Raw genomic sequence first — 55,904 nt, 5'->3', positions numbered from 1 at the left:
GTACGGCTCCTACTACCGTGCCGGGCGCGGCGACCCGGAGGAGTTCGACGCGGTGCTCCGCTCCGCCGTGGCGCTCGGCGCCCCGCGCATCCGGATCTGGGCGGGCGCCACCGGCACCCGGGAGACCCCGCCCGAGGCGCGCCTCGCGGTCGTCGAGGACACCCGGCGCGCCGCCGCGCTCGCCGCGGACGCGGGGGTGGAACTCGCCTACGAATTCCACCGCAACACCCTGACCGACGGCGCGGACCACACCCTCCGGCTGCTGGACGAGGTGGACCGCGCCGAGGTCGCCACCTACTGGCAGCCGCCCGTCGACATGCCCGACGCCGAGGCATTGAAGGGGCTGGACGCGCTGGGGGACCGGGTCGCCGCGGTGCACGCCTTCTCCTGGTGGCCGGGGACCACCCGGCTGCCGCTGACCGCCCGCGCCCCGCTGTGGCGCAGCGCCTTCGAGCGGCTGCTCAGGCACCGCGCCGCGGTGTCCGGCGGCCCGCCGCTGGATGTCCTGCTGGAGTTCGTGCCGGGGGACGACGAGCGGCTGCTGCCGCGGGAGGCGGCCACGCTGCGGGCGCTCGCCGACGTGTAGGGGGTGTCCGGGGGATCGTGGCGCCTGCGGCGGGCTGCTCCCCTCCTCGCCCCTTCCCTCGACTGGGGCTCCGCCCCAGGCCCCGGACCGGGGCGTCCGCCCCTTTCCGCGGGATCGATATGCGGCTCCGCCGCGTGGTGGGGCTCCGCCCCAGGCCGCGGGGTCCAGGGGCGAAGCCCTTGGTAGCGGGAAGGGGAGGGGAAAGATCCTCACTGGGGGGCGCGGGAGGCGCCCCCGTAGGAGGTGTCCTCCTCGATGGTGCCGCCGAACTCGTCCCGGAGCGTCTCCATGTTCTTCCTGGGCGAGGACGACAGCACCCAGCGGTTGCCGACCAGATAGACCCCGCCGTACATCTGCGCGGTCTCCAGCCAGTCGCGCTGGCCCTTGGCGGTGACGAAGTCGAGGAAGACGAACTTGCCCTTGGCCGTCTTGCAGACGGCCTGGCGGTAGTCGTCCACCTTGGTGGTGAACTGCGGCTCGCAGCCGACGGCCGAGGCGAGCTGCTCCACCCGCGCGGCCTTGGGCGCGGTGCTCGCGCTCGGCCGGGCGGCGTTCCCCCCGGTCTCCGCTTTGGCGTCCGCCTTACCGTCCCCGCCGCCGCATCCGGTGACGGTCAGCAGCGCGCCCACCGCCGCGGCGACCGCCACCGCGCGCGGGCCATGGCGGCGCGGGGGGCGGTCGGCGGTCCGGAGCGGGTGCTGGGCGTCGGCGGCGTCGTACATGGAAGGCCCTCTCGTATCGGGTCCCGGGTCGCGGCTGCGTCCACCGCATCTACGGATACGGAGGGGCGGAGCCGATCGTTCACCCCGCTCGCACCCTTCCGCGCCCGGCCGGGTGCGTACCGGCGCGGCCGGGCTGTCCTGACCCTTGACAGCCAGGTCGGATGCTGGATTACTGGACCGCGCCCGAACGGTGACCGAATGTTCGGTCGGCAAGCGGAGGTGGTGGACGGCCCATGGCGGAATCCCTGAGCGTGGCTCCGCTCGACGACGCCGAGCGGATGAGCCCCGAGGAGCTGAGGGCGCTCCAGCTCACCCGGCTGCGCGCCACCTTGCGCCATGCGTACGACCATGTCGAGCTGTACCGCAAGAAGTTCCGCGAGGCCGGGGTCGGCCCCGAGGACTGCCGCGCCCTGGAGGACCTGGCCCGGTTCCCCTTCACCACCAAGGACGATCTGCGCGACACGTACCCCTTCGGGATGTTCGGCGTCGAGCACGGCGAGGTGCGGCGGCTCCACGCCTCCAGCGGCACCACCGGCCGCCCCACCCTCGTCGGCTACACCGAGCACGACCTGGCGGTATGGGCGGAGGTGATCGCCCGCTCGATCCGCGCGGCCGGCGGCCGGCCCGGCCACAAGGTGCACATCTCCTACGGCTACGGCCTGTTCACCGGCGGCCTCGGCGCCCACTACGGCGCCGAGCGGCTCGGCTGCACCGTCATCCCCGCCTCCGGGGGCATGACCGCCCGGCAGGTGCGGCTCATCCAGGACCTCAGGCCCGAGATCATCATGATCACGCCCTCCTATCTGCTGACGCTGCTCGACGAGTTCGAGCGGCAGGGCGTCGATCCCCGCTCCACCTCCCTCCAGGTCGGCATCTTCGGCGCCGAACCCTGGACGGAGGATATGCGCCGGGAGATCGAGGAGCGCATGGACATCCACGCGGTGGACATATACGGGCTCTCGGAGGTGATCGGCCCCGGTGTGGCCCAGGAGTGCGTGGAGACCAAGGACGGGCTGCACGTCTGGGAGGACCACTTCTACCCGGAGATCGTCGACCCGCTCGGCGACGCGGTGCTGCCCGGCGGCGAGGAGGGGGAGCTGGCCTTCACCACCCTCACCAAGGAGGCGCTCCCCGTCATCCGCTACCGCACCCGCGATCTGACCCGGCTGCTGCCCGGCACCGCCCGCCCCGCCTTCCGGCGCATCCAGAAGATCACCGGCCGCTGTGACGACATGCTCATCGTGCGCGGGGTCAATGTCTTCCCCAGCCAGATCGAGGAGATCGTGCTGCGGGTCCCGGCGGTGGCCCCGCACTTCCAGCTCGAGCTGACCCGGCGCGGCCGGATGGACCACCTGGCGGTGCGGATCGAGGCCCGCTCCGGCGTCGGCCCCGAGCAGCGCGCGGCCGCCGCGGCGGCGATCGCGCGGGGAGTGAAGGACGGGGTGGGGCTCACGGTCGAGGTGGCGGTCGTGGACCCGGAGACGCTGGAGCGCTCCGTGGGCAAGATCCGCCGGGTCAAGGACCGGCGGACGGAGGGCTGAGCACGGCCCCGGGTGCCGTCCTTGGACGGGACGCAGCGCCCGGGACGCAGGGCCCGGGACGCAGCGCCCGGAACGGAGGGCCCGGAGCGGAGGGGCTCAGCGTGCCAGTTCGAGGGCGGGGATCTCCTGATGCAGGGGCAACCGCGCCCCGCCGACGGTCGCCTGAGCCTGTGCCGCGACCCGGCGCCGGTCGTCGACGTCCCGCATCGGCCGCAGCGCACGGTGCACGGCCACCCGCACCATGAGCCCGTCGGCGCGCAGCACCCGGCGCAGCGAGCCGCCGAAGTCGTCCTCGCCGACGAAGGCGGCCACCGTGGTCGGGGCGCCGTGCTGGACGTACTCCAGCGTCACCGGACGCACCGGCGCGCCCGCGTCCAGCGCGGCCTGGAAGGTGGCCCGCCGGAAGCTGCCGCCCGTGCCCGAACACCAGGTGATGCCCTGCGGAAAGGCCATCACCGACTGGCCGTCACGCATCCGGGCCGCCATCTCCCGTACGGTGTCGGGGAGTTCGCGCAGCGAGCCGCGGTCGATGTACAGCGTTCCGGCGCGGGTGGCCAGCGAGCCGATCAGCGGCCAGCCCGCGATCTCCCGCTTGGCCAGCATCACCACGGGCTCCACCGCGAGCAGCGCGAGGATGTCCAGCCAGGAGATGTGGTTCGCCACGACGAGCGTGCCGGTGCCGCCGGGCGCGCTGAGCGTGCTGTCGCCCGTCACCTCCAGCCGGATGCCGAGGGAGTCCAGCAGTGCCGCCGCCCGCGCCCGCAGCGTCTCGGGCTCGGCGAGCCGCCGACCGGACAGCATCGCGCCTATCACCGCCCGGACGAAGACCGCGGCCCGCCGGGCGCCCCGGGTGGCCGGGACGCGGTCGGCGGCGTGCGAGACACAGCCGGGAGTGCACGGGGACCAGCCCGCCCAGGCGTGCTCGGGCAGACTCATCGCGGCCGCGTCGGTCACTGGGATTCACCCAGGAAGTAGCGGCGGTAGCGGTCGTTCATCTCCTCGGTGTCCAGCAGCACGAAGAAGTCGGCGTCGTTGAAGGCCCGGTCGTGCTGCGGGGAGCCGCACATCCAGGCGCCGACCCGCAGATAGCCACGGAGCAGCGGCGGCAGGTCCGCGTAGCTGGGCTCGCCGTCCAGCGGACGCGAGGGTATCCACGGGTCGAGCGGGTGGACCCGCATCTCGGCGGGGGCGGCGTGCTTGGTGGTGCCCAGCAGCCAGGCGTTGGCGGCCGCCCCCTCGCCCTCGGCCAGCGGAACCGAGGCACAGCCCGCGAGGTAGCGATGGCCGGACAGCAGCACATAGCGGGCCAGACCGGCCCACATGAGGTTGATGACCGCGCCCGTGCGGTGGTCGGCGTGGACACAGGCCCGGCCGGTCTCGACCATGGACGAGCGGACCTCGGCCGGAAGGCCGCGCAGATCGAACTCGGTGTCCGAGTAGAGCCGCTCGCTGCGCCCGGGGGGAAGTAGCCGGTAGGTGCCGACCACGGTGTCCGTCGACGTGTCCGTGACGATCAGGTGGTCCATGACCTCGTCGAACTCGTCCACGTCGCGGCCGTCGACCGCGGCGTCCAGCCGGCCGCCCCTCTCCTCGCCGAACACCTGGTAGCGCAGCCGCTGCGCGGCGTGGATCTGCTCCTGGGTGTGGGCGATCGAGGTGACGTACGAGTTGGTGGCCGCCGTCGTCGAGGACGTCGTGAGCACGGGCATTCCTGTTCTCCGTTCAAGGGAAGTCAGGAGCGGTGGGGACTGGGGAAGAGCGGAAGAAACGCCTCACTCGCCGTGCGGTGCGCTGAGGCGGCGCGCACTGCAGGCGTTCACCAGTCTTGCCGTGGCGACGTACGTCACAGTGTCCGTGTGGTGATTCGTCGACTGCCAGTCGATGACGAACACATGCCGCTGGTCGGCCCGTGGTTACGGAGCGATAGCGCCGGTGCCGCCGGTGTCATTGGTGCCAGCGGTGCTCCCGAGCGGGAAGCCCAGCGAGTGGGCGGCGGTGGCGGGGGTGGGCTGGGACCAGTAGTCGCTGACGGCCTGGGCCGAGGACAGGGAACGAGTTTCGGCCAGATCCAGATAGAGGACGCCGTCGAGATGGTCGGTCTCGTGCTGGACGATCCGCGCGGGCCAGCCGGTGAACTCCTCGTCCAGCTCCCGCCCCGTCTCGTCCTGCCCGCGCAGCCGGATCCGGTCCGGGCGGCTGACCACGGCCTGCCAGCCGGGGATGCTCAGGCACCCCTCGAAGAACGCCGCCCGGCCGTCGCCGACCGGTTCGTAAGCGGGATTGACCAGCACCCGGTACGGCTGCGGCACCCGGCCGCGTACCTCCCGCACCTCGGCCGCCACCTCCGCGGGGTCCTCGATCACCGCAAGCCGCAGCGGCACACCGATCTGCGGGGCGGCGAGCCCCACCCCGGGCGCGGAGTGCATCGTCTCCCGCATCGCCGTCAACAGCCGGTCCAGCTGATCCGTGGCCAGCTGGCCCTCGTACGGCAAGGCCGGTTGCCGGAGGACGGGGACGCCCGCGGAGATGATGGGCAGCGGGCGGGTCCCGGAGAGCAGTTCGTCGACGAGCTCGGACACGGTGGTGGTCGGCATGGGGACAGCCTGACAGACGATCACGCCACGGCAGTCCGCGGACCTTGGCCGGGATCCGGACCGCCCCGGGCACCGGGGGCGCGGCCGGTGCTCACCATCGGACAAAAGGTGAACAGGGCACCGATGGGGTCCGTAGACGCCGATGAGCCGCCGGGAACATCCCACGCCCCCGCGGCTCGGCCGAGTCCTCCCGGCTCGGCCGCTGCCGCCCTGCACTGCTCCCCCCGTTGTGCACGGCGGGGCGGCAGCCCTTCCTGCCACCCTCGCCCATTATGTCGTTTTCGCCGTACGCGCGGGGGTACCCGCTCGCCGCACGGGCCCCGGAGGGGGAGGAGGGAGGACGGATGACCAGCCACGACGACCTGCCGCTCGCCGACTACGACCATCTGCCGCTCGGCTCCCTGCGGCACCGCATCCGCGCCCTCACCGAGGAGCGGCTGCGGAAGCTGCTGGAGTACGAGCGCTCCCATGCCGACCGCCGTCCGGTCGTCGAGGTGGTCACGGCGCGCCTGCGCCAGCTGGAGCGCGGCGCCACCCCCTCGCCCGGCGAGCCGGGCGCCGAGCCGCTCCCCGAGCGGCCGGATCCGCCGCGCGGCGGATCGCCGGTGACGCCGCAGACGGCGGCCGAGCCGAGCCCGCCACCGCGCCACGGCCACCCCGGCCACCCGGGGGAGGCGGAGTGAGCCGCTCGCACCGGCCCTCGGAACCTAGGGGCGCTCTCTCCAGCTCTGCTCGGCCCGCGCCTCCGGCAGCAGTTCCCGGATGTCGCTCGGCAGCACGCCGTAGAGCTTCTCCATCAGCTCCGGGTCCACGGCCGAGTCCAGCACCTCGAAGAAGGCGGCCGCCTCGCGCAGCGCCTCCTCCTCGGTGTGCTCGGTGCGCCAGGCGACCCGGCCCGCGAAACCGGTGAGGTCGAACCGCTCGCCGTGGTCCCGCCGGTGCGCCCGCTCCTCGGGCGTGCCCTCGTGTGCGGCGGCGACCCGGCGCAAGGGCTCGCCCGCCTCCTGCGGCAGCTGTGCCGCCATATGGTCCGCCAGCCCGCCCGGGATGCGCTCGGCGAGGGTCTCGAGCGTCGCCCGTATGGCCCGCTCGGCCGACTGCCGGTCGGGGAGCTGGGCCCGGGCCTGGACCAGGCCCGTCAGTTCTTCGTAGCGCATGGTCGGCGCTCCTCGTGGTCGGATGCCCGGCTGCCGTGCCGAGTGCCCCGTGCCGTTCGCTCAAACCGTCGCCGGGCGCCCGGTCTGCGGGGTGTCCTCCCGTGCGGCGAGCAGTGGCCCGAGCACCCGGGTGCCGGGTCCGGTGCGCCCGCCGGGGCCCGGGAGCTGGGTGGTGTTGCCGACCGTCAGGGGCTCCCCGCAGTGGGCGCACGCGGACACCGGTGTGGTGTCCCGGCCGCAGCCGAGATGGCGGATCCGGGCCGGCGGCCCGGCGGCGCCCGCGTACCAGCGGTCGCCCCACTCCATCAGGGCGAGCAGCACCGGATAGAGCTCCTCGCCCTTCGAGGTGGCGCGATAGTGCTCACGTGGCGGCCGCTCTTGATATGGCTCCCGGACCAGCACCCCCTCCTCGACCAGCCGGGACAGCCGGGCGGCCAGGATCTTCCGCGATATGCCCAGGTCATGGGCGAGATCGTCGAAGCGGGTGACGCCGGTGAGCACATCCCGCATGATCAGCGCTGTCCAGGCGTCGCCGAACAGATCGGTGGCGCGGGCGATCGAGCAGGCCACATCGGCGAGCGGAGTACGGGTCATGACACAACCCTAGCCGAGTTCCCTGAGGGAACTTAAGGATGTTAGGTTTCCTCGGGGAACCGGGCGAGCCCGTCCGGGCCTCCCCAGGCACCGGTGAATCCGCCACCCGTGAGGGAGAAGACGATGGCCGCCGCCCCGCACATCGAACTGGACTCACGGTCGCCCGAGGCCGTCGACGGCCGGCAGATCCGGGCCATCACCTTCCAGGACAGCCGCCTGGAGTACGTCCGCACCACCCTCAAGAGCGCGGACCTCTCCGCGCCCGGAAGCCGCGCCGTGGCCGTGGGCAGCGGCCGCGGGCTGCTGGCCCGCGGGCTGGCCGGTCTCGGCTTCGAGGTCGTCGCCGTCGACCCCTCCGCCACCGCGACCGAGATGGCGCGCGAGGCGGGCGGGGGTGAGTACCCCGGGATCGAGTACCGCACCGCGCCCGCCGAGCAACTAGGCCTCGCCGACGGCACGTTCGACCTCGCCTACTACGCGGACACCTTCGAGATCACCTCGGAGCTGGACCGGGTGCTCGCGGAGGCCGCCCGAGTGCTGCGGCCCGGCGGTGTGCTGATCTACGACACCGTCAACCGCACCCTGCTCTCCCGGCTGATCTACCTCGGCGCCTTCCAGCGCGTCCCGATGACCCGGATCATGCCGGCCGGCCGCTACACGGCGGCGCGGCTGCGCACCCCCGCCGAACTGACCGCCGCCCTGGACCGGCAGGGGCTGCGCAACGAGGACATCTGCGACTTCAAGCCCAAGGACCCGCGCAGCCTGGTCAAGGCCACCATGGCGCGCCGCAAGGGGCAGATCAGCGATGAGCAGATCCCGCCGATCGTCGACTTCGTCCTGGCCCCGGACGCCCGGCCGCTGGTCACCTACCTCGGCTACGCCCGCAAGGGCTGACCCGGCGAGCCCGGCGCTCCACTCCGGCGGGGTGGGCGCACACTGGGCGCTGTGACGCGTAAGCGCAGCGCCGGACTGATGCTGTACCGCGGTACGGGCCCGGCGGGTCCGGCCATCGAGGTGCTGCTCGCCCATATGGGAGGCCCGTTCTGGGCCGCCAAGGACGCGGGCGCCTGGACGGTGCCCAAGGGGGAGTACGACGAGGACGAGACCCCGGAGGCCGCCGCGCGCCGGGAGTTCGAGGAGGAGCTCGGCGTGCCCCCGCCCGGTGGTGAGCCGATTCCGCTCGGCTCCGTGACGCAGACCGGGGGCAAGGAGGTCACCGTCTGGGCGCTCGCGGGCGATCTGGACCCGGAGCGGATCACACCCGGCACGTTCACCATGGAGTGGCCGAAGGGGTCCGGCCGGATGCGGGAGTTCCCCGAGATCGACCGGGTCGCCTGGTTCGGCCCGGACGAGGCCCGCCGGAAGATGGTGACGAAGCAGCGGGTCTTCCTGGACCGGCTCGAGGAGCTGCTCCAGGGGACGGACGGCGCGGGCCCCGGGGGCGCGTGACCGGGGCCCGCGGCCATCCGCCCTCAGGTCATCCCGTTCCTCCCGTTCCGCAGCGCACCGTGGCCGCTCCCCAGTCGGCGTGGTCATGCGCGTTGCCGTCGCCGCCGTCGGTGACCCGCAGCCGGAGCCGCTGCGCGCCCTCGACGTCGGCCTTCACCGGTACGGCCGCGTCCGAGCCGCGCACCGTCTCACCGCGGTACACCCGCTGGCCGTCGGCGTAGATCTCGAAGACGACGCTGCCGTCGGCGCCCACCTCGTCGTCCAGGCCCGTGTCGGCCGTGAAGGACGAGCAGTTGCCGCCCAGGAAGACCTCGACCGTCGCATCGGCGTGCGTGCCGAGGCCGCGCTCGTAGGTCGTGCCGCCGACGGTCAGGGTCTTGCCGTCGCCGGGGGCGGACTCGCCGTTGCTGTGGTCGCGTTCGACCGGGCCCCAGCCGTTGTCCGCGGTGAGGAAGTCGAGCGTGGACACCGCCACGTCGCCGCGCGGCGGGGGAGGCGTGCCGTCGATCTCGGCCGACGCCGAGCCGCTCACCCGCGCGCCACCGGCCGAGGTGGCGCGGACGTCGGCGACGGCGGGCCGCAGGCCGTCCGGGGTGCCCTCGCCGCGGGTGATCTCGGTCCGTACGGTCGCGGTCCGGCCCGCCGCGAGGTCGCCGACGTCGAGGGTGCCGGGCTCGGCGGTCCACCCCTCGGCCAGGCCGAAGGCCGCAGTGACGTCGTGCAGCGGGGTGTCGCACGGGTTGGTGACGGTCAGCTCGGCCGAGGTGGACTCGCCCGCCGCCACCGTGGTGTCGGCGGCGGTGAGCTTGGCCTCGGGGGCGCAGACCACCGGGCCGCGCGGGGTGCCGGTGCGGGCCTCGGCGCCGGTCAGCGGGCGCAGCCGCAGGGTGTAGGCGTACTCCTTGGCGGGCCGCACCTGGTACTGGGGCAGCACGGTGTGGAACGTCTCGCTCACACCGCTGACCGCGTGGTCCAGGTGCAGGGTGTTGCCCCCCGGGTCCTTGCGGAGGGCGAACGGATAGGCGGCGCGGTCGATCCCGGTGTAGGGGGTCACCCCGGCCGAGAAGTCCCCCGACACCAGCAGCCCGCCGCTGCCGTCGGACAGCGAGGCCCAGCGGACGTCCTCGTGGTTCCCGTAGTCCTGCGGCTTGGTGTAACCGGCGAACTGCTCGTCCACGTCCGTGGAGTACACCCCCACGGGGGCGCCGTCTTCGCGGTCGTTGTAGTTCTCCTGCGGCCCGCGCCCGTACCAGGTGAACCGGTCGTAGCGGTCGGGCAGCCGGAGCGAGAGCCCGATGCGGGGCAGATAGGGCACCGTGCGCGCCGCGCCCCGGGCCTCGACGCGGTGATCGAGGCGCAGCTCCCCGGTGCCGCTGACGGTGTACCGCAGGGTCTGGGCGAACGAGGAGTCCTGCACGCCGGGCGCGGCGGCGGAGGAGGGCACGGTGACGACGACCTCGCCGTCCCGCTCGTCCACCGTGACCTTGCCCGGCTCGGTGCGCAGCCGGTCCAGGCCCGCCTCGCGCCAGGGCCCCTCCTCGGAGCCGATCTCATTGCTGAGCGGGGCGCGCCAGGCGTCCAGCTCGGGGCCGGAGCCGAGCAGCTCCCGGCCGCCGGACTTCATGGAGACCAGCTCGCCGCCGGCCCGGTCGAAGCCGTACGAGAAGCCCTCGCCGGTGACGGTGAGGCGGCCGCCGGACGTGGTGGCCTTCACCTTCCCCGGTGCCCGCGCCGGTACCGTGCCCGCGAGCTGCCGGCCGCCGATGTCGAACTGCTCGACCGCCACCCGGTCGCCCGCCTTCGCCCAGGCCGTGTCCGTGGCCCGCACCGCCTCCACGGTCAACTGCCGGTCGGCGTCCTCGGGGTTGGCGGGCGGTTTCGGCAGCTGGAGGGTGGCCCGCTCACCGGGGGCCAGGCCGAGCGCGCGGCCGCCCCGGGCCAGGGTGCGGGCGCCCTCGGTGATACGCCAGCGCAGCCGGAGGTCGTCGGTGCCGGTGAAGGACCGCTCGTTGCGCACCTCGATCCGCCCCGCGCGGGCCTCGTCACCCGAGATGCGGACCGGGGCGTGGACCGCCGCCATGGCGCGGGCCTCGGGCTGGACGGTGCGGTCGGAGGAGACCACCCCGTCGACCCCGCCGGTCCCGGCGCCATAGGACAGGAACTCCCCCTTCCGGTCGAACCGGTCGAAGTCGAGCGCGAGCACCGCGTCCCCGCTGGGGTCGGCGGCGAGCTGATCGGCGCTCAGCGCCTTGTGGTAGACGCGGACCTGGTCGACGGTGCCGTGTGCCATCCGGGTGCGGATGTTCTCCTGGTCGGTCTCCGGGTTGCGGCCGATGTTCACCGGCTGCGCGGAGGAGCCGACGGTGCCGGTCCAGTCGGCCGACGCGGTCTGCTTCCCGTCGATGAGCAGCCGGAGCGTCCGGCCGTCGAAGGTGCCCGAGACGCGATGCCATGAGCCGTACCAGCCGTCGGGGACATCGGCCGCGACCGTGTGCCAGTCCCCGTCTCCGTAGACGAAGAACTCCAGGGTGTCCTTGTCGCGCATCTTCAGCGCATAGCTGTGGTCGCCCTTGGCGATCACGGTGAAGGAGCCGGTCCAGTCGGCGGGTTTCACCCAGGCGTCCAGGGTGAGCGCGTCTGAGACCGCGTCCAGCTTCGGGTCGCGGTAGACCTCCACGAAGTCGTCCAGTCCGGACAGCTCCAGCGCCTTGCCCCGGTGGCCCGCCACCAGATCGGGTTTCCCGGAGACGTACGACAGGATGTCGTTGCCGGAGGTGTCCGGGGTGGTCAGCAGTGGCTGGGTGATGTTCTGCTCCGCCCAGTCCCATATGTAGCCGCCCTGGACCTGGGGATACTTGCGTACGACATCCCAGAACTCGCGGAAGTTGCCGAGCGAGTTGCCCATGGCGTGGGCGTACTCACCCATGATGATGGGCTTGGTGGTGGCCTTCGCCTTCTCCTCCAGACCTGAGGGGGAGGGGTAGCGCGGGCCCCACACATCGGCGAACGGGGCGTCGCCGTCCGGGCTGTTGGGCTGGTGGTAGACCGGTCGGGCCGGGTCCTCGCGGTTCAGGAAGTCGGCCATCGCGTAGTGGGCCTTGCCCAGTCCGGCCTCGTTGCCGGTGTCCCACATCAGCACGCTGGGATGGTTCTTGTCCCGCTCGTACATCGCCGTGAGACGGTCCATGAACGCGGCCTGCCACTCGGGCCGCTCGGCCAGGCAGTCGTCCGGGCAGGCGTCGTGGTGATGGGTCTCGATGTCCACCTCGTCGTCGATCCACAGGCCACGTGCGTCGGCCTGTTCGTAGAGGTACGGATCCGAGGGGTAGTGGGAGGTGCGCACGGAGTTGACGTTGAGCTGCTTCATCAGGGAGACGTCCGAGGCGGTGCGCTCACGGGTGGCGTGGCGGCCGGTGCCGGGGTCGGTCTCGGAGCGGTTGACGCCCTTGATGAGGATGCGCTCGCCGTTGACGAGGAGCTGTCTGTCCTTGATCTCGATCTTGCGGAAGCCCACCGGCTGCGCCGTGGTGTGGGTGACCGTGCCATCGGCGCCGGTGAGCCGGACCACGAGGGTGTAGAGGTCGGGCGTCTCATCGGTCCACTTGGCCGGATTGGCCACATCGGCGGTGAGGGTGGTGGACCCGCTGCCACCGTCCACCGTTCCCGACATCGTTGTCACCTTGCGCCCGCGCCGGTCGTAGAGCGTGCCGAGGACCTTGCGCTCATCCGTGGCGCGCCGCGGGCCCTTGGTGGCCACCTCGACCTCGGCGGTCAGCCGGGCGTCGCGGTACCGGGCGTCCAGATCGGTCTTGACCGTGATGTCCCGCAGATAGGTGGCAGGGGTGGAGTACAGCCCGACCGAGCGGAAGATGCCCGAGAAGCGCCACTGGTCGTAGTCCTCCAGATGCGCTCCCGAACCCCAACGGTGCACCTGCACCGCGACGGTGTTGCGGCCCGGGTGCAGCCGGTCGCTGATATCGAACTCGGCGGGGGTGTAGCCGCCCTGGTCATAGCCGGCGTAGGAGCCGTTCACCCACAGCAGATAGCCGCTGGTGACGCCCTCGAAGCGCAGAAACGTCCGCCGCTTCTCCCAGCTCTTCGGCAGCTCGAAGGTCTTGACGTAGGCGCCGGTGGGGTTGACGTCATGGGGGACCTTCGGGGGAGCGTCCGGATACATCTCGGTGGGGATGTTCCGGAACACCGGATGGTCGAGACCGTCCGTCTGCCAGGTGTGCGGCACGTTCACGGTGCGCCAGCCGCTGCGGGAGGTGTCATAGCCCTCGGTGAAGAAGTCCTTCGGCACCTCCTCGGGGCGGTCGGACATATGGAGCTTCCAGCTGCCGTCGAGCGAGGCGGTCCAGCGGCTCCCGGAGCCGCCGTCGAGGGCGCCGGCGGTGTCGGCGTACGGGGTCAGCCGCGCATGGGCGGGCTCCTGGCCGACCGAGGTGACCTCGGGGTCTTCCAGCAGCTTGTACACATCCGCGGGCGGATCGGGGGGATTCGCCGCTGCCGCCGGGGCGGCGGGGGCGGCGAGCGCGAGGGCCAGGGCGAAGGCGGCCAGCCGGGAGATCCGGAAGATCCGGGGCGGCCGGGGTGGCCGGGAGAAGCGGGAGAGGAGGAGACGACGACGGAGGCGTCGGGACATCTGGTGGTCCACCCTTCTGTGGGTGTGGAAACGCTCCAGAGTGAACAGGCCCGCACATTAGCCAACGTGTCCTCTCCCGCCAAGATGTTCCGACCGACTCACCGTCGGCCGAGCGCGGCTACCGTGAAGAGAGTGAGGGCCGTGCGGAATGCCGCGCCGGGCGCGGTGAGGCCGACGGAGGCACCGTGGGTATGGAGAGCGCGAGGAGTACGGAGTCCCTGCCCCAGCTGCGGCTGGACGAGCTGCTGGAGGAGCTGCAGCTGCGCATCGACGGGGTGCGCGGCACCCAGGACCGGGTGCACAGCCTGCTGGAAGCCGTCCTGTCGGTGGGCCGGGAGCTGGACCTTTCGCATGTGCTGCAGAGGGTCGTCGAGGCCGCCGTGGTGCTCGTGGACGCCGAATACGGCGCGCTGGGGGTGATCGGCGAGGATCAGCGGCTGGCCGAATTCCTGCCGGTTGGCGTCGACAAGGAGCGGATCGAGGCGATCGGGCATCTGCCGTCCGGCCTCCTGGCGGAGCTGATCCGCCACCCCCAGCCGCTGCGGCTGGCCGAACTCTCGGAGCATCCGGCCTCCTACGGCTTTCCGCCGAACCATCCGCCGATGCGCTCCTTCCTCGGGGTGCCCATCCGGGTGCGCGACGAGGTCTTCGGCAACCTCTATCTCGCCGAGAAGCGCGGCGCTGAGGAGTTCGACGGCGAGGACGAGACGGTGCTGTCCACCCTCGCCGTGGCCGCCGGAGTGGCCATCGAGAACGCCCGGCTGTACGAGGAGGCCCAGCACCGCCAGCGCTGGCTGGAGGCGAACGCCGAGGTCACCCACAGCCTGCTGTCCGGAGTGGACGAGACAAGGGTCCTGGAGCTGATCGTCGAGCACGCCCGCCGGATCCTCTCCGCCGATCTCGGCGTGCTGATGCTGCCGGTGGCCGGCACCGACGAGCTGCAGGTCGCACTCGCGGCGGGGACCGACGCCGAGGCCCACCGCGGTCTGGTGCTGCCGCGCCGGGGCACCTTCGGCGGGGCGGCCTTCACCGCCTCCGAGCCGGTCACCAGCACCGATGTCCAGAACGACCCGCGGATCACCGTCGGCCCCCAGCGCTGGGAGGGGCTCGGCCCGGCCGTCGCGGTGCCGATGCGGACGAGGGACGGAGTGGGCGGGGTGCTCTCGCTGGCCCGCATGGCGGACAGCCCCGCCTTCACCCAGATCGAGACCGACACCCTGCTGGGCTTCGCGGGCCAGGCGGCCATCGCGATGAAACTGGCCGAGCGGCGGCGCGACGCGGAGCAGCTCGCACTGCTGGAGGACCGCGACCGGATCGCCCGCGATCTGCACGACCTGGCCATCCAGCGGCTCTTCGCCGCCGGGATGACGCTGCAGTCCACGCTGCGCTTCGTCCAGCACCCGGAGGGCTCCGAACGGCTGCTGCGGGTGGTGGACGACCTGGACGACACCATCAAGATCATTCGCTCGACGATCTTCGGGCTGCGCTCGCACGAGGCGGGCCCCGCCGTCCAGGGGCTGCGGGTCCGTACCGCCAAGACCATCGAGGAGGCCGTGCCCGCGCTCGGCTTCACCCCCTCGCTGCGCACCGAGGGCCTGGTCGACACCGATGTGCCGCGCACCGTCGCGGACGACATGGTCGCCGTCCTGGCCGAGGCGATGTCGAACATCGCCCGGCACGCACGGGCAGACGCCGCCGAGATCTCGCTGGTCGTGGCGGCCGGGCGGCTGACCCTCATGGTCACGGACAACGGGATGGGCATCCCCGAGGGCGGCCGCCGCAGCGGACTGCGCAACATGGCCGAGCGCGCCGAGAAGCTCGGCGGTGAGCTGGAACTCGCCGAGCCGCCGGGCGGCGGCACCCGCCTGGTGTGGGGCGTACCGCTGCCGGAACGGTAAGCGGGAGGCGTGTCGCCCTCGCCCTGGTCGTGCCGCCTCAGCGGCCCCCGTCCAGGGTCTCGGCCGCCCCGCTGCGCGGAGTGGCCGGCCCGACCGGTCCGTAACCCAGCCGGATCAGCATCTGCACATGGCCGGACATCCGGTGGGCGTCGCTCAGCGACCACCGCAGATCCGACCACTCCAGCGCCTGGTGCAGCAGGGATGCCCGGACCGTGTACGAGGTCGCCAGCAGCAGTACGTGTTCCAGCGCCTGCCCGGCCCGCAGCCAGTCGGTGCGCCGGTCCTGGTCCGTGGCCAGTACGGCGATGGCCGGGTGGCTCTCGAACGCCGCGGCGGGCGAATCACCGCCCCGGCCGTCCGGCCCCGGACCGAGGTAGTCGCGCATCGGCAGCCGCCCGGTGACGTCCCGCGGCCCGAGGGCGGCCGCCGGGATGCCGTACGGCCCGGTGTCGCGGACCCAGTCGCGGCTCTCGGCGAGCCGGCGCGGATGCCCCGAGGTGCGCCGCTCCGCCTCGGCGGTCAGCCGCAGCAGCCGCGAGGTCTCCTCGGGGCCCGCCAGCCACAGCGTGGCCCCGTGCGCGCGCGCCGCCTCCGCCAGTTCGTACAGCACCCGTGGTGGCAGCCGGCGCCCGGAGAAGGGGGAGCGGCTGCTGTGCCGTCGCCAGATGACGTCGTACAGGTCGCGGTGCGGGGCATCGTGCCGGTCGCCGTGGTGCGGGCCATCGTGCCCGGCGCCGTCGTGGGGCGACGCGGCCAGGCGCACCGTGGCCAGCAGATCGGGCTGCGACCGGTACGGCAGCAGCCGGACCACCGGGTCCCAGCCGAAGTGGGCCACGGCGACCCGCAGATTGAACACGGCGGCCCCGGCGGAGACGCTCAGTGCCCGGCCCATCGGATCGGCGTACCGCAGCGCCCGCTCCGGGGCGGCCCGGACCTCCAGCGTGACGGTGTCGGGGTTCAGCCGATAGCGCCACGGCTGGGTGTTGTGCATCGACGGGGCGGCCACGGCCGCGGAGATGAGCTTCTCCAGGATCGCCGCGTCGAGCATTGCGGGCTGCATGGGGTCTCCTCGCCGGTGGGCCGTCAGTGGTGGTGGGCCGTCGGTGGTCGGGCCGTCAGGATCGGGGCCGTCGGGGTACGGACGGGGCCGTGCGGCCCCGGGCCCGGGTCATCCCGGATGGTCGTCGGCGGGGGACGGGGCCGAATGGGTCGCCAGCACCGCCGCCTGGATACGGCGCTCCACGCCCAGCTTGGCCAGCAGCCGGGAGATGTGGTTCTTGACCGTCTTCTCGGACAGGAAGAGCCGCTTGCCGATCTGCCGGTTGGTGAGCCCGTCGCCGATCAGCACCAGGATTTCCCGCTCGCGCGGGGACAGCCCGGCCAGCACCTCGTCCCTGGGCTCCTGCGGGGCGGTGTCACCCCGCAGGGTGCTCATCAGCCGGGCGGTGGTGGCCGGGTCCAGCATCGACTGGCCGGAGGCGACGGTGCGCACCCCCGAGACCAGGTCCGACCCCTTGATCTGCTTGAGGACATAGCCCGCCGCCCCGGCCATGATCGCGTCCAGCAGCGCATCGTCGTCGTCGAACGAGGTCAGCATCAGACAGGCCAGATCCGGCATCCGGGAGCGCAGCTCGCGGCAGACCGTGATGCCGTCCCCGTCCGGCAGCCGGACGTCCAGGATGGCCACGTCGGGCCGTAGCGCCGGGCCGCGGGCCAGCGCGTGGTCGACGGTTCCCGCGTCGCCGACCACCTCGATGTCCGGTTCGGCATCCAGGAGATCGTGCAGTCCGCGCCGGACGACCTCGTGGTCGTCGAGTACGAACACCCTGATCGGTGTCGCCGGTGCCGCCGGTGTCGCTCGTGTCTCGGTCATGGCTCTCGCACTGTTCGTCCGCCGTCCGCCCTGCCCCCGGTGGGAATCGTGGCGCAGCAGGTCAGGGCGGTACCAGGGCCGAACGGGCCCTCAAGGGGGCTGCCCGGCCCTCGTCCCGCCCTCCCCGCGCGTGCGACGGTCGCGACATGGGCACGGAAGTGCGGGGGCGGCGGACATGGCGGTGGCGTCGCAACCCGCTCAGACGCCGCTCGGATGTGATCGAGGCGTGGGTCGTGCTGGTCACCGGCCTGGTGATGGCGGTCGGCGGCCCGGCGGCGGGGGTGGCCGCGGGCACCGCCGTGGACGCGTCGCTGCGGCAGGAGCGGGCGGACCGGCACCGGGTGCCCGCGGTCCTGAAGGAGGACGCGCCCGTCGCGCAGCCCGCCGGCGACGGGTCCACCACCGGCCAGGTGCGCGCGATCGTCCGGTGGACCGGCCCGGACGGCACCGTCCACACCGGCACGGCCCGGGTCCACGACGGCAGCAAGGCGGGCACCGCCACCGAGGTCTGGACCGACGACCGGGGCCGCCTGGTCCAGCGACCGCCCACCCCCGAGCAGATCGCCACCCGCGCGGTGCTCGCCGGGACGTCGGCCGCGGCGGGCGTGGGCGCGATCTCGCTGGCCGGGCGCGGCGTGGTGCGCTGGCGCCTGGACCGCGCCCGCACCCAGGAATGGGGACGCGCCTGGGCCGAGGTCGGCCCCCGCTGGAGCCGCCACATCCGGTGACGAGCGGTCACGTAGCGCCGTGCCCGGCGGGCCTTTCGTGCGTGTGGCAGCGGCGGCTGACGCTGCCCGGGCCTGTGGCGTCCGCGGCCGGGGCGCTTCTCAGCGGCGCTGGGCCGCCATATCCGGTGAGGCCCGATCTCGAACCGCTGTGCCCGGCCGGTCTTGGTGTGTGGCATCGCGGGCGGGCGGCGTTCGGGGCCGGGGCGCCTCCCAGCGGTAGCGGGCGGGCGGCGTTCGGGGCCGGGGCGCCTCCCAGCGGTAGCGGGCGGGCGGCGTTCGGGGCCGGGGCGCCTCCCAGCGGTAGCTGGGGAGCATCGCGCGGCGCTGCACGCCTACCCGCGAAGCGCCGCCGCGGTGCGCGCGGCGGCGCTGGAGTCGCCACATCCGGTGACGCCCGGCCACGCATCGCCGTGCCCGGCCGGTCTCGGTGCGTGTGGCATCGCGGGCTGAGGCCGCCGGGCGGATGGCGTTCGGTCCCGGGGCGCTTCCCAGTGGCGCTGGAGTCGCCACATCCGGTGACGCCCGATCACGTACCGCCGTGCCCGGTGGGTCTTGGTGTGTGTGGCATCGAGGGCCGAGGCCGCCGGGTGCGCGGCGGCGCGGGAGTGGCGTAGGGCCCTCGTCGTCTTCGTGCCGTGGCGCCCTCGGACGGTTCCGGCCACGCCGCCGGGCGCCTCCCGGCGGCGTGGCCGGGCGCGCCGTCCCGCCGCCCCGGCGCGGCAGGGCCCGCCGGAGCGCACCGCAGGCCTACCGCCGCTGGGCCGTATGGGGCGCGGCCGTGAGTTGGTTGTCGAAGTCGACCACGCCCTCGATCGCCCGGATGAGACGGGCCGCCGCCGGGATGAGAACGGCCTCCTTGACCCGTCCCGTCAGGGTGACCACGCCCTCGTTCACGCTCACCCGGACCGTTTCCCCCGCGGCCGGGAAGAGATGGGCCACCACCTCGCGGCGCACCTCCTCCTCGATGTCGTCGTCCGGCCGCAGAAACACCTTCAGCAGGTCGGCACGGCTGACGATGCCCTCCAGCCGGCCCTCCTCGTCCACCACCGGGAGCCGTTTGACCCGCTTGTGGGTCATGATCCGCGCGGCTTCGGCGAGCGTCGCGCTCGCGTGGACGGTGATGGCGGGGGACGTCATCAGCTCATCGGCCGTCACCGCGCCCGCCTTGGCGACACCGGGGAGGTCGGGCAGTTGCGCCCCCCGCGCCGGATCGCTGTCGCGGAACTCCTCCTTGGGCAGCAGATCCGCCTCGGAGACCACGCCGATGACCCGGCCCTCGCCCTCCAGCACCGGCAGGGCGCTCACCCGCCACTGCTCCAGCGTTCTGACGATCTCCTTGAACGGCGCTTCGCGGCCGACGGCGACGACGGTATGGGTCATCACATCGCTCACAATGTGTGCACTCCGGGGCACGGCATCCTCCTTGGTCACGCTGCCTGTCTTCCGCCGGCCTCGCCGCCGGCCGCCGGCCGGTGCTCGATCCGGCGCTCGATCCGGTGGCGCACCCGCCCCGCGAGCCCGGCCAGTCCGGCGGAGGTGGCCGGCCGGGGCGGGACCGGGTGGCGGATCCGCAGGGCGTGCGGCGGCAGCCCCGCGAGATCGGTGTCGAACCGGCGCCGCGCGCGGTCGAGGGTGTCGGGGGCTCCGGTGCGTCTGCCCTCCCGCATCACGGTCTCCAGCAGTGGCTCGCCGCCGTTGGGCGGAAGTTCGTCGCATTCGCCGATCACATCGGCGTATCCGGGGCGGCGCCAGACCTGCTTGGTCCCGGGGGCGGTGGCCTTGGCCGAGGACAGTTTCATCACCGGCGTCCCGTCGTAGACGACCAGCTTGTACGCGGTGTCGAGGGCGGCGGCGTCCGCCGACACCCCCATCCGGGTGCCCACGGCGAAGACATCGATCGGCGCGCCCGAGTGGATCAGCTCCTCCAGGGCGTACTCGTCGAGCCCGCCGCTCACCACGATCCGCACCTCGGGCAGCCCCGCCGCGTCGAGGATCTCCCGCGCCTGCACCGCCTGCTCGCCCAGGTCGCCGCTGTCCAGCCGGATGGCGCCGCTGGGCCCGGATTCCAGCTCGCGCAGCACCCGCGCCGCGGTGGCCACTCCGGTCGCCGTGTCATAGGTGTCCACCAGGAAGGTGACCGGGCCGGGATGGGTACGGGCGAACGCGCGGAACGCGGTCTCCTCGTCCGGGAACGCCTCGATATACGCATGCGCCATCGTCCCGCTGGCCTCGATCCCGTACGCGGCCGCCGCCGCCACATTGCTGGTCGCCGTGAACCCGGTCATCGCGCTCAGCCGGGCCGACTGCATCCCGGCCCAGGGGCCGTGGGTGCGGCGCAGCGAGAAGTCCACCACCGGGCGCCCCTCCGCGGCCAGCACGCACCGGGCCGCCTTGGAGGCGATGGTGGTCTGATGGCTCAGCTGGCCCAGCAGATACGTCTCGACCAGCTGGGCCTGCGGCAGTGGCGCGGTCAGCTCCAGCAGCGGCTCCCCGGCCAGGACGATCCGCCCCTCGGGCACCGCCCGCACCTCACCGTCGAAGCCGAGCCCCAGCAGGGGTTCGAGGTCCTCGTACGGACGGTGCATCGCCGCGGCGAACGCCGCCACGTCCTCGGGCCCCACGCGGAAGCCGGACAGAAAGTCCAGCGCCGGCTCCAGGCCCGCGGCGACCAGGAAGCCCCGCTCGGGCGGCAGCCTGCGGGCGTAGAGGTCGAAGGTGGCCGGTCCGGTCATGCCCTCGCGCAGATACGACAGGGCCATCGTCGCCTCGTAGAGGTCGGTGGTCATCGCCTCCGACACGTCACTCTCGCCTCCCTTCGGACATCAGCCGCACGGGACGACCACCACCGGGCACGGCGCGTGGTGCACCGCCGCGTGGATCACCGAGCCCAGGCGGGGGACGGGGTCCGGCTCGGTCTCCTCGCGGCCCAGTACGAGCAGCCCGGAGCCCGGCGCGGTGTGCATCACACCGAGGGCCGGGCGCTCGGAGGTGAGGGCCTCCGCCACCGGCACTCCGGGGTACTTCTCCCGCCAGGGGCGCAGCGCCGCGTCCAGCGCGGCCGCCGCCGCTTCCTCGTCTTCCGGCCCGTTCGCGCCCGCGCCCGCGTGCACGGCGCGCAGCGCGCCGCCGCGCCGGGCGGCGGCGTCGAAAGCGAACCGCAGCGTCTCCTCGCTCGTCCCCCGCAGGCACACCCCGACGGTCACATCGGCGGTCAGCGGCCGGTCGTCGGCGTGCACCATGACCATCGGCCGTTCCCCGTGCGCCAGGACATGGCGGCCGGTCGATCCGAGCAGGAAGCCGCCCGGCGTGCCGCGGCCGCGCGAGCCGAGCACCAGCATCTCGGCGTCCCGGGCCGCGTCCAGCAGGGCGGGCACGGTCTCGCGCGGCACCAGCTCGGCCGAGACCCGCAGCCCCGGATGGGCGTCGCGCAACTCGCCCACCAGGTCGGTCAGCAGACGCTGGGCCCAGTAGCTCAGGTCGTCCTCGTGGGGGAGGGTCGGGGCCTCGGGAGACGGCGGGTTCCAGGCGTGGATCAGACGCAGCCGCAGATCGCGCAGCAGCGCCTCGCGGGCCGCCCAGTGTGCGGCCGGCGGGCTCTCGGCGAAACCGTCGACGCCGACGACGATCGGCGCTCCCATGCGTGTCACCTCCCCGCTCACATCCCCCGGGCCACCAGCGGACGGGCGGCCTCGCCGAGCGCGATCTTGATCGCGCCGGTGTCGGCCGCGCGGGCGAAGACGTCGTACGCCTCCTCCATCTGGTCCAGCTCGAAGAGATGGGTGATCAGCGTGGACGCGGGCAGCCGCCCGGCGGCCAGCAGGGAGAGCAGGGTCGGGGTGGAGAAGGTGTCGACCAGCCCGGTGGTGATCGTCACGTTCTTGATCCACAGCTCTTCGAGATGCAGCGTCACGGGCCGGGCGTGCACTCCGACATTGGCGATCCGGCCGCCCGGCCGCACCATCCGGGTGCAGGTCTCGAAGCTCCGCGGGCTCCCGACGGCCTCGATCACCACATCGGCGCCGAGCCCATCAGTGAGATCGCCGACCAGCCGCTCCGGGTCCTCGGCGGAATCCGCCACCGCGTCGGCGCCGACCCGCTTGGCGGCGTCCAGCCGGGCCGGGTCCGGATCGACGGAGATGATCCGGCCGGGGGAGAAGAACTGCGCCGTGGCGATCGAGGCCAGCCCGACCGGCCCGGCGCCCACCACCACGACCGTATCGCCCGGCCCCACCCGGCCGTTGAGGACGCCCACCTCGTAGGCGGTGGGGAAGACATCCGCCAGCAGCACGGCGTCATGGCCCTCGGCCGACCCCGTCAGCGGATGCGTGGACAGATCGGCGAACGGCACCCGGACGTACTCGGCCTGGGTGCCGTCGATCATGCGCCCGAGGATCCAGCCCCCGCCGTCACGGCACTGTCCGTAGTTGCGCTCCCGGCAGAAACGGCAGTGGCCGCAGGCCGAGATGCAGGAGAGCAACACCCGGTCGCCGGGACGGACCCCGCGGACGTCGGCACCGGTCTCGACGATCTCGCCGACCCCCTCGTGGCCGAGCACCCTGCCGGGGCTGACGTCAGGGAGCTCGCCGCGGAGGATATGCAGATCGGTGCCGCAGATGGTCGTGGTGTCGATCCGGACGATCGCGTCGGTGGTGGCCTCGAGTTCGGGGTCGGGCACCTCCTGCCAGGAGGACTGCTCCGGCCCGTGGAAGACGAGTGCTTTCATGGCCGTTTCCCTCTCCTCCGGTTGTTCGCCTTCGGCTTCCGCCGTGGTTCTCAGCCGCCTCGTCGCGCGGTGTGTCATCCGGTCGGGCGCGTTGTGTGGTGAGGTGGCGGCCGAGCGTTCCGAGGTCTCATCGCTGGGGCACGATCGCTACGGGGCAGCCGGCGTGGTGCGCCACCGCCTGGGTGACCGGCCCCAGCCGGGGGCCGAACCCCACCTGGCGCGGACCGCGGCCCACGACCATCAGCGCGGTCCCCGCCGCCATGCCCACCAGCTGCCGGGCCGGGCTGTCCGACGCGATCTCCTCGAAGACCCGCACCTCGGAGAACTTGTCCCGCCACGGCGCCAGCACCTCGCCCAGCGCGTGCTCGGACTCCTTGCGCGCGTCGCTCAGCCCCACGTCCACCACCCAGGGGGCGTCGCCCCGGATGGCGGGGACCCGGCTGGCGTACGCGGCCCGCAGCACACCGTCGCGGCGGGCCGCGGCGTCGAAGGCGAACTCCAGGATGTCCTCGCCCGGCTCTCCCGGCTCCACCCCGACCACCACATCGCCCTGCCGGTCCTCGTGCCTGTCCGCCCGCACCAGGACCACGGGCGTCACGGCGCGTGCGGCGAGCTCCAGGCCAACGGAGCCGAGGAAGAACCCTGCGACCGCGCCGATCGAGCGGGACCCCACCACCAGCAGCTGGGCCCGCTCCGCCTCGGCCAGCAGAACGGGCGCGGGCCGGCCGGGGATCTGGTCGGTGAGGATCGCCATATCCGGGTGGTCGGCGTCCAGCTCGGCGCGCGCCGAGTCCAGGGCGCGCTCGGCCCAGTAGTGCCAGGCAGCCTCCCGGCCCGGTGTCAGATCCTTCTGATCGGGCCCCGGCCACGCGTTCACCAGCTGCAGCGGAGCATCGCGCGAACGGGCCTCATGCGCCGCCCAGTCGGCGGCGGCCAGACTCTCGGGGGAACCGTCCAGTCCGACGGTGACGGGGCGCGCCATCGCTGCCTCCTTCCCGGCAACCCACTCGGCACCTCGGCCCGCCTCCGGGCGTACGAGCCGCCGTCCGTCAGCCGCCGGCCGACGGATCCGACCGCGCTCGGCGCCGCATGCCCGACCGCGGCCCGTGCGCAGCCTCACGCGGCGACGCACTCCTTGTACGTAGGTGCGGCCACCGCTGGGAGGCGCCCAGCCCGAGGCGCGGCGCCGGGGGCGCCCACTTCTCGCGGGCCCTGATTGCGCGGTGCGCGGTATTCGTGCGTCCGCTTCTCCGCGTCTGCCGGATGCCCCCGGTGCCATCTCCAGCGGACCATGACCGGGCCCTCACCGACAGGGCCGACCGGTCCCGGGCAGGTCCCAGGGACCAGGTCATCCGGCCCTTTCCACCGCCCAGAACACGCCCCGGAACCCGGCCCGGGCCAACCTGCCCACCCGGCGCGGCGGCCTGGCACCCCCGCTCGCCACGGTCGCCCGGAGCGGTCGACCGGCCTCGCTGCCCGGCCTGTCGACCGGCCTCGTCGCCTGCCCCGGCCGCTCGGCGCCATCGCTCGGCGCGGTCGCCTGGCATGCCCGCCGATCTGGTTGCCCGGCCTCGTGGCCTGGCCTGCCTGCCCGGACCGGCTGCTCGACGCGGCGCGGTCTCCTTGGCCCGGAGCTTCACCGCCACTCCGCTGTCCTTGGCGACGACGTAGGGCTCGGCTCGTCGCCTGGCCCGTCCCTCGGCTCGGTCGCTGGGCACGGCCCACCGGCCCGGTCGTCTGATGTGCCTGTCTGGCGCGGCGGCCCGGCCGGTCCACTGACCCCCGTCGCCCGGTTCGGTCGCGCGGACCGTCCACCGACTTCGCCGCCCGGTTCGGTCGACCGGCCTCCGCGCCCGGCGCGCCCACCGTGCCTCGTCGCCCGGCTGGGGCCCCGGGGGATGTACCGGTTGGGGAGCCCCGGCCCGTCCCAAAACCCGGAGCTACTCCACCGGCACCAGCACCACCGGGCAGTGCGCGTGGTGGAGTGCCGCGTGAGTGACGGGGCCGAGTTGCATGCCGAGGCGGGGGGTTCGCCGGTGGACGGCGAGTACCAGGACGTCGGCCGCTCGGGACGCCTCCACCAGCGCTTGGGCGGGGGCGGTGTGGGTGGTGTGCTCGCGTACCCGGATCTGCCCGAACTCCTCGCGCAGGCCGGTCACCATGCCGTAGGCCACCGTCTGTTCCCGCTCGGCACGCAGCGCCACCACCTCCCGTGCGGGCAGGGCGTGTTCGCCCGCGAAGACCCGGGGCCGCGGCCAGGCGTAGAGCACCCGCAGCCGGGCCCGGCGCCGCTTGGCCTCCTCGAAGGCGAACCGGGCCGCCGCCGCGTCCGCGCCGCTCTCCACCCCGACCAGCACCTTGCCGTGGCCCTCGAGCCCGTACGTCGTCGGCGGCCCGCCGCGTACCACCAGCAGCGGGCGCCGGGTGTGGGCGGCCAGCCGCAGCCCCACCGAGCCGAGCAGCAGTCCGGTGAAACCGCCCAGCCCCCGGGTGCCGATGACGATCAGCGCGGCGTCCCCGCCGATCCGCAGCAACTCGGGCACCGCGTCCTGCGCCGTGAGGGTGGGCACGATCCGAAGCTGGGGATCCTGCTCCTGGGCCCGCGACACGGCCAGCCGCAGCACGGTCCTGGCGATCTCCACCGCGGGCCGCCGCGGTTCGCTGTCCGGGTCGAAGGCGAGCGGGTCGGTCCGCGCCCACGGCCAGGCGTGCACGATCTCCAGCGTGGCGTGACGGCGCCGCGCCTCGGCGACCGCCCCGTCCAGCGCGGCCCAGGCGCTGTCCGAGCCGTCCAGGCCCACCACCACCCGGCCGTCCCGCACCGGCCTGGCCGGGTGGGTCATCGCCGCGCACCTCCCCGGCCGGCGGAGTCGTCGATGAGGTAGGTGAGCCGGTCGACCACAGCCACCACGCCGTCCACCTGTCCGGTCATCCGGATCGCGATGGGGATCTCGCTGTGCCGGTCCAGCCGGCCTTCCAGCCGTACGATCCCGTCGGTCACGGTGACCGCGATGGACTGCGGGGCGAGCCACAGCGAGCGGACCAGCACCTCGTCGATCACCTCGGCGCGGATCTCGTCGTCCGGGCGGAGGAAGACCCGCAGCAGATCCTGGCGGGTGACGATGCCGATCAGCCGGTCCTCCTCGTCCACGACGGGAAGCCGCTCGACGCGATGGCGGTCCATCGCGCGGGCCGCGTCCACGATGCTGTCCTGGGGGCGCACGGTGACCGCGGGGCGCGACATCAGCTGCCCGGCCGTCGGGGCGGGTTGGCTGAGATCGGTCCCAGTGATCATGCCGACCACCTTGTCGTCGTCGTCCACCACGGGCAGCCCGTTGAAGCGGTGCCGGGAGAGCAGCGCACCGACCTCGTCGAACGAGGTCATGGAGCTCACCCGGACGACGTCGTCGGTCATCACGTTGCCGATCTTGCGGTGCTTCATCCGTGCCTCCCCGGTCCGGTCCCAGCTTGGGACGGCGACCCGGCCGCTCTCTTGGGCTGCCCGGGGTCCGATGCGGACCGTTCGGCCCGCATGGGTGCCCTGGGCCGAACGACCCCCGGCGGGGCCGAAGCGCCCCTCGCGCCGGATCCCGCACAACCGCGAGGGTGAAAGGCGTCGGCACACTGCGGCCGCCGAACGGAAGGCTGCCGAGCGGAAGGTGGTGGAATCGGTGGAGCTCCCCCTCGTCGTGGGCGTCGACGGCTCCCACCACAGCCTTCAGGCCGTGGACTGGGCGGTGGACGCCGCGGCCCGGCACGCCGTGCCGCTGCGGCTGATCCACGCCTCGCTGTGGGAGCGGTACGAGGGCATCGCCCCCGCCGCCGATCCGGCGCGCCCCTGGGAGCTGATCAGGGACGAGGAGATCGCCGCGTCCGCCGCGGAGCGCGCCCGCCGGTGCGGACCCGAGGTGAAAGTCTGCGCCGAGGTCCTGCCGGAGGACCCGGTCGCCGCGTTGCTGCGCGCCGGCCGGGACGCCTCGGGCCTGGTCACCGGCTCCCGCGGCCGCGGCGAACTCGCCGCGCTGCTCCTCGGCTCGGTCAGCCTCGCGGTCGCCGCCCGCGCCTCGTGCCCGGTCACCGTCGTACGCGGCGGCGAGCCCAACCGGCGCGGCGCCTTCGGCCGGATCGTGCTCGGCGTGGGCGAGACGGCCGGGCCCTCGGCCGCGACCCGGTTCGCCTTCCGCGAGGCCGAGGTGAGCGGCCGCACCCTGGAGGCCGTACGCGCCTGGCGCGCCCCGGCCGGTGAGGTGACGGATGATCTGCTGCTGGAGGGGGACCCGGTACGTGCCCAGTGGGCACGGGCGGAGCGGACGCTGGACCACGCCCTGCGGATCGCCGGACGGGACCACCCCGAGGTCCCCGTCGACCGCGAGACGGTCGAGGGAACGGCCCGCAAGGCGCTCCTCCACGCGGCGGCCACCGCGGATCTGCTGGTCCTCGGCGCCCGCCGCGGCCACGGTCACGCTGTGGGACTGGAGCTCGGCCGCATCGCCCACGCGGCACTGCACCACGCGCCCTGCCCGGTGGTGATCGTGCCGGAGCGGGTCTGAACGGCCGACCGGCGGCGCGACCGGCGGGCAGGTAACGCGAGCGGGCGGGCAGGACAACCGGACGCACGAGAGCACGCCACCGGACAGCACGAGAGCACGCCACCGGACACCACGAGGGAGAGAGAGGTCCATGCCAGACGCACCGACCACGACGGGCTCACCGGACAGCTCGACGGGCTCACCGGACAGCTCGACCGGCTCGCCGGACAGCGGGCTCGGCGACGACCGGATCCGCGCCCTGGACGCCCACTGGCGCGCCGCCAACTACCTCGCGGCGGGCCAGATCTATCTGCTGGCCAACCCGCTGCTGACCGAGCCGCTGCGCCCGGACCACATCAAGCCCCGGCTGCTGGGCCACTGGGGCACCTCGCCCGGACTCAACCTCGTCCACACCCACCTGAACCGCGTCATCAAGGACCGCGACCTGGACGCCATCTGCGTCTGGGGCCCCGGCCATGGCGGCCCCGCGGTGCTCGCCGGCTCCTGGCTGGACGGCAGCTACTCCGAGATCTATCCGGACGTCAGCCGGGACGCGGCGGGCATGGCCCGGCTCTTCCGGCAGTTCTCCTTCCCCGGCGGGGTGCCCAGCCACGTCGCCCCCGAGACCCCCGGCTCGATCCACGAGGGCGGCGAGCTCGGCTACTCCCTCGCCCATGCCTACGGGGCCGCGCTGGACAACCCCGGCCTGCTGGTCGCCTGTGTCATCGGCGACGGAGAGGCGGAGACCGGTCCGCTGGCCGGCTCCTGGCACGCGAACAAGTTCCTGGACCCCGTCCACGACGGCGCCGTGCTGCCGATCCTCCACCTCAACGGGTACAAGATCGCCAATCCCACGGTGTACGCCCGGCTGCCCCGGCCCGAACTCGACGAGCTGCTGCGCGGGTACGGCCATGAGCCGATCCACGTCGCCGGGGACGAACCGCTCGCGGTGCACCGGGCCATGGCGCACGCCCTGGACGAGGCCCTGGACCGGATCGCCGTGCTCCAGCGGACCGCCCGCGAGGAGGGCATCGCCGAGCGGCCGCGCTGGCCGGTGATCGTGCTCCGTACGCCCAAGGGCTGGACCGGGCCCGAGGTGGTCGACGGGCTCCCCGTGGAGGGCACCTGGCGCGCTCACCAGGTCCCCCTGCCGGGCGTCCGGGAGAACCCGGAACATCTGCGGCAGCTGGAGCGCTGGCTGCGTTCGTACCGCCCCGAGGAGCTCTTCGACGCCGACGGGCGGCCGCGGCCGCCGCTCCTGGCCGAGGTCCCGGAGGGCGACCGCCGCCTGGGCGCCAATCCGCACGCCAACGGCGGGCTGCTGCTGCGCTCGCTGCCCCTGCCCGACCTGGAGCGGTACGCGGTCCCCGTGGACAAGCCCGGTGCGACCCTCCACGAGCCGACCCGGGTCCTCGGCGGGCTGCTGGAGAAGGTCATGGCGGACACCGGCGCCCGCCGCGACTTCAGGGTGGTCGGCCCCGATGAGACCGCCTCCAACCGGCTGGAGGGCCTCTTCCGCGCCACCGGCAAGGCGTGGCAGGAGGCCGTCCTGCCCACCGATGAGCACCTCAGCCGGGGCGGCCGGGTCATGGAGGTCCTCTCCGAGCACCTCTGCCAGGGCTGGCTGGAGGGCTATCTGCTCACCGGGCGGCACGGCCTCTTCTCCTGCTACGAGGCGTTCGTGCACATCGTCGACTCCATGGTCAACCAGCACATCAAATGGCTGAAGGTGTCCCGCTCACTGCCGTGGCGGCGCCCCGTGGCCTCGCTCAACTACCTGCTGACCTCGCATGTGTGGCGCCAGGACCACAACGGCTTCTCGCACCAGGACCCCGGTTTCGTCGACCATGTGCTCAACAAGAGCCCGGAAGTGGTGCGCGTCTATCTGCCGCCGGACGCCAACACCCTGCTCAGCGTGGCCGACCACATCCTGCGCACCCGCGACTACGTCAATGTCGTCGTGGCGGGCAAACAGCCCTGTTTCGACTGGCTCGATCTCGACCAGGCGCGCGCCCACTGCGCCCGCGGCGCCGGGACCTGGGACTGGGCCGGTACCGAGAACGGCGCGCGGGAGCCGGATGTGGTGCTGGCCGGCGCGGGCGACGTGCCCACCCAGGAGGTCGTCGCGGCCGCCGGAATCCTCCGCCGCCATCTGCCCGATGTGGCCGTGCGCGTGGTCAACGTCGTCGACATGACCCGGCTGCTGCCGAAGGAGGAGCATCCGCACGGCATGCCGGACCACGAGTTCGACGCCCTGTTCACCCGCGACCGGCCGGTCATCTTCGCCTACCACGGGTATCCATGGCTGGTGCACCGGCTGTCCTACCGCCGGGCCGTCCACCCGCATCTGCATGTGCGCGGCTACAAGGAGATGGGCACCACGACCACACCGTTCGACATGGTGGTCCGCAACGACCTGGACCGCTACCGGCTGGTGATGGACGTCATCGACCGGACCCCGGGGCTCGCGGCGCGCGCCGTGGCCGTACGGCAGCGGATGCAGGACGCCCGCACCCGCCACCACGCCTGGATCCGCGAGCACGGCACCGATATGCCCGAGGTCGCCGAATGGTCCTGGACCGGCTGAGGACCGGCCCGGACACTCTCACCCGTCGGATCGACGGGCTCACCCGGTGGGGAAGTAGCCGTCCAGATAGGCGTTGCGGAACTTCCCCGCCGGGTCGTGCTCGGCCAGCAGCCGCGCGAAGTCGGCGGCCCGGTCGTACGAGGAGAGGACCCGCTCGGGGGCGGCCGTCGTCAGCTTGCCCCAGTGCGGCCGCGCCCCCAGCGGCAGCAGCGCCTCCTCCATCGCGGCCACCACCTCGATCACCGCCTCGTGGTCGGGGACCCAGGTGAAGTGGAAGGCGACGCTGTCCCGGCCGTACGCGGGGCTCAGCCACAGCTCGTCCGCCGCGACCGTACGGACCTCGGACACCTGCACCACGGGCGCGATCCGGTCGCCGAGGCCGCGCAGCGCGGCGAAGGCCGCCGAGGCGGCCTCGCGCGGCAGCAGCAGCTCCGACTGCAGCTCATCGCCGTTGCTGGGGGTGAAGTCCGGGCGGAAGTGCGGCAGCCGCTCATGCCACGGGCCCGGCGCGCCGAGCTGTTCGGTGCAGTGCAGCGGCGGCATCGCGGGCACCGGGTGGTGATGGCGGTCGGCCGGGACGGCCCCCAGCCACGGCTGCCCGGGCTCCGGGGGATCGGGCAGATCGGTGCGGCACTTCAGCCACACCACCCCCTCGCCCGAGCGCCAGTCGGTGAAGACGCTGACGCTGTAGGCGGCGCCGAAGATCTCCTCGAAGCTGTCGTCCAGCCGGTCCAGCGGAAGCCCGGTCCACACCCACTGGGCCACGTCGTAGGTGGGCTCGATGTCCAGCGTCATGGCGGTGACGACGCCCAGTCCGCCGAGCCCGACCACGGCCCCGTTCAGCCGGTCCCGGTCCTCGTCCCGGCCTATCCGGGTCACCTCGCCGTCGGGGCCGACGATCTCCAGCCCCGCGACCGCCGCCGCCAGACACTGCTGAGCGCTCCCCGAGCCATGGGTGGCGGTGGCACAGGCCCCCGCGACCGTGATGTGCGGCAGCGAGGCGAGGTTGGCCAGGGCCAGGCCCTCCGCGTGCAGGGCCTGGGCCACATGGGCGTAGCGCATGCCCGCCGCGATGGTCGCGGTGCGCTTTTCGGCGTCGATCTCCACCCGGTGCGGCAGCCGGTCCAGGTTCACCAGATCGCCCTCGGTGTCGGCGATGCGGTTGAAGGAGTGGCCCGTGCCGAGCACCCGCACCCGATCGGCGGAGCGGACGATCCGCCGCAGCTCGTCGACGGTGTCCGGGTGGTGCAGCCGGGCGGCGGAGAACGTGATGTTCCCGGCCCAGTTCGTCGGGGCGTGGGTGGTCGGCATCCGTGTCGTCCTGTTTCCGCTGGAGGGCGATGGGTGATGGTGTCCTGACCTTGGTACAGGGCCGCACCCTGATCCGTACAGACCGGGTTTCGCCGTCCGTGACCCGTCCATGGCCGTCCACGACCCGTCCATGACCCGGACGGCCCAGCAGGACGGGCCGCCGTGCCGCCGCGCGCCCAGGATGGGCGCATGACTGACCCGAAGGCGGACCCGAAGGCGAACCATCCGAGGTCGGCACTGATCGGCGAGCTCTGCGCGGAGTTCGCGGGCACCATGGTGCTGATCCTCTTCGGCTGCGGCGTCGTGGCCCAGGTCGTGGCCGGCGGCGCCCTCACCAAGCCGCCGGGCGGTCTCGGCGACCACGATTCCATCGCCTGGGCCTGGGGCCTGGGCGTCACCCTCGGTGTGTATGTGGCGGCCCGGCTCAGCGGGGCCCATATCAACCCGGCGGTCACCGTTTCCCTGGCGGCCTTCAAGGGCTTCCCCTGGAGCAAGGTCCTGCCGTACGTGGGGGCCCAGACACTCGGCGCGTTCGTCGGGGCCCTGTTGGTGCGCTGGAACTACACCGAGGTGCTGGGCCAAGCCGACCCGGGGCACACCTTCAAGACCCAGTTCGTCTTCTCCACCCTCCCCGGCAACGGCGCCCTTCCGGTCAGCGAATGGGGCGCGCTGCGCGACCAGATCATCGGCACCGCGATCCTGGTGCTGCTCATCTTCGCCGTCACCGATCTGCTGAACTCGGCCCCCAAGGCCAATCTGGGGCCGTTGATCATCGGCCTGATCGTGGTCGCGATCGGCATGGCGTGGGGCGCCGACGCGGGGTACGCCATCAACCCGGCCCGTGACTTCGGCCCCCGGCTCGCCAGCTACATCACCGGCTATCACAGTGCCTGGCGGGATCAGTACGGGAACATCTACTTCTGGGTGCCGATCGTGGGCCCGCTGGTCGGAGGGCTGATCGGCGCCGCCCTCTACAAGGTCCTGATCACTCGCTACCTCCCGGTGGCCACACCGGAGGTGGGGCGCACCCCCACCCCCGAATAGCCGGTCCGGGCCGGACCCCACCCACGAGAGGCGGCATCATGCCGGAATTCGTCGGCGCGGTGGACCAGGGAACCACCAGCACCCGCTTCATGATCTTCAACCACGACGGCGACGAGGTAGCTCGGTACCAGCTCGAGCACCGCCAGATCCTGCCGCGCGCGGGGTGGGTGGAGCACGATCCGGTGGAGATCTACGAGCGCACCAACTCCGTGATGCAAAACGCCCTCCGCACGGGCGGGCTCTTGCCCGCCGACCTGGCCGCGATCGGCATCACCAATCAGCGCGAGACCACGGTGATCTGGGATCCGCGCAACGGCCGCCCGTACTACAACGCCATCGTGTGGCAGGACACCCGCACCGACACCATCGCGGCCGCCCTCGAACGGGACGGCCGTGGCGAGATCATCCGCCGCAAGGCGGGGCTGCCGCCGGCCACCTACTTCTCCGGCGGCAAGATCAAATGGATTCTGGAGAACGTCGAGGGCGTCCGCGAGGCCGCCGAGCGCGGCCACGCCCTCTTCGGCAACACCGACGCCTGGGTGCTGTGGAACCTCACCGGCGGCCCCGGCGCCGGCATCCACGCCACCGATGTCACCAACGCCAGCCGCACCATGCTGATGAACCTGGAGACGCTGGACTGGGACGACGAACTGCTGGAGATCTTCGGCATTCCGCGCGCGATGCTGCCGACGATCAACCCCTCCTCCCACCTCGAGGCGTTCGGCCAGGCCCGCACCTCCCGCCCGCTGCGCACCGCCATCCCCATCACCGGCGTCCTCGGCGACCAGCAGGCGGCCACGGTCGGCCAGGTCTGCTTCGCCCCCGGCGAGGCCAAGAACACCTACGGCACCGGTAACTTCCTGCTGCTCAACACCGGTGCGGAGCTGATCCGCTCGACCAGCGGGCTGCTCACGACCGTGGCGTACCAGTTCGGCGACAGCCCTCCTGTCTACGCCCTGGAGGGCTCGATCGCCGTCACCGGCTCGGCCGTCCAGTGGCTGCGCGACCAGATGAAGATGATCGACGACGCCCCGGGGAGCGAGCGGCTCGCCCGCACCGTCGAGGACAACGGCGGGGTGTACTTCGTGCCCGCCTTCTCCGGGCTCTTCGCCCCGTACTGGCGCTCCGACGCCCGGGGCGCGATCGTCGGCCTCACCCGCTTCAACACCAATGGCCATATCGCCCGGGCCACCCTGGAGGCCATCTGCTACCAGAGCCGGGACGTGGTCGAGGCCATGGAGCGGGACGCCGACATCCACCTGGACGTCCTGCGGGTGGACGGCGGGGTCACCGACAACGAGCTGTGCATGCAGATCCAGGCCGATGTGCTGGGCGTACCGGTCAGCCGCCCCGTCATCGCCGAGACCACCGCCCTGGGCGCCGCCTACGCCGCGGGGCTGGCGACGGGATTCTGGCGGGACACCGATGAGCTGCGCTCCCACTGGAGCGAGTCCAGGCGGTGGGAGCCCCAGTGGGACAAGAAGGCCAGGGAGGAGGGCTACGCGGGCTGGAAGAAGGCCGTCCAGCGCACTCTGGACTGGATCACGGTCGAGTAGGTCCTGGATCACGGACCCGGTTGCGCCGGGCGTCCGACGGCGTTTCGCTGGAAGTACCCGGTGGTGGCCGAGACGTCCTGGGACCACGCCGTTTCCGCCACCACCGCCGTTCGCTGCCGACGCGGAGGTGATCCAGGTGAAAGCCGTCGTCTACGAGAAGCCCTATGCGGTGGCGGTGAGGGACGTCGAGGATCCTCGGATCGAGCATCCGAACGATGTGATCGTGCGCGTTACGTCCAGCGCGATCTGCGGCTCCGATCTGCACATGTACGAGGGCCGTACGGCGGCAGAGCCAGGCATCGTCTTCGGGCACGAGAACCTCGGCGTCGTCGAGGAGACCGGCCCCGGTGTCGTCACGCTGTCCAAGGGCGATCGCGTCGTCATGCCGTTCAACGTGGCCTGCGGATTCTGCAAGAACTGCCTCGCGGGTGACACCGGCTTCTGTCTCACCGTCAACCCCGGTTTCGCAGGCGGTGCCTACGGCTATGTGGCGATGGGCCCCTACACGGGCGGTCAGGCCGAGCGGCTGCGGGTGCCCTTCGCCGATTTCAACTGCCTGAAGCTGCCCGCGGGCGAGGAGTTGGAGACCGACTTCGTCCTGCTCGCCGACATCTTCCCGACCGGCTATCACGGCTGTGAGCTGGCCGAGGTCTCCCCGGGCGAGAGCGTGGCCGTCTACGGCGCGGGCCCGGTGGGGCTGATGTCCGCCTACTCCGCGCTACTGCGCGGCGCCGCCAAGGTGTTCGTGGTGGACCGGGTCCCCGAGCGGCTGGCCAAGGCCGAGGAGATCGGCGCCATCCCCATCGACTTCAGCAAGGACGACGCGGTGCGGCAGATCTTGGACCGCACCGGCGGCGAGGGCACCGACAAGGGCATCGACGCGGTGGGCTACCAGGCCCAGGGACGCGAGGCCGGCCACGAGGAGCCCGCGGTGGTGCTCAACTCGCTGGTCGATACGGTGCGGCCGACCGGACGGCTCGGCGTGCCGGGGCTGTACGTCCCCTCCGACCCCGGCGCCCCCGACGAGCACGCCAAACGCGGCCAGCTCCTGGTCTCCATCGGCCGGATGTTCGAGAAGGGGCAGCGCATGGGCACGGGCCAGTGCAATGTCAAGCGCTACAACCGCCAGCTGCGCGACCTGATCATCGCGGGCCGCGCCAGGCCCAGCTTCGTGGTCTCGCATGAACTCCCGCTGGACCAGGCCCCGCAGGCGTACGAGAAGTTCGACAAGCGGGTGGAGGGCTACACCAAGGTGGTGCTGCATCCCGTGCTCGCGGCCTGACAGGTCACTTAATAGGGTGAAATGCACCATACTTGGCTATATGCACTGGAATGGCTGTCTCGTTCAGCTGCGGGAGGAGGAGCGATCATGAAGAACTCCCGGGTGGCGCTGGCCTTCGTCAGCGGCTATCTCTTCGGGCGCGGCCACAGGGGGACCCTGGTCCTCGGCCTCGCCGGTCTCGCCGCGGGCAAGCGGCTCTCCGGAATCAGCCCACCGGGCGCCCAGGCGCTGAAGTCCTCCGAACTCGGCAAGCTGGGCCAGGAGATCGGCAGTCGGCTGGTCTCCGTGGGGCGGGAGGCGGCCATGTCGGCGGCCAGTAGCCGCATCGATGCCCTGAGCGACCGGCTGGAGCACCGCGCCTCGGCGCTGCGCACCGGTGGCGCGGAGGGCGGGAAGCCGGACGCCGGGGAGCACGAGGAGCCGGAGGAGCACGAGGAGCCGGCCGAGCACGAGGAGCCGGCCGAGCACGAGGAGCCGGCCGAGCACGAGGAGCCGGCCGAGCACGAGGAGCCGGCCGAGCACGAGGAGCGCGAGCGCACCGGAAAGCAGCAGCGCAAGCCGGCCGACCGTCCGGCACAGGCCAGGAAGCGGACGGCTCCGAAGGGCCCGCGCGACGAAGCCAGAGGTGAGGGTCATGGCTGAGGAAACCCCAAAGGGACGGGCCGGTGGGGGCGGCGCGCTGCCCACCGACCGCCTGGTGAAGGAAGCACAGGGTCTGCTGATGGCGCTGGGCGAAAAAGCTCTGGAATCGGTCACCCACCTGGGGGGGAACCCCGGGCCGGGCGGCGCGCTGAAGGGCGGGCTGAAGGGCGGGCTGAAGGGCGGGCTTGACCAGGTCAAGGAAAAGGTCGTCGACACGGCCAAGGAGAAGGTCAAGGACCAGGTCAAGGAAAAGGTCGTCGACAAGGCCAAGAGCTTCATCCCGGGCCTCGGCGGTGGCGGCGACGGCGGCGGCAAGGGCGGAAAGAAGCTCAAGGTCACCAACATCGTGGAGCAGATCGACGTGGGCGCGCCCCTCTCCCTCACCTACAACCTCTGGACGGAGTGGGAGAACTTCCCCTCGTACATGAAGAAGGTCGAGGACGTCCAGAACCAGGGCGAGGACGGGGACGAGCCCGGGACGGAATCCGAGTGGAAGGCCCAGGTCTTCTGGTCGCACCGCAAGTGGCAGGCAGAGGTCGTCGAGCAGGTGCCCGACAAGCGGATCATCTGGACGTCACGGGCCGACAAGGGCCATGTGGACGGCACGATCACCTTCCATGAGCTGGCCCCCGAACTCACCCGGATCCTGTTCGTCCTGGAGTACTGGCCGCAGGGCTTCATGGAGCGCACCGGCAACCTCTGGCGTGCCCAGGGCCGCCGGGTGCGTCTGGAGTTGAAGCACTTCCGCCGTCATCTCATGCGCGAGGTGCTGCTCGACCCCGACGAGGTCGTGGGCTGGCGCGGTGTGGTGCGCGACGGCGAGATCGTGGAGGGGGACGAGCGAGAGGAGGGGGAGCCCGAGGAAGGCGAGGAAGGCGAGGAAGGCGAGGAAGGCGAGGAAGGCGAGGAAGGCGAGGAAGGCGAGGAAGGCGAGGAAGGCGAGGAGTACGACGAGGAGGAAGAGCCCGAGGAGCCTGAGGAGTACGAGGACGAGGAGCCCCGGGACGAAGACGAGGAGGAGTAGGAGGACGAGGAGCCCGTACGGCGCCGCGCGCGCCGCTGACGGCTCCCGTCCCGGGAACGGGTGAGCGCGGTGACCGTAGCACGCCAGCAGCAGAGCCAGTATCTGGACCAGACCGGGCGAGTTCCAGCGCCCTGGTCGACGTGGTCGACCTCATCCTGGACAAGGGCCTGGTCATCGATGTGTATGTGCGGGTGTCCCTGGTGGGCATCGAGCTTTTGACCTCGACGCCCGGATCGTCGTCGCCGGTGTGGACACGTATCTGCGGTTCGCGGAGGCGACCAACCGACTGGACCTCGCCCGCAGCGGCACCGAGACCCACGGCCTGCCCGGCCTCATGGACGACCTCCGGGAGGGGGGCGGCAAGAAGAAGACCAGGGGCGCCCTGGAAGGTGTTCAAGGAATCGGTCTCGGATCTGCTGCGGGACGATGACGACGAGGACCGGGAACCCGAGCGCGAGGAGCGGGGCAGGCCCCGGCGCACAAGGGGTTCCCCCAGCCACAGGGAGCGCGAGCGGTGATGGCCGAGGACGGACGTGCCTGCTATGTCTACGGGGTCGTCACGGACGACCGGACCGATGAGTCGGTCAAGGATCTCCCAGCCGTCGGGGATCCGGAGGCCCCGGTGACCCTGGTCCGCCACCGCGGCCAGGCCGCGGTGGTCAGCGAGGTGTCCGTCGGCAAGCCGCTGGGCACCCCCGAGGATCTGCGCACCCACGCCAAGGTGCTGGACAGCCTGGCCGAGCAGGGCCCACCGGTGCTGCCGTTCCGCTTCGGCACCGTGGTGCGCGACGCCGCGGCGGTGACCGGCGAGCTGCTGGCTGAGGGACATGACGACTTCGCCCGCGGCCTCGACCGGCTCCGCGGCCGCTCGCAGCTCACCGTGCGGGCCCGGTATGAGCAGGACGCGGTCTTGCACGAGGTGGTGACCGAACAGCCGGAGGCCAGACGGCTCCGCGAGGAGTTGCGGGGGCTGCCGGAGGAGGAGGGGTACGAGCAGTGGATCCAGCTCGGCCGGCTCGTCATGGACACCATCGACGCGAAGCGGAGCGTGGACGCGCTGGAGCTCGACCGGCGGCTGGGGCCGTACGCGCTGGCCTCGGTGTCGCAGGAGGCGGCGTCCACCGAAGGGCTGGTCAACGCCTCGTTCCTGGTGGAGGACGCGAAGCGGCAGGCGTTCGAGGGGGCCGCCGAGGAGCTCGCCGAGCACTGGCACGGCCGGGTCCGGATGCGTCTGCTCGGCCCGCTGGCGCCGTACGACTTCGTGGCCGACGCACTGCTCGAAGGAGAGGAAGGCGACGAGTAGCCATGGGATTGTTCACCGGCCTGGCCACACTGCCGCTGGCCCCGGTGCGAGGTGTCGTCTGGGTGGCCGAGCGGCTCCATGACGAGGCCCATCGGCAGCTGTACGACCCCGAGGTGATCAAGCAACGGCTGGAAGAGGTCGCGGAGGCCCGGGAGAGCGGAGAGCTCACCGAGGAGGAGGCGGCCCGCGAGGAAGACGAGCTGGTCCGCAGGCTGATGTCCCCGGGGCCGCCCGGCGGGGGCATGGAGGTATGAGCCGTGCCCCCCGAGGAACGGCCCCCCGAGGAACGGCCTCGCGAGGAACGGCCTCGCGAGGAGCGCCACCACGAGGAACGCCGTCGCGAGGAGCGGCCGCGCACCCGGCCCCGTGAGGAACGGGACCGGCAGGAGCAGGGCCAGGAGGAGCGGCCCCGCCGCGCCGCCCTGGATGCCCGCGACGCCGCGCGGAGTGCGGCGCGCCATGTGGAGGGGCTGACCGGGCGGGCCGCGGAGGGCGTCACCTCGCTGGAGCGCGGGGCGGATGGCTGGGTCATCGGTATCGAGGTCGTCGAGACCCACCGGATACCGGACTCCATCGACATCCTCGCCGAGTACCAGGTCGAGCTGGACGACCACGGCGAGCTCGCCTCCTACCGCCGCACCGAGCGCTACTACCGCGGCAGGGGGGAGAACCGGACATGAACCAGAGCTTCGACTGGAACGCGCCGGTCCGGCGCACCGGCGGCGCTTGCGAACCGGCCCGCCGCGGATCCGAGCCCTCCAGCCTGACCGACATCCTGGAGCGGGTGCTCGACAAGGGCATCGTCATCGCCGGTGACATCCAGATCAATCTGCTGGACATCGAACTGCTGACGATCAAGATCCGGCTGCTGGTCGCCTCCGTGGACCGGGCCGAGGAGATGGGCATCGACTGGTGGGAACACGACCCCACGCTCTCCTCCGGCGCCCGGGACGTCCTGGAGGAGAACGAGCGGCCGCGGCGGCGCGTCGGCGAGCTGGAGGACGGCCCCGGCGCGCGCGAGGTGGACCGCGGCGCGAAGGGGGAGGACGAACGGTGACCGAGAAGCCCCTCGCCACCTGGCTGTACGCGGTGACGGCCGCCCTGGAGGACGGCGCCCCGCCGCTGGGGCTCACCGGTGTGGCGGACGAGCCGGTGCGCCTGGTGGAGAAGGCCGGACTGGCCGCCGTCGTGGGCTCCGTACCGCTGGCGGAGTTCGACGAGGACGCGGTGCGCGGCCATCTGGAGGACCTGGAGTGGCTGGAGCGCACGGCCCGCGCACACCACCGGGTGATCAACGGCGCGGCCTGCCTGGGCCAGGTCATCCCGCTGCGCTTCGCCACGCTCTACCACGATGACGACCGGGTCCGCGCGATGCTCCAGGAGCGCCGGGAGGATTTCACGGCCACGCTGCGGCGGGTGGCGGGCCGCACCGAGTGGGGCGTCAAGGTGTATGTCGACCCCAGGTCCTTCCTGCCCGACCCGGACGAGCCCGCCGGCGGCGAGGACAGCCCCGGAACCGCCTATCTGCTGCGCCGGCGGGCCCAGCGGCAGGACCAGGAGACCGCGCATCTGAGGGCGACCGAGCGCGCGGAGGAGATCCACGCCTCCCTCGCCGCGCTGGCGGTGGCGACTGCCGCGCATCCACCGCAGGACACCGCACTGGCCGCGTACGAGGGATGGATGGTGCTGAACAACTCCTATCTGGTGCCCGATGGCCTCACCGAGGAGTTCACCGCCCTGGTGACCGCGCTGGGGGAGCGCTACCCCGCCGTCACCCTGGAGGCCAGCGGCCCCTGGCCGCCGTACTCCTTCACCGGTCCGCCGAAGGCCGAAGGAGAGGCCCGGCCGGAGGAGGCGCCGTCGTGGCCCGTGCGATCGAGCGCAGGGAGGTGGCCCTGGTCGACCTGCTCGACCGGGTGCTCGCCGGAGGCGTGGTGATCGCCGGGGAGATCACCCTGACCATCGCCGACATCGACCTGGTGCGGATCTCCCCGCGCGCCCTGATCGCCTCCGTGGTGGAGAGCGAGGAGGAGGAACGAGGAGGAAGGGAGGGGGTCCGCCATGACGGATGACCGCGCTCCCCGGCCCGGCCGGCGGATCGAAGTGGACGAGGAGCCGGTCCGCAAGAGCCTGGCCGGTCTGGTGCTCACCATCGTCGAGTTGCTGCGGCAGCTCATGGAGCGGCAGGCGCTGCGCCGCGTCGAGCAGGGCGGTATCAGCGATGAACAGACAGAGAAGCTCGGGCTGACACTGATGGCCCTGGAGCAGAACATGGCCGAGCTGCGGGAGCACTTCGGGCTGACCGAGGACGACCTCAACCTGGATCTGGGTCCGCTGGGCCCTCTGCTGCCCCGCGACTGACCGGGCCCCGCGACCGGCCCCGGCCACGCCACCCCTAGCCCCTGACCTGGGCGTCCGGCGCAGATTCGCGAGACACCCCGGCCGGGCGCGTCATCCGCCGAGTACTGTGCGGGTGTGGGGATCACGCTCAACCTCCAGCGCGCACGACCGGCCGATGTGTATGTCGGCCGGTCGGCGCTGGCCGAGCTCATGTCGGTGCTGCACATCATGGCCGAGCCCGACCACCACCCGGAGGCCCAGCGCTGGACGCACCGGCTCGGGACGGTGATCTCCCCCGCCCTCGCCCATGAGATGAGCGCCCTGTCCCCGCTGTGGGCTCGGCTCCGCTGCCGGCTGCTGTTCCCGCTGGGACTCCCGCTGGACCAGCCCTTCGAGGAGGAGCTGCGCCATCTGGAGAAGCTGCCGCTCGAGGAGTTCGTGGGCCTGTGCTCCCAGGGAGTGCTCGGCTTCCGCGAGGCCGTGCCCCCGGCGCACAGCCTGCTCACCGACCCCGAGGCCGCCGAGCGCTACGTGGCCCAGTGCGAGCGGCGGTCCATCCGGCGCGGGGAGCTGGCCCACGATCTGGTGGCCTCGCCCGAGGGGCTGCGCGGCCGGCTCCTGTGCTTCCTTGACTCCTGCGCCGAGGCGTTCTTCGCCTCCGAGTGGCGCACCGTCCGCGACCGGCTGGAGTCGGCCGCCGCCCGGGTCCGCAGCGACATCCGGCGGCGGGGTCTGGCCGAGGTGCTGGCCGGGCTCAGCCCCACCGCGGTGGTCTCCCGGGGCGGGGCGCGGGTGCGCTACGACAAGCTGGCCGTCGCCGAGATCGAGATCGGCCCGCGCCCGCTCTTCCTGCTCCCCTCCGTCCATGTCTGGCCGCATCTGACCGTCAAGGACGAGGAGTCCCACCCCGTGGTGCTCCAGTTCGCCGCCCGGGAGGACGGGACGGCCGATCAGCTCACCCAGGCGGAGCTGCGGGCCCGGATGTCCGCCCTGGCGTCCCTGGGCCGGATGGAGGTGTGCCGCCATCTGCTGGGCGAGCCCATCACCACCTCCGAACTGGCCCAGCGGATGGGGCTCGCCGATACGCAGGTCTCCCGCACGCTGCGCCAGCTGAGGGACGCCGGGCTCATCGAGTCCGAGCGCGAGGGCAAGTACGTCTACCACCGGCTGGCCACCAGCACCCTGCTCCGGCTGGGGCAGGACGTGCTGGCGACCATCATGCGGTGACGGCCGCGCGCCCGCGGCCCGTCAGCCCGGCTGGGTCCACAGCAGTACCGCCGAGGGGCGGTCCGCGTCCATGTGGACCCGGTTGGTCGCGACCACCTTGCGGCGGCTCACCGCCTCCGGCACCCCGGTATTGGAATTGACGTCGAACCGGGGGAAGTTGCTGGAGGAGATGTCCACCCGCAGCCGGTGCCCGGCCTCGAAGCGGTTGGCCGTGTCCGGCGCCGGGATCTCGATCTCGTACACCTCGCCCGGCTCCAGCGGCTCCGGGCGCTCGAACGACTCGTGGAAGCGGCAGCGGAAGATGCCCTCGGTGAGGTTCATCGCGAAGCCGTGCGGATAGTCCTCGTTCGGCGGATGCACATCGACCAGCTTCACCGTGAAGTCGGTGTCCGGGGCGGAGGAGGAGATGAACAGCCGGGCCGTGACCGGTCCGGCCACCACCAGCGGCTCCTCCAGCGGCGGGGTGGTCAGTGAGACCACATCGGGCCGGGAGTTCAGCGGCAGATACGGCGGGCGGGCACCGTAGAACCGCTCGTCCGGCACCTGGTCGAAGGCCCCGCCCACCATCACCGGCTCACCCGAGGTGACTTGGCCGCCCAGCGTCGGCACCGGGTCGTTCGGGTCGAAGTCGTACTCCACCCAGGCTCGTCCGGCCGTCGGCCGCTCCCGGCTCAGCTCGCCCGAGGTGTGGCAGTAGAACGCCGTCTCCCGGGTCCCGGCCGGGGGCCACTGGGTGTCGGTGTGCCACCGGCCGCCGTGCCGCATCCGCCCGGCCTCGTCCCGCCGGCCGTCCCCGCCGCCCATCAGGAAGTACCGCACCCGCGGGATCGACTCCGGGTCGCCGCCCACCAGCACCGCGTCGAACCAGCGCTGCCGGAAGGACAGATACGAGGTGTCCACATTGCCGCTGAAGGTCGATGCGGGCCCGAAGTCCACATCGCCGGCGAAGGTGACACAGCGCAGCCCGTGCTTCCACGGCCCCATCACCAGATACGCCGGGGACCGCTTGAGACGGCCCATGGCGGTGAAGTTCTCGATGGTGGAGCGCACGTACGGGTCGTACCAGCTCGACATGTGCAGGGTCGGCACATCCGGGAAGCGGTCGTAGTGGCCGCGCCCGTAGATGGCCGGCTGGCGCCAGTACGCCCCGAAGGCGTCATGCCGCCACTGGTCGAGCAGATAGCGCTCGTAACTCCCCACCTGACGCAGCGGGGAGACACCCGTGCGCCACGGCAGCACGGTGAACCAGTCGCGCAGATCCGTCCCCGCGAAAGCCTTGCGCACCAGCGGGTCCCGCTCCGCCTCCGGGCTCTCCTCACCGTGCCGGAAGGCCCAGGTGATCTGCTTGAGCTCGAAGGCGCCGCCCATCCGCATCCCGGCCTCGTAGGCGCTGGCGAAGCCGCCGGAGTCCATGAACATCGCGGACAGGCCCGTGGGGGACTCGGCCGCGGCCGCCGTCTGGGCGTGTGCCGAATAGGACACCCCCATCATGGCCACCCGGCCGTCGCACCAGGGCTGGGCGGCGATCCAGTCGATGGTGTCCGCGCCGTCCGGCCCCTCGCCCAGGTACTTCACGAAGGTGCCGTCCGAGTCACCGCGGCCCCGGCAGTCCTGCCGCACCACGTGGTACCCCGCGCGGACGAAGAACGCCGAGGTCTCCTCCGGCGTCGGCACCGGCTCGTCGTGGCGGCTGCGGTCGGAGTCGCGTACGTGGCGGCGGCCGTAGGGGGTCCGCTCGAGGATGACCGGGCGGGGCCCGGGCCGCTCCTCGGCGGTGAACAGATCGGCGGCCAGGAAGATCCCGTCCCGCGTCGGAACGCGCAGGGTGCGTCGCCACACCCGCTCGTCCAGCAGCCGGGCGGGCTCCTCCCAGGCCGCCCGCTCTCTGCCCCCGCTCGTTTCGGTCTGACTGGTTCGTGCCATGGAAGATCTCACTGGGTCTGGGATTGCTTGGAGCCGTTGAGGGCGAGCTGGGAGCGGGTGACCGTGGACAGCGGCAGCCCCCACTGGCCGAAGAGCTTGGCGTAGGTGCCCGATTCGTACATCTTCCGCAGCCCCTTGACGATCACGGAGGCCAGCCCGGTGCCCTTCTTGGCCTGGATGCCGTAGATGGCCGTCGCGGCGGGCAGGTCCAGCATGTCCTTGAGCTCGAGCGTCTCGAAGCGGTCCTTCGAGTTCTGGCTCACCGAGGTGTTGGAGGCGCTGGGCGCGGCCACCGCGTCCACGCGCTTGCTCTGCAGTGCCAGCGAGGCGGCGGGCAGATCGGTGTAGAGCTTCGCGTCCACCGACGGCTTGCCCTTCGCGGCACAGCGCTTGTTCTGGGCGGCGAGCACGTTCTGCGTTCCGGCGCCCTTCTCGACGCCGACCTTGTGCCCGCAGACCTCGAGACCGTTCTTGGGGCGGAAGGAGCCGTCCTTCAGCACCATCAGCGTCACACTGCTCTGCGCGAAGTCGGCGAAGTCGACCTCCTTCTGGCGCTCGGTGAAGTCGCCGGAGGGGGCGCTGAGGTCGATCCGGCCGGACTTCAGCCCCGGGATCACCGCGTCGAAGTTGGTCCGCTCCACCTTGATCTTCACATCGAGCAACGAGGAGAGCTGCGCGGACAGTTCGGGGACCAGCCCGGTGATCTTCCCGTCGGACTCGAAGGTGACATACGGCGCGTACTCGCTGACGCCCATGATCAGCGTCTTCTTGGTGTACTCCTCGGGCACCTCGGCCGCCAGCGCGCTGTCCTTGGGCTCGGGGGCGAGCGTGGCCGCCGGATGGCTCTGCTCGGCCTTGCCGTCGCCGGGGGTGTCGTCCACCGAACAGGCGGACAGGGCGAGCGTCAGGGAGGCCAGCAGGGCGCATGCGGCGACATGGGGACGGTTGCGCATGGGTGCTCCATTCCAGGAGGTGGGGGGTAGCGGATACGGAAGAGCGGGACCGGTCAGCGGCCCCAGACGGTCTCGGCGACGCGCCGTACGTTGCCCCCGGCGAGCTTGGCCACGTCCGCTTCGGAGTAGCCCCGCTCGAACAGCCACCGGATCATGTTGCCGACCGCCTCCGCGGGGTTCTCACAGCCGCGTACGTACGCGACCTCCTCATGCGGTGGCAGTTCGGGGGCCTTGCCGTCGTGTGCGTCGTCCTTGCCGAAGAGCGGGGCGAACGTCCGGTGCCAGGCCGTGTGATCGCCGAAGTTGGTGTCCGGGCCGAAGGCCACATGGTCGATGCCGACCAGATCGATACAGCGCTCGATGTGTTCCATCACCGAGTCCAGGCTGTGCCGGGGGTGCTGGGCGGTGATGGTCGTATGCGGCGCCGCCTCGACGCCGATGAACCCGCCGGACCCGGCGCAGGCCCGGATCACATCGTCCGGCTTCATCCGCGGGGTCGGCCACAGCGCCCGCGACCCGGCGTGGGTGATCACCACGGGGGCGGCGGAGCGGCGCACGGCGTCCAGGGCCGTCGCGTCCCCGCTGTGCGAGACGTCGACGATGATCCCGAGGTCGTTCATCCGGCCCAGCGCCCGGCGGCCGAGCAGGGTCAGACCGGTGTCACCGGCGTCGGCGAGCCCCGAACCCAGCTGATTGCTCTCGCTGTAGACCAGGCCGAGCAGGCGGACGCCCAGACCGTAGAGCAGATCGAGCCGGTCGACGTCATTGCCGATGGGGGAGGCGGACTCCAGGGTCAGCACCACCCCCACCTGATCGCCGGCCCGTGCCCGGTCGGCCTCCTCGAGCGTGCGGACGGGCGTCACCAGCCGCTGATGGGCGAGGTCCGCCTGGCGCATGGCCAGATCGCTGACCGCGTCGTCCCAGTCCCAGGGGGCGTGCGAGCGGATCATGCTCACCGCGGCCGGGCCGCCGTCGAAGAACAGGTCGACCCCCGAGTGCGCGATGCCCTCGTAGGGAATCGACTCCCGGCCCTGGCGGCGGTAGTCGGCGAAGTCCCCCGGATCCGCGGGGCGCAGCGAGAGATGGTCATGGGCGGAGATCACCGGATGGCGCTCCTCGAAGTCCCGCGCGCGGACCTCGACCTCTTCGCTCCACTCCAGCGCGGCCCCGGGGACCCGGCCGAGCGCGGGCGCCAGCTCGAAGGCGCGGAAGTCCTCCCCGGCCTCCAGATACTGGTACGAGTGGTAGGAGTCCCACAGCTCCAGGCGCCGGACGGTCTTGGCGGGCAGGGGAAGATCGGTACTCATGCTGTACAGCTTTCATTCGCTTCTCCGCCCGCGCGGCGCAGCGGCGCGGGCATCGTAGCCAGGTGCGGCCCGGCAGCCGCGCATGCGTCGCTCATGGGGAGACCTTCGACAAGAACGTACGGGTGCGGTCGTGAGAGGGGGTGCGCAACAGCTGGTCAGGTGCACCTTCTTCGACGATCCGGCCGTCGTCCATGAAAACGATCCGGTCAGCGATATCGGCGGCGAAGCGCATCTCATGGGTGACGACGACCAGCGTCATGCCCTCGCTGGCCAGGTCCCTGATGACGCTGAGCACCTCCTGCACCATCTCGGGATCGAGGGCGGAGGTCGGCTCGTCGAAGAGCATCACCTTGGGGCGCATCGCCAGGGCGCGGGCGATGGCCACCCGCTGCTGCTGGCCGCCGGAGAGCTTGTCCGGGTAGCTGTCCAGCTTGTGGGCGAGCCCGACCCGGGTCATCAGCTCCACGGCGCGCGCGTCGGCCTGGGCCTTGGAGAGCCCCAGCACCCGGCGCGGGGCCTCCACGATGTTCTCGCGGGCGGTCAGGTGCGGGAACAGATTGAAGCTCTGGAACACCATGCCCATCGCCGAGCGCTGGGCGGCCAGCTCCCGGGGGCCCAGCTCATGCAGGGTGCGGCCGCGCAGCTGGTAGCCGATGACGCTGCTGTCGACCACCACCACGCCCTGGTCCGGCACTTCGAGGTGGTTGACGCAGCGCAGCAGCGTGCTCTTTCCGGATCCGGAGGGACCGATCAGACAGACCGTCTCACCTCGGTGGATATCCAGGGAGATACCGTGCAGCACCTCGGTGCCACGGAACGACTTGCGGATCTCACGCAGGGAGACGATGGCCTGCGATTGCTTTTCCGATGCCACGGTCATACCGAGTGCTCGATCCTCTTCACTTTCCCGGTCCGGTCGGCCGAAATCAGGGTGTGTCGTCCCAGGCGTCGCTCCAGGCGCTGCTGCAGAAGAGTGATGACGCCAGTGATGATCATGTACCAAATGGCGGCCACGATCAACAGCGGAACGGTCTGGAAGTTCTTGGCGTAAATCAGCTGGACCGAGTAGAGCAGGTCGGCCAGGGTGATCACGCTGACCAGGGAGGTGGCCTTGAGGAGAGATATCAGCTCATTTCCCATCGGTGGGACGATCACTCGCAGCGCCTGGGGGAGGGTGATGCGGAAGAAGATCTGAGCTGGCGTCAATCCCAGTGCGGACGCCGCCTGGTGCTGTCCGGCGGGCACCGCGAGCAGCCCCGAACGGATCAACTCCGCGATGTATGCGGTCTCATGGAGCGTCAGGCCGATGATTGCGGCGGTCAGCGGGCCGATGACGTCGTTCGAGTCGAAGGTGAGGAAACGTGGCCCCCAGGGAATGCCGAGAGACAGTGTCGGAAACAGGGCGGCGAGGTTGTACCAGAACAGTAGCTGCACCAGCATGGGAATGCTGCGGAAAACCCAGATAAAGGCGGCTGCGGCCGTGGACATGAGCCGGGAGTCGCCCATCCGCATAAGAGCGACCAGGGTGCCGGACACCAGAGAAATCGCCATGGTCACCGCGGTCATTCCGATGCTGACCCCGATGCCCTTCAGCACCCGGATTTCAAAGAAGTATTTCGCGACGGTGTTCCACTCGAAACGAGGGTTGGTGAATATCGTGGTGACCGCCATCGCGGCCAGTACCAGCACGATCGCGTTGGCCACCAGAAGTCCGGGACGCCGTCGCTTCGCGCGTTTGAGCACGGTTGGCTCGGATAGTGCATCGACGTTCGGGACTTTGGTCATGGCGTGCCTTCGGACGGTCGGGTCGCGGCAGAATTACCGCATCCTAAAACCGCACGTGGGGGCGGTCACCAACAGTTGACACAGAACGGTCAACCGTAAACGAGGGAATGTGCCCGTCCGCCCGGAGCGGCTGGGCGGGCGAACGGACGGGTGTTGGCGGACAGGGCTCCGCCGGGCCTACAGCCCCTTTTCGAAGGGGAGCGGGCCGATGGTCTCCGGGTCGGCCGAGATATCGAACAACGGGGTGTAGCCGGTGGCCAGATACAGCCCGCGCGCCTCCGGCTGGCGGGGCCCGGTGGTGAGGTAGACCCGGCGGTAGCCGCGCTCGGCGGCCGACCGCTCCAACTCCGCCACCACCCGACGGGCCAGCCCGCGCCGCCGATGGCCCGAGTGCGTCCAGATCCGCTTGAGCTCCGCCGTCCGCCCGTCGTAGCGCCGGTACGCACCCCCGGCGACCGGCTCACCGCCCTCCAGCAGCAGAAGCAGCTCCCCGTGCGGCGGGGCGAACTCCTCGGCCGGATAGCGGTTCAGCTCACGGTCGGCCGCTCTGCCGTAGCGGGTGGAGTACTCGTACGCCAGCTCGCGCAGCAGTGGCTCGACCCGCGGATCGTCCACGGTCACCCGCGCCACCGTCAGCCGGGGCGGGGGTTCGGCCGCGAAGGCCGCGTCGGAGCGCGGACCGGGCTGTGAGCCGTCGTCGGTGGCGGCGGTGCCGAGGAACTCCACGGACATGGGGTGACCTTTCGGGAAGCGGAGAAGGAAGAGAAGGAAGAGAAGGAAGAGAAGGAAGAGAAGGAAGAGAAGGAAGAGAAGGAAGAGAAGGAAGAGAAGGAAGAGAAGGAAGAGAAGGGAGAGAAGGGAGAGAAAGGCGAGAGGCACCCCGGAACCGGACAATGGCGCGGTTTCAGGGGTGAGGGCGCGTCAGGCGCGGAAGTGACAGGCGGGGGCCCTGAGATCAGAAGAGGGCGGCCGGTGGGACGGCCCGCTGCCGGGTCAGCCGGAACAGGAAGCGGACCACACCCGACCGAAGTCGATGTGGTCGCGTGTGACCAGGGGCAGCTCAGTCCTCACCCGCATCATTCAGCCCCGCGCGGGCCCGTTCCGTCAACCGCTGTCCACATGATGGCCCGTATGCGTCCCCGCCACGACAAAGCCGCCCGTATCCCCCTTCCGCCGCGTGAGCGGGCGGGGAGACACGGGCGGCTGCGGAGCGACCTCGGCCGTCGGCCGTCGGTTGTCGGCCCTGGGTCAGCGGCCTGCCACCGGCTGTGGTGTGCCGGACCGCTCCGATGGGGCCGTGAGCCGGTCCGGCCCGCGGCCCGGCAGCAACGAGGCGATCGCGAGCGCCACCAGCGCGGCGCCGCCGCCGATCACGAAGGCGGTGCGGAAGCCGTTCAGGGACGGGACCTCGGTGGGCCCGAACGCGGTGGTCATATGGGCGAGGACGACGCCCACCACCGCACTGGCGGTCGAGGTGCCGATGGACCGCATCAGGGTGTTGAGGCCGTTGGCCGCGCCCGTCTCGGAGACCGGCACCGCCGACATGATCAGCGCAGGCATGGCGGAGTACGCGAGGCCGATCCCGGCGCCGATCACACACGAGATGATCACGACCTGCCATGCGGCGTCCATCAGGAAGACGCCCATGCCGTACCCGGCGGCGATCACCCCCGCGCCGAGCATCAGCGACACCTTGGGGCCCCAGGTGGCCGTGATCCGCGCCGACAGCGGTGAGATGGCCATCATCACCAGACCGGACGGGCCCAGGCACAGACCGGCGGTCATCATCGACTGGCCCAGTCCGTACCCCGTCGCCTCGGGCATCTGCAGCAGCTGCGGCAGCACCAGCGACATTCCGAACATCGCGAAGCCGATGACGATGGAGGCCAGATTGGTCAGCAGCACCTGACGCCGGACGGTGGTGCGCAGATCCACCAGCGGCCCGGTCACCCGCAGCTCCCACCGGCTCCACAGCAGCAGCACGACCACCGCGCCGCCGAACAGCCCGATGGTGGTCGTGCTGCCCCAGCCCCAGTCGGCGCCCTTGGAGATGGCCAGCAGCAGACACAGCAGCCCGGCCGACAGCCCGATGGCGCCCACCAGGTCGAACCGCCCGCCGCCGCGCACCGGGGACTCCGGTACGAGCACCAGCACCAGCGCGATCACCACCACGCCCAGGCTCGCCGATACCCAGAACAGCACATGCCAGTCGGCGTGTTCGGCCAGCGCCGCGGCGCCGGGCAGGCCGAGGGCGCCGCCGACGCCCAGCGAGGAGCTCATCAGGGCCATCGCCGAGCCGAGCCGTTCGGCGGGCAACTCGTCCCGCATGATGCTGATGCCCAGCGGGATCACGCCCGCGGAGAAGCCCTGGAGCGCACGGCCGACGATCATGGGCGCGAGCGCGTCCGAGAGCGCGCACACCACCGATCCGACCACCAGCATCGTCAGGCTGAGCAGCAGCGTCCGCCGTTTGCCGTACATATCGCCGAGCCGGCCCAGCACCGGGGTGGCCACGGCGCCCGCGAGCAGGGTGGCGGTGATCGCCCAGGAGGCGTCCGAGGCCGAGGTGTGCAGCAGTCCCGGGAGATCCGGGATCAGCGGCACCACGAGGGTCTGCATCAGGGAGACGACGATTCCGCCGAAGGCCAGGACGGCGACCACCGGTCCGGAGCGCGGCGGGTGGGCGGTCATCGCCGCTTCGGGGGCATCGGGGGTCGGAGGTAAGGAAGTCACGGTGGTCCTTCGTCGGAGCGCGGCCGGTCCACGTCAGGTGCCGCAGCAGTGTCGCATAAATTTGTGTAACTGGTACGTCAAATATAGCCGCCGCTCTCGCCCGTCGGCTCCGCGGCCACGCCGCGGTAGATCTCCCGCAGTTCACGCTTGAGGATCTTGTCGCTGGGGTTCTTCGGCAGCGCCTCGGCGAGCCGGACGAACTTGGGCACCTTGAACGCCGCGAGCCGCTCCCGGCAGTGCGCGAGGATCTCCTCCGCGCTCACCTCCCGCCCCGGTTTGGCCACCACCACCGCGGTCACCGGATTCCCGGAGGATGCCCCGGCCTTCGGGCCGGGGAGCAATCCGGTTTCCCGCGTAGCGGGGCAGGAGAAGCCGGATCGCCGCCGGGCGGTCCGGGGTCCGCCAGGGGAGAACTGAGGGCGTTCTGCTGGCGGAGTGGGACCGGTGCCGGTGGATCTGGAACGAATGCGTCGCCAACTCCGAGGCCGTGCATCAGCGCAGCAAGACGACCGGCGAGAAGCTGACGCGCGGTCCGGCCCAGCTCGACAGGATGCTGACGCAGGCCCGGCGTAGCACTCCTCGGCTTGCGGAGGGCGCGAGTGTTCCGCAGCAGCAGGTGATCCGCGATTTTTCCACGGCGCGGGCCAAGGCCTTGAAGGACGTCAAGGATCGGCTGCCGGTGCGCCGCCGGGCGGGAATGCCGCGCTCAGCGGATGATGGCCCGGCGCCGCCGCCGGAAGGGACAAGCACAGTCCAAGGGCTACCGGACCGCCCAGGCGCAGGCGGTGAAGCTGCACAAGAAGATCACCCGGCATCGAACCTGTGCTTGCACCGTGTGCAGAGCCGTATCCCCTCGGGATAAGAACTCCGCCCGCGTGATGCTGGTCCGGGCTGGCCTGAACCCGGACGGTGCTGAGGGCGTAAGACCGCCTGGACCGCTGGTCCGGACGGCGGCCTGAGCCGTAAATCCCCACTCGACCCGAGGGCTGGAATCCCCTCCCCTCAGGGAGGGAGCAGTCAACGCCTCGATCCAGTACGGATGCCGCACCCCGGACACCGCGGCTTCCGTGACCGCCGGATGGACATGTCCTCCACCTCGCGCCCCGAAGACGCACGGGCGGATCGGATGCGGTCATCGTCAGATCTCCCGGGGGTCCGGACGGGCCGGACGGGTCGTCATCCCGGCACGGCGTGGGATGGCGTCCACGGCCTTGGACGGCTACGAGCGGCACCCGAGCCGACTTGCGTAGCCTTGGGGCCTGGCACGACGGGGGCGAGCGAAAGGACACCGGATGGCCGGGACCGCGGAGGGGACCGTCCGCAGGGGACGCGGGCGCCCGCCCCGCCTGTCGCGCGAGCAGATCGTCCGCAGCGCCGCCGAGCTGGCGCTCCGCGAGCCGGAGGCCGCGCTGACCGTCAAAAGGGTCGCCGAGGCGGTCGGTTCCGCCCCCATGGCGCTCTACCGCTACTTCCCCGACCGCGACGATCTCCTCCAGGCCGTGGCCGACCGGGTCCTGGCCGAGACCCAGCACAAGGACCCGCCGGGGGAGACCTGGCAGGAGCGGCTGCGCGCCTGGATGCACAGCAGCCGCGACTATCTGCTGCCCCACCGCCAGTTGCTCCCCTATATGGCCGCCACCCAGCAGCCCGCCCGGATCTCCTCCCTGGTGACCCTGACCCGGATGCTGCGCCCCCTGCGGCTGACCGAGGACGATCTCGCGCTGGCGGTGACCCTCATCGGCTCCACCGTCATCGGCCACGCGGTCTACGAGACCCACCGCGGCCCCGTCTCCGCCCGCAAACTGGACGCCCTGAGCGAGGCGCTGGCCCTCTACCCCCAGGAGGAGCGGGAAGCGGTCGCCCCGCTGCTGTCGAGACTGCCGCGGGCGCAGAGCAGGCTGTACGACGTGGTGGTGGACCGTACGGTCGCCGCCATCGAGGCGCTGGCGACGGAATGACCCGCCCCGGGGCTGCCGCGCCCCGGAACGGGCCACCACCCTTGCCGAGCCGTGAACTTACGTGGTGCACTCCATGGACGCCGGGTCCGCCGCGTCGCGGATCAGCGCCTGATGGGCCTGGCGCAGCCGCTCCACGTCGGGCTTGATCTCCTTGCGGTCATAGGTGAGAAGCCCGTTGAGCTCGCCCTCCACATCCGTGATCTGGGTGTAGACGGCCCCGCTGCTGCCGTTGCACGCGACCAGCTCGCGCACCTTGTCCAGCAGCTTCAGATACTCCCCGGTGTACTGGTCCTTGTCCACGCCGACATAGGTGTGCTGCACGGGCCAGGCATGCCCCGGTATGGCCAGGCCCAGGCCGCCGTATTCACCGGTGACGCCCGCCCGTGTGGCGTCGGGGCGCGGATCGCCCGGTCCCGGGTAGGCGTGGATATCGGCGAGGTCGCCGTTGCCGGTGTCGTTCCAGCCGCTGGCGCCGTCGATGAGCCGGGTGGGGTCCCAGCCCTTGGCGAGCTCGGGCACCTTCGGGCCGCCGTACTGGCCCCAGCTCTCGTTGAAGGTGACCCAGATGGCGATCGACGGACTGCTGATGTGCTGGTCGATCATCCGCTTCATCTCGTGCTCGTACTGCGCCTGCGCCTTCTCGGACGGGGTGACCGTGTTCATGGCGGGCATGTCCTGCCACACCATCAGGCCCAGTCGGTCGGCCCAGTAGTACCAGCGGTCGGGCTCGACCTTGATGTGCTTGCGCACCGAGTTGAAGCCCATGCGCTTATGCATCTTCAGGTCGTACGCGAGGGCCTCGTCGGTGGGTGCGGTGTGCAGCCCGTCGGGCCAGAACCCCTGGTCGAGGGTGGCCATGGAGAAGATCGGCTTTCCGTTGAGCACCGTGCGCTTCTTGCCGTCCACCTCCTTGACGGCGATGCTCCGCATGCCGAAATAGCTCTCCACCCGGTCCGCCGAGGCCCCCCGGCCGACCGTGACCTTCAGCTGGTACAGATGCGGATCGTCGGGGGACCACAGATGCGGCGAGGGCACGGGGACGGTCAGCGGCTTCCCGGTGCGGCCGGTGGCGGTGCCGACCACGCGCCGTCCGTCATAGGCGGTCGCGGTGACCGGGACGCCGTCCCGCACCCCGCGGACCTCGGTGGTGAGGGCCTGGCCGGGGACGTCCGGGGTCAGCTTGAGGGTGTCCACGTGGTCGGTGGCGACCGGCTCCATCCAGACGGTCTGCCAGATGCCCGAGGAGGGGGTGTAGAAGATGCCGCTGGGGTCGAGACGCTGCTTGCCCATCGGCGGGTTCTCGCCGTCGGCCGCGTCCGTCGGGTCGTAGACGCCGACGATCAGCTCCTGGGTGCGGCCCGGCCGCAGGGCGTCGGTGACATCGGCGCTGAACCGGTCGTAGCCGCCGCGGTGGTCGGCCACCCGGGTGCCGTTGACGTACACCTCGGCCTGCCAGTCGACGGCGTCGAAGTTCAGCCGCAACCGCTTTCCGTCGCCGACCTTCCAGTCGGCCGGCACGGTGAACGTCCGCCGGTACCACATGCGGTCCTCGTGGCGCTCCACGCCGGAGAGCTTGGACTCCACCGGGTACGGCACCAGGATCCGCTCCTTGAGCCGCTGTCCGACGGGGGGCTTCTCCCCCTCCTTCGCGGCGGCGAACTGCCAGCTGCCGTTGAGGTTCCGCCACTGATCGCGGGTCAGTTGGGGGCGCGGGTACTCGGGGTGGGCGTTGTCGGGTCCGACGTCCTTGGCCCAGGGAGTGCTCAGCTGATACGTCGACGTGTTGCCGCCGAAGGACACATACGGCTCGATGGCACCGTCGCCGTCCTCCAGACCGCCCTCGCCGTCATAGCGCACAACGGCCTCGCCGCCGCGGCCGACCACCGGCTCCTTCAGGGCGAGCAGCAGCCTGGACGGGTCGGAAGCGTCCAGCCGGGCGCGCCCGAGCGGCCAGGCCGCGCCGCCGATGACGGCGGTGAGATGCGACGTCAGGTCGGCCGGGGGAGTGGTCAGGGGCTGGGCGAAGTCCAGCAGCAGCGTGCGGCCGTCGGGCTGGACGGCGCTGGCCACCGGGCCGTCGTAGTCGAAGTCGGCGGGCAGCCGGAAGGCGGACGCGGGCACGGGCGCCTTGGCCGCGCCCGGCGGGGTCCAGGACAGATGGAGGTTGGAGCCGCCGTAGTGCTCGAAGTACTCGACCTTGATGTCGTACGCCTTGCCCGCGGTGAGCTCGACGGGCTGGGAGGTCTGCTCCTTGTCCCAGTCGTCCACCCAGTGGTCGATGACCGGCTTGCCGTCGATCCACAGCCGGAAGCCGTTGTCGCCGGTGATCGAGAAGGTGTGCGCACCGGAGCGCTCCGGTGTGATCTGGCCGGTCCAGCGGACGCTGACGTCGTCGGACCGTCCGGTGGTGGCCTGCAGCCGCGGCTCCAGATTGTCGAAGTCCAGGGCGGTGTCGAGGCTGGTGGCCTTCAGCTCGTGGAAGTCGAAGGCCCCCGCGGCGGACTGGAGGTAGTAGTCGCCACGGAGGCCCTGGACGACCGGGGAGTCGTCGGAGGGGGTGTCGGCCGCGGCCGGACCTGGACCGGTCAGCAGACCGAGCGCGCCAAGCGCCAAGGCCACGGTCGCGACCACGGATCTGGCGAAAGATGAACGAAAACGCACATGTCCTCCTTGCTGGAACAGCTACTGAGGCTGTTGCTGGGACAAGTGGGGCGCCGCCATTGCGCCATCCCCAACAGAACCTGTCAATAGTGAACGCAAGGCAACAGCCTGCCTGTTGGGTACCGAGTCTTGACGAGAATGCGCTTTCTCCCTAGCGTGCGGTTCATAGATGTGACTGAAATTCAACAAGCTGCACGGAGGAGGCCCGTGATGGGGCGACGGATCGTGGTGTCGGGCGGCGGTACCGGCATAGGACTGGCGGCCGCGGAGACCTTCGCCGCCGAAGGGGACCGGGTGGTCATCCTCGGGCGCCGCGCCGAGGTGCTGCGCACGGCGGCGGACAAGCTCAACGCCGCCTACGGCCCCGACCTGGTCACCTGGACCAGCGCGGACCTCAGCGACCCCGAGCAGACCCGGCGCGCCGCCGAGTTCATCACGGCGGACGGCGGGGTGGACGTCGTCGTCACCAACGCCGGAGGCAATGTGGCGGCCTCCAACGACGGCACCCTCGAAGGCATCGCCGACCAGTACCAGCGGAACTTCGCGGCCAACGTGCTGACCGCCGTGCTGCTCACCGAGGCGCTGTTGCCCCACCTCACCCGGCCCGGCGGCCGGATCGTCCATCTGTCCTCGGTCGCGGCGCTGCGCGGCCCCGGATCGTACGGCGGCACCAAGGCCGCGCTGCACACCTACACCTTCGAGTTGGCCAAGCGGCTCGGCCCGGAGGGCGTCACCGCCAACGCGGTGGCCCCCGGCTATGTCGAGGAAACCGAGTTCTTCGGCGACCGCGGCACGCCCGAGTTCATCGCCCAGCAGATCGGGCAGACGCTCACCGGACAGCCCGGGACGCCCGTCGAGATCGCGGCCGCCATCCGCTATCTGGCCTCCCCGGAGGCCGCGTATGTCACCGGCCAGGTCCTGCACATCAACGGGGGCGCGCAGTTCGGCCGCTGACGCCGCCTCATCCGCGGCGGCAGCCCCGGGCCGGACAGAGCCGCGGATCGGTTCCGCGCTAGGGCCATACGGCCCTGGAGCAAGGGCCGCGCAGCCCTGCCACCGCGTTCAGCCGTGGTCCACTCTGGTCCTCCACACAGGTGGGGGGAAGACGGACGGACGGCCGCACCGAAGGAGTCAGCTCGCTGACTCCAAACCATCTTCGGGCGCGGCCGCCCGTCCGTCCTGCGTTACCACTGCTTCACCATGCACGACGCAAGGGGGGACCTCATGTC

The 55,904-nt window shown here is 71.9% G+C and carries 51 protein-coding genes and 2 pseudogenes (2 of these 53 running past the window's edge); 27 read left to right on the top strand and 26 right to left on the bottom strand.

The annotated features are described in order from the left end of the window. A protein-coding gene (locus ACFYOY_RS12700) for a TIM barrel protein (RefSeq protein WP_351884255.1) crosses the window boundary here: on the top strand, positions 1 to 586 show its 3' portion. It extends 188 nt beyond the left edge of the window; only the last 586 of its 774 coding nucleotides appear in the window; its start codon lies off the left edge, out of view; it ends in the stop codon at positions 584 to 586. A 209-nt stretch (positions 587 to 795) separates the two neighbouring features. Here the strand turns inward: ACFYOY_RS12700 and ACFYOY_RS12695 are convergent, their stop codons facing one another. Next, positions 796 to 1,308 carry a hypothetical protein gene (locus ACFYOY_RS12695; RefSeq protein ID WP_351884258.1) on the bottom strand — a complete coding sequence of 171 codons (513 nt, stop codon included), beginning with the start codon at positions 1,306 to 1,308 and terminating at the stop codon, positions 796 to 798. A 233-nt stretch (positions 1,309 to 1,541) separates the two neighbouring features. Here ACFYOY_RS12695 and paaK point away from each other — a divergent pair, with 233 nt between their 5' ends. After that, positions 1,542 to 2,849, top strand: coding sequence for a phenylacetate--CoA ligase PaaK (gene paaK / locus ACFYOY_RS12690; RefSeq protein ID WP_388586496.1), 1,308 nt, complete (start codon positions 1,542 to 1,544; stop codon positions 2,847 to 2,849). A gap of 96 nt (positions 2,850 to 2,945) precedes the next feature. On the opposite strand, the gene ACFYOY_RS12685 is transcribed toward paaK, so the two are convergent. From ACFYOY_RS12685 to ACFYOY_RS12675, 3 genes are all read right to left on the bottom strand, one after another. Further along, a complete protein-coding gene (locus ACFYOY_RS12685; protein WP_351884264.1) occupies positions 2,946 to 3,803 on the bottom strand; it encodes a lysophospholipid acyltransferase family protein in 858 nt (285 codons plus the stop codon). Continuing rightward, positions 3,800 to 4,558 (bottom strand): GNAT family N-acetyltransferase, encoded by a 759-nt coding sequence (locus tag ACFYOY_RS12680; protein WP_388586492.1) that lies wholly within the window; start codon positions 4,556 to 4,558, stop codon positions 3,800 to 3,802. The genes ACFYOY_RS12685 and ACFYOY_RS12680 overlap by 4 nt, the downstream gene beginning before the upstream one ends. A gap of 204 nt (positions 4,559 to 4,762) precedes the next feature. Then, entirely contained in the window at positions 4,763 to 5,443 is a 681-nt protein-coding gene (locus ACFYOY_RS12675; protein ID WP_388586489.1) for a peptide deformylase, read from the bottom strand. Between the two features lie 344 nt (positions 5,444 to 5,787). On the opposite strand from ACFYOY_RS12675, the gene ACFYOY_RS12670 reads away from it, so the two are divergent. After that, the gene (locus ACFYOY_RS12670) at positions 5,788 to 6,126 is read left to right on the top strand and encodes a hypothetical protein (protein ID WP_388586486.1); all 339 of its coding nucleotides are present in this window, start codon (positions 5,788 to 5,790) and stop codon (positions 6,124 to 6,126) included. 24 nt (positions 6,127 to 6,150) lie between these two features. On the opposite strand, the gene ACFYOY_RS12665 is transcribed toward ACFYOY_RS12670, so the two are convergent. Both ACFYOY_RS12665 and ACFYOY_RS12660 read right to left on the bottom strand, forming a co-directional pair. Beyond that, positions 6,151 to 6,600, bottom strand: coding sequence for a DUF2267 domain-containing protein (locus tag ACFYOY_RS12665; RefSeq protein ID WP_351884275.1), 450 nt, complete (start codon positions 6,598 to 6,600; stop codon positions 6,151 to 6,153). A gap of 60 nt (positions 6,601 to 6,660) precedes the next feature. After that, on the bottom strand, positions 6,661 to 7,194 hold the full coding sequence (locus tag ACFYOY_RS12660) for a winged helix-turn-helix transcriptional regulator (protein WP_388586482.1): 534 nt from the start codon (positions 7,192 to 7,194) through the stop codon (positions 6,661 to 6,663). Between the two features lie 123 nt (positions 7,195 to 7,317). On the opposite strand from ACFYOY_RS12660, the gene ACFYOY_RS12655 reads away from it, so the two are divergent. Further along, complete coding sequence (locus ACFYOY_RS12655) at positions 7,318 to 8,088, top strand: class I SAM-dependent methyltransferase (RefSeq protein WP_388586479.1); 771 nt, start codon at positions 7,318 to 7,320, stop codon at positions 8,086 to 8,088. Between the two features lie 51 nt (positions 8,089 to 8,139). Then, on the top strand, positions 8,140 to 8,643 hold the full coding sequence (locus tag ACFYOY_RS12650; protein ID WP_351884284.1) for an NUDIX domain-containing protein: 504 nt from the start codon (positions 8,140 to 8,142) through the stop codon (positions 8,641 to 8,643). Between the two features lie 28 nt (positions 8,644 to 8,671). On the opposite strand, the gene ACFYOY_RS12645 is transcribed toward ACFYOY_RS12650, so the two are convergent. Continuing rightward, positions 8,672 to 13,288, bottom strand: a complete 4,617-nt coding sequence (locus ACFYOY_RS12645) for a glycoside hydrolase family 2 TIM barrel-domain containing protein (protein WP_388586476.1) — start codon at positions 13,286 to 13,288, stop codon at positions 8,672 to 8,674. Between the two features lie 191 nt (positions 13,289 to 13,479). On the opposite strand from ACFYOY_RS12645, the gene ACFYOY_RS12640 reads away from it, so the two are divergent. Next, the gene (locus ACFYOY_RS12640) at positions 13,480 to 15,186 is read left to right on the top strand and encodes a GAF domain-containing protein (protein WP_351884290.1); all 1,707 of its coding nucleotides are present in this window, start codon (positions 13,480 to 13,482) and stop codon (positions 15,184 to 15,186) included. A 37-nt stretch (positions 15,187 to 15,223) separates the two neighbouring features. Here ACFYOY_RS12640 and ACFYOY_RS12635 read toward each other — a convergent pair whose 3' ends face one another. Both ACFYOY_RS12635 and ACFYOY_RS12630 read right to left on the bottom strand, forming a co-directional pair. Beyond that, complete coding sequence (locus ACFYOY_RS12635; protein WP_351884293.1) at positions 15,224 to 16,246, bottom strand: Acg family FMN-binding oxidoreductase; 1,023 nt, start codon at positions 16,244 to 16,246, stop codon at positions 15,224 to 15,226. Positions 16,247 to 16,354: 108 nt separating this feature from the next. After that, positions 16,355 to 17,059 (bottom strand): response regulator transcription factor, encoded by a 705-nt coding sequence (locus ACFYOY_RS12630; RefSeq protein ID WP_351884296.1) that lies wholly within the window; start codon positions 17,057 to 17,059, stop codon positions 16,355 to 16,357. A gap of 146 nt (positions 17,060 to 17,205) precedes the next feature. Here ACFYOY_RS12630 and ACFYOY_RS12625 point away from each other — a divergent pair, with 146 nt between their 5' ends. Further along, positions 17,206 to 17,787, top strand: coding sequence for a hypothetical protein (locus tag ACFYOY_RS12625; RefSeq protein ID WP_388586471.1), 582 nt, complete (start codon positions 17,206 to 17,208; stop codon positions 17,785 to 17,787). Positions 17,788 to 18,534: 747 nt separating this feature from the next. On the opposite strand, the gene ACFYOY_RS12620 is transcribed toward ACFYOY_RS12625, so the two are convergent. The 7 genes from ACFYOY_RS12620 to ACFYOY_RS12590 all read right to left on the bottom strand — a co-directional run bounded on the left by ACFYOY_RS12620 (position 18,535) and on the right by ACFYOY_RS12590 (position 25,952). Then, entirely contained in the window at positions 18,535 to 19,200 is a 666-nt protein-coding gene (locus tag ACFYOY_RS12620; RefSeq protein ID WP_351884302.1) for a CBS domain-containing protein, read from the bottom strand. A gap of 14 nt (positions 19,201 to 19,214) precedes the next feature. Continuing rightward, positions 19,215 to 20,585: a nicotinate phosphoribosyltransferase gene (locus ACFYOY_RS12615; RefSeq protein WP_388586468.1), complete on the bottom strand. Its 1,371-nt coding sequence runs from the start codon at positions 20,583 to 20,585 to the stop codon at positions 19,215 to 19,217. A 24-nt stretch (positions 20,586 to 20,609) separates the two neighbouring features. Further along, entirely contained in the window at positions 20,610 to 21,425 is an 816-nt protein-coding gene (locus tag ACFYOY_RS12610; RefSeq protein WP_351884308.1) for a universal stress protein, read from the bottom strand. A gap of 17 nt (positions 21,426 to 21,442) precedes the next feature. Further along, the gene (locus tag ACFYOY_RS12605; protein ID WP_351884311.1) at positions 21,443 to 22,510 is read right to left on the bottom strand and encodes an alcohol dehydrogenase catalytic domain-containing protein; all 1,068 of its coding nucleotides are present in this window, start codon (positions 22,508 to 22,510) and stop codon (positions 21,443 to 21,445) included. Between the two features lie 127 nt (positions 22,511 to 22,637). Continuing rightward, positions 22,638 to 23,492 (bottom strand): universal stress protein, encoded by an 855-nt coding sequence (locus ACFYOY_RS12600; protein WP_351884314.1) that lies wholly within the window; start codon positions 23,490 to 23,492, stop codon positions 22,638 to 22,640. Between the two features lie 958 nt (positions 23,493 to 24,450). After that, complete coding sequence (locus ACFYOY_RS12595) at positions 24,451 to 25,353, bottom strand: universal stress protein (RefSeq protein ID WP_351884317.1); 903 nt, start codon at positions 25,351 to 25,353, stop codon at positions 24,451 to 24,453. Continuing rightward, entirely contained in the window at positions 25,350 to 25,952 is a 603-nt protein-coding gene (locus tag ACFYOY_RS12590; protein ID WP_351884320.1) for a CBS domain-containing protein, read from the bottom strand. The genes ACFYOY_RS12595 and ACFYOY_RS12590 overlap by 4 nt, the downstream gene beginning before the upstream one ends. Before the next feature lie 229 nt (positions 25,953 to 26,181). Between ACFYOY_RS12590 and ACFYOY_RS12585 the strand changes: the two genes are divergently transcribed. After that, the gene (locus ACFYOY_RS12585; RefSeq protein ID WP_351884323.1) at positions 26,182 to 27,060 is read left to right on the top strand and encodes a universal stress protein; all 879 of its coding nucleotides are present in this window, start codon (positions 26,182 to 26,184) and stop codon (positions 27,058 to 27,060) included. Positions 27,061 to 27,190: 130 nt separating this feature from the next. Then, complete coding sequence (locus ACFYOY_RS12580; protein WP_351884326.1) at positions 27,191 to 29,626, top strand: phosphoketolase family protein; 2,436 nt, start codon at positions 27,191 to 27,193, stop codon at positions 29,624 to 29,626. A 39-nt stretch (positions 29,627 to 29,665) separates the two neighbouring features. On the opposite strand, the gene ACFYOY_RS12575 is transcribed toward ACFYOY_RS12580, so the two are convergent. Continuing rightward, the gene (locus ACFYOY_RS12575) at positions 29,666 to 30,937 is read right to left on the bottom strand and encodes an FAD-binding protein (RefSeq protein WP_351884329.1); all 1,272 of its coding nucleotides are present in this window, start codon (positions 30,935 to 30,937) and stop codon (positions 29,666 to 29,668) included. Between the two features lie 189 nt (positions 30,938 to 31,126). Here ACFYOY_RS12575 and ACFYOY_RS12570 point away from each other — a divergent pair, with 189 nt between their 5' ends. From ACFYOY_RS12570 to ACFYOY_RS12505, 14 genes and pseudogenes are all read left to right on the top strand, one after another. Then, positions 31,127 to 31,981, top strand: coding sequence for an MIP/aquaporin family protein (locus ACFYOY_RS12570; RefSeq protein WP_388586460.1), 855 nt, complete (start codon positions 31,127 to 31,129; stop codon positions 31,979 to 31,981). A gap of 38 nt (positions 31,982 to 32,019) precedes the next feature. Next, a complete protein-coding gene (gene glpK / locus ACFYOY_RS12565) occupies positions 32,020 to 33,537 on the top strand; it encodes a glycerol kinase GlpK (RefSeq protein ID WP_351884335.1) in 1,518 nt (505 codons plus the stop codon). Positions 33,538 to 33,673: 136 nt separating this feature from the next. Further along, a complete protein-coding gene (locus ACFYOY_RS12560) occupies positions 33,674 to 34,819 on the top strand; it encodes a glutathione-independent formaldehyde dehydrogenase (protein WP_351884338.1) in 1,146 nt (381 codons plus the stop codon). A gap of 87 nt (positions 34,820 to 34,906) precedes the next feature. Beyond that, the gene (locus tag ACFYOY_RS12555) at positions 34,907 to 35,461 is read left to right on the top strand and encodes a hypothetical protein (protein WP_388586455.1); all 555 of its coding nucleotides are present in this window, start codon (positions 34,907 to 34,909) and stop codon (positions 35,459 to 35,461) included. Continuing rightward, positions 35,454 to 36,485, top strand: coding sequence for an SRPBCC family protein (locus ACFYOY_RS12550; RefSeq protein ID WP_388586452.1), 1,032 nt, complete (start codon positions 35,454 to 35,456; stop codon positions 36,483 to 36,485). Before ACFYOY_RS12555 ends, ACFYOY_RS12550 begins: the two co-directional genes overlap by 8 nt. Before the next feature lie 131 nt (positions 36,486 to 36,616). Continuing rightward, a pseudogene (gvpJ, locus tag ACFYOY_RS12545) lies at positions 36,617 to 37,003 on the top strand (gas vesicle protein GvpJ). Then, the gene (locus ACFYOY_RS12540; protein WP_351884347.1) at positions 37,003 to 37,788 is read left to right on the top strand and encodes a GvpL/GvpF family gas vesicle protein; all 786 of its coding nucleotides are present in this window, start codon (positions 37,003 to 37,005) and stop codon (positions 37,786 to 37,788) included. Before gvpJ ends, ACFYOY_RS12540 begins: the two are co-directional and overlap by 1 nt. Before the next feature lie 2 nt (positions 37,789 to 37,790). Then, a complete protein-coding gene (locus ACFYOY_RS12535) occupies positions 37,791 to 38,042 on the top strand; it encodes a gas vesicle protein GvpG (RefSeq protein WP_351884350.1) in 252 nt (83 codons plus the stop codon). Positions 38,043 to 38,045: 3 nt separating this feature from the next. Further along, entirely contained in the window at positions 38,046 to 38,468 is a 423-nt protein-coding gene (gene gvpO / locus ACFYOY_RS12530; RefSeq protein ID WP_388586449.1) for a gas vesicle protein GvpO, read from the top strand. Continuing rightward, a complete protein-coding gene (locus ACFYOY_RS12525) occupies positions 38,465 to 38,845 on the top strand; it encodes a gas vesicle protein (RefSeq protein WP_351884356.1) in 381 nt (126 codons plus the stop codon). Before gvpO ends, ACFYOY_RS12525 begins: the two co-directional genes overlap by 4 nt. Then, positions 38,842 to 39,726 carry a GvpL/GvpF family gas vesicle protein gene (locus ACFYOY_RS12520; RefSeq protein ID WP_388586446.1) on the top strand — a complete coding sequence of 295 codons (885 nt, stop codon included), beginning with the start codon at positions 38,842 to 38,844 and terminating at the stop codon, positions 39,724 to 39,726. The genes ACFYOY_RS12525 and ACFYOY_RS12520 overlap by 4 nt, the downstream gene beginning before the upstream one ends. Next, positions 39,651 to 39,860, top strand: a complete 210-nt coding sequence (locus ACFYOY_RS12515) for a gas vesicle protein (RefSeq protein WP_351884362.1) — start codon at positions 39,651 to 39,653, stop codon at positions 39,858 to 39,860. The genes ACFYOY_RS12520 and ACFYOY_RS12515 overlap by 76 nt, the downstream gene beginning before the upstream one ends. Further along, positions 39,850 to 40,149 carry a gas vesicle protein K gene (locus ACFYOY_RS12510; RefSeq protein WP_388586443.1) on the top strand — a complete coding sequence of 100 codons (300 nt, stop codon included), beginning with the start codon at positions 39,850 to 39,852 and terminating at the stop codon, positions 40,147 to 40,149. The genes ACFYOY_RS12515 and ACFYOY_RS12510 overlap by 11 nt, the downstream gene beginning before the upstream one ends. Before the next feature lie 114 nt (positions 40,150 to 40,263). After that, a complete protein-coding gene (locus ACFYOY_RS12505; RefSeq protein WP_351884368.1) occupies positions 40,264 to 41,355 on the top strand; it encodes a helix-turn-helix domain-containing protein in 1,092 nt (363 codons plus the stop codon). A gap of 21 nt (positions 41,356 to 41,376) precedes the next feature. On the opposite strand, the gene ACFYOY_RS12500 is transcribed toward ACFYOY_RS12505, so the two are convergent. The 8 genes from ACFYOY_RS12500 to ACFYOY_RS12465 form a co-directional block, all read right to left on the bottom strand. Beyond that, a complete protein-coding gene (locus ACFYOY_RS12500) occupies positions 41,377 to 43,278 on the bottom strand; it encodes a CocE/NonD family hydrolase (RefSeq protein WP_351884370.1) in 1,902 nt (633 codons plus the stop codon). Positions 43,279 to 43,286: 8 nt separating this feature from the next. Continuing rightward, the gene (locus ACFYOY_RS12495; RefSeq protein ID WP_351884373.1) at positions 43,287 to 44,231 is read right to left on the bottom strand and encodes a transporter substrate-binding domain-containing protein; all 945 of its coding nucleotides are present in this window, start codon (positions 44,229 to 44,231) and stop codon (positions 43,287 to 43,289) included. A 53-nt stretch (positions 44,232 to 44,284) separates the two neighbouring features. Further along, positions 44,285 to 45,538, bottom strand: a complete 1,254-nt coding sequence (locus ACFYOY_RS12490) for a membrane dipeptidase (protein WP_351884376.1) — start codon at positions 45,536 to 45,538, stop codon at positions 44,285 to 44,287. 91 nt (positions 45,539 to 45,629) lie between these two features. Continuing rightward, a complete protein-coding gene (locus ACFYOY_RS12485; protein WP_351884379.1) occupies positions 45,630 to 46,418 on the bottom strand; it encodes an amino acid ABC transporter ATP-binding protein in 789 nt (262 codons plus the stop codon). Continuing rightward, a complete protein-coding gene (locus ACFYOY_RS12480) occupies positions 46,415 to 47,323 on the bottom strand; it encodes an amino acid ABC transporter permease (protein ID WP_351884382.1) in 909 nt (302 codons plus the stop codon). The genes ACFYOY_RS12485 and ACFYOY_RS12480 overlap by 4 nt, the downstream gene beginning before the upstream one ends. A gap of 177 nt (positions 47,324 to 47,500) precedes the next feature. Continuing rightward, complete coding sequence (locus ACFYOY_RS12475; protein ID WP_351884385.1) at positions 47,501 to 48,055, bottom strand: GNAT family N-acetyltransferase; 555 nt, start codon at positions 48,053 to 48,055, stop codon at positions 47,501 to 47,503. Positions 48,056 to 48,571: 516 nt separating this feature from the next. Further along, on the bottom strand, positions 48,572 to 50,014 hold the full coding sequence (locus tag ACFYOY_RS12470; RefSeq protein WP_351884743.1) for an MFS transporter: 1,443 nt from the start codon (positions 50,012 to 50,014) through the stop codon (positions 48,572 to 48,574). A 119-nt stretch (positions 50,015 to 50,133) separates the two neighbouring features. Further along, on the bottom strand, positions 50,134 to 50,355 hold the full coding sequence (locus ACFYOY_RS12465) for a hypothetical protein (protein WP_351884388.1): 222 nt from the start codon (positions 50,353 to 50,355) through the stop codon (positions 50,134 to 50,136). Positions 50,356 to 50,432: 77 nt separating this feature from the next. Between ACFYOY_RS12465 and ACFYOY_RS12460 the strand changes: the two are divergent. Continuing rightward, positions 50,433 to 51,015 (top strand): annotated as a pseudogene (locus tag ACFYOY_RS12460) (hypothetical protein). A gap of 333 nt (positions 51,016 to 51,348) precedes the next feature. Further along, positions 51,349 to 52,014 (top strand): TetR family transcriptional regulator, encoded by a 666-nt coding sequence (locus tag ACFYOY_RS12455; RefSeq protein ID WP_351884391.1) that lies wholly within the window; start codon positions 51,349 to 51,351, stop codon positions 52,012 to 52,014. A gap of 57 nt (positions 52,015 to 52,071) precedes the next feature. Here ACFYOY_RS12455 and ACFYOY_RS12450 read toward each other — a convergent pair whose 3' ends face one another. Further along, positions 52,072 to 54,633 (bottom strand): PA14 domain-containing protein, encoded by a 2,562-nt coding sequence (locus tag ACFYOY_RS12450; protein WP_388586436.1) that lies wholly within the window; start codon positions 54,631 to 54,633, stop codon positions 52,072 to 52,074. A 252-nt stretch (positions 54,634 to 54,885) separates the two neighbouring features. Between ACFYOY_RS12450 and ACFYOY_RS12445 the strand changes: the two genes are divergently transcribed. Together ACFYOY_RS12445 and ACFYOY_RS12440 are read left to right on the top strand one after the other, a co-directional pair. Next, positions 54,886 to 55,629 carry an SDR family NAD(P)-dependent oxidoreductase gene (locus ACFYOY_RS12445; protein ID WP_388586434.1) on the top strand — a complete coding sequence of 248 codons (744 nt, stop codon included), beginning with the start codon at positions 54,886 to 54,888 and terminating at the stop codon, positions 55,627 to 55,629. 270 nt (positions 55,630 to 55,899) lie between these two features. Next, positions 55,900 to 55,904: the beginning of a lamin tail domain-containing protein gene (locus ACFYOY_RS12440; RefSeq protein ID WP_351884400.1), read on the top strand. It continues 451 nt past the right edge of the window; 5 of the gene's 456 nt are visible here — the first part of the coding sequence; it begins with the start codon at positions 55,900 to 55,902; the stop codon falls past the right edge of the window.

The organism is Streptomyces sp. NPDC007875 (assembly GCF_042868035.1).
In the GTDB taxonomy this organism is placed as follows: domain Bacteria; phylum Actinomycetota; class Actinomycetes; order Streptomycetales; family Streptomycetaceae; genus Streptomyces; species Streptomyces antimycoticus.
This window is presented reverse-complemented; position numbering and strand designations above follow the sequence as displayed.

Excerpts from the sequence above, each read along its gene's own strand:
- ACFYOY_RS12695 (WP_351884258.1), bottom strand. The coding sequence starts at position 1,308 with ATGTACGACGCCGCCGACGCCCAGCACCCGCTCCGGACCGCCGACCGC.
- paaK (WP_388586496.1), top strand. The coding sequence starts at position 1,542 with ATGGCGGAATCCCTGAGCGTGGCTCCGCTCGACGACGCCGAGCGGATG.
- ACFYOY_RS12680 (WP_388586492.1), bottom strand. The coding sequence starts at position 4,558 with ATGCCCGTGCTCACGACGTCCTCGACGACGGCGGCCACCAACTCGTAC.
- ACFYOY_RS12675 (WP_388586489.1), bottom strand. The coding sequence starts at position 5,443 with ATGCCGACCACCACCGTGTCCGAGCTCGTCGACGAACTGCTCTCCGGG.
- ACFYOY_RS12670 (WP_388586486.1), top strand. The coding sequence starts at position 5,788 with ATGACCAGCCACGACGACCTGCCGCTCGCCGACTACGACCATCTGCCG.
- ACFYOY_RS12665 (WP_351884275.1), bottom strand. The coding sequence starts at position 6,600 with ATGCGCTACGAAGAACTGACGGGCCTGGTCCAGGCCCGGGCCCAGCTC.
- ACFYOY_RS12660 (WP_388586482.1), bottom strand. The coding sequence starts at position 7,194 with ATGACCCGTACTCCGCTCGCCGATGTGGCCTGCTCGATCGCCCGCGCC.
- ACFYOY_RS12655 (WP_388586479.1), top strand. The coding sequence starts at position 7,318 with ATGGCCGCCGCCCCGCACATCGAACTGGACTCACGGTCGCCCGAGGCC.
- ACFYOY_RS12645 (WP_388586476.1), bottom strand. The coding sequence starts at position 13,288 with ATGTCCCGACGCCTCCGTCGTCGTCTCCTCCTCTCCCGCTTCTCCCGG.
- ACFYOY_RS12640 (WP_351884290.1), top strand. The coding sequence starts at position 13,480 with ATGGAGAGCGCGAGGAGTACGGAGTCCCTGCCCCAGCTGCGGCTGGAC.
- ACFYOY_RS12635 (WP_351884293.1), bottom strand. The coding sequence starts at position 16,246 with ATGCAGCCCGCAATGCTCGACGCGGCGATCCTGGAGAAGCTCATCTCC.
- ACFYOY_RS12630 (WP_351884296.1), bottom strand. The coding sequence starts at position 17,059 with ATGACCGAGACACGAGCGACACCGGCGGCACCGGCGACACCGATCAGG.
- ACFYOY_RS12625 (WP_388586471.1), top strand. The coding sequence starts at position 17,206 with ATGGGCACGGAAGTGCGGGGGCGGCGGACATGGCGGTGGCGTCGCAAC.
- ACFYOY_RS12610 (WP_351884308.1), bottom strand. The coding sequence starts at position 21,425 with ATGGGAGCGCCGATCGTCGTCGGCGTCGACGGTTTCGCCGAGAGCCCG.
- ACFYOY_RS12605 (WP_351884311.1), bottom strand. The coding sequence starts at position 22,510 with ATGAAAGCACTCGTCTTCCACGGGCCGGAGCAGTCCTCCTGGCAGGAG.
- ACFYOY_RS12600 (WP_351884314.1), bottom strand. The coding sequence starts at position 23,492 with ATGGCGCGCCCCGTCACCGTCGGACTGGACGGTTCCCCCGAGAGTCTG.
- ACFYOY_RS12595 (WP_351884317.1), bottom strand. The coding sequence starts at position 25,353 with ATGACCCACCCGGCCAGGCCGGTGCGGGACGGCCGGGTGGTGGTGGGC.
- ACFYOY_RS12590 (WP_351884320.1), bottom strand. The coding sequence starts at position 25,952 with ATGAAGCACCGCAAGATCGGCAACGTGATGACCGACGACGTCGTCCGG.
- ACFYOY_RS12580 (WP_351884326.1), top strand. The coding sequence starts at position 27,191 with ATGCCAGACGCACCGACCACGACGGGCTCACCGGACAGCTCGACGGGC.
- ACFYOY_RS12575 (WP_351884329.1), bottom strand. The coding sequence starts at position 30,937 with ATGCCGACCACCCACGCCCCGACGAACTGGGCCGGGAACATCACGTTC.
- ACFYOY_RS12570 (WP_388586460.1), top strand. The coding sequence starts at position 31,127 with ATGACTGACCCGAAGGCGGACCCGAAGGCGAACCATCCGAGGTCGGCA.
- glpK (WP_351884335.1), top strand. The coding sequence starts at position 32,020 with ATGCCGGAATTCGTCGGCGCGGTGGACCAGGGAACCACCAGCACCCGC.
- ACFYOY_RS12555 (WP_388586455.1), top strand. The coding sequence starts at position 34,907 with ATGAAGAACTCCCGGGTGGCGCTGGCCTTCGTCAGCGGCTATCTCTTC.
- ACFYOY_RS12550 (WP_388586452.1), top strand. The coding sequence starts at position 35,454 with ATGGCTGAGGAAACCCCAAAGGGACGGGCCGGTGGGGGCGGCGCGCTG.
- ACFYOY_RS12540 (WP_351884347.1), top strand. The coding sequence starts at position 37,003 with ATGGCCGAGGACGGACGTGCCTGCTATGTCTACGGGGTCGTCACGGAC.
- ACFYOY_RS12535 (WP_351884350.1), top strand. The coding sequence starts at position 37,791 with ATGGGATTGTTCACCGGCCTGGCCACACTGCCGCTGGCCCCGGTGCGA.
- ACFYOY_RS12525 (WP_351884356.1), top strand. The coding sequence starts at position 38,465 with ATGAACCAGAGCTTCGACTGGAACGCGCCGGTCCGGCGCACCGGCGGC.
- ACFYOY_RS12510 (WP_388586443.1), top strand. The coding sequence starts at position 39,850 with ATGACGGATGACCGCGCTCCCCGGCCCGGCCGGCGGATCGAAGTGGAC.
- ACFYOY_RS12500 (WP_351884370.1), bottom strand. The coding sequence starts at position 43,278 with ATGGCACGAACCAGTCAGACCGAAACGAGCGGGGGCAGAGAGCGGGCG.
- ACFYOY_RS12495 (WP_351884373.1), bottom strand. The coding sequence starts at position 44,231 with ATGCGCAACCGTCCCCATGTCGCCGCATGCGCCCTGCTGGCCTCCCTG.
- ACFYOY_RS12490 (WP_351884376.1), bottom strand. The coding sequence starts at position 45,538 with ATGAGTACCGATCTTCCCCTGCCCGCCAAGACCGTCCGGCGCCTGGAG.
- ACFYOY_RS12485 (WP_351884379.1), bottom strand. The coding sequence starts at position 46,418 with ATGACCGTGGCATCGGAAAAGCAATCGCAGGCCATCGTCTCCCTGCGT.
- ACFYOY_RS12480 (WP_351884382.1), bottom strand. The coding sequence starts at position 47,323 with ATGACCAAAGTCCCGAACGTCGATGCACTATCCGAGCCAACCGTGCTC.
- ACFYOY_RS12475 (WP_351884385.1), bottom strand. The coding sequence starts at position 48,055 with ATGTCCGTGGAGTTCCTCGGCACCGCCGCCACCGACGACGGCTCACAG.
- ACFYOY_RS12470 (WP_351884743.1), bottom strand. The coding sequence starts at position 50,014 with ATGACCGCCCACCCGCCGCGCTCCGGACCGGTGGTCGCCGTCCTGGCC.
- ACFYOY_RS12455 (WP_351884391.1), top strand. The coding sequence starts at position 51,349 with ATGGCCGGGACCGCGGAGGGGACCGTCCGCAGGGGACGCGGGCGCCCG.
- ACFYOY_RS12445 (WP_388586434.1), top strand. The coding sequence starts at position 54,886 with ATGGGGCGACGGATCGTGGTGTCGGGCGGCGGTACCGGCATAGGACTG.